Below are 56044 nucleotides of genomic sequence, written 5' to 3' on the forward strand. Positions count from 1 at the left end.
TCAATCCACGCGATACCATCGTTGAGGCGGTCGAATTCTGCCATAGACACTCAGAACTCGTCCGCCTCATCCTCTAACTTAACGCGACCAACAGAACGTGCCGAACACCTATCTCAAAAGAGTGTTACGTACACAGACGGTAGAAAAATGTGTAATGAGCGACCAGGTTATTGACCTACTGAGGAAAGCGTATTCTGACGAGATAGAAACGGTCATGAACTACCAGACGAACGCAATTGTGCTTGATGGAGTTCGCGCAGAGGAGATCAAAGAGAGTCTCCAACAGGATATACAAGAAGAACTGACCCACGCTGAGCAACTCGGTCAGCGTCTCAAGCAACTCAATGCTCGCCCGCCAGCGTCCAGTGAGTTTACCGCTCGACAAGATTCTCTTCAGCCGCCAGAAGATTCGACAGATGTACTTGCTGTAATCAATGGTGTCCTTGACGCCGAAGAAGATGCAATCGACACCTACAGTGATCTGATAGACGCCGCTGAAGCCGCTAATGATCCGGTAACCGAAGACCTTGCTGTGACGATTCTCGGCGATGAAGAGGCGCACAGGACCGAGTTCCATGGGTTCAAAAAAGAATACCAGACAGACGGATAACATAGAACCAAGGCGATAGAACTGTCTTGGCCCTGACCGACTGTTTTCATTACTGCTGTAGCAAGCAGTGGTATCTCTCCCTTACGAACCGGTCGCCTGCTGACTACAAGCTCTGTATCTTGCACGTGATTCCTATCAACTTCTGAGGATTTCAGGCCGCTACATTAAATGAGACCAGATCCACTGACTGAACCCGTCCTCATCGAGGAACAAGAAGCACTTGGATGGGATATCTGTAAATTTGCTTGGTGGCCTGTTGACTCGTGCAGCGCAGGTGGAGTGGACACCTCGGGGACGGCCGCTATCGAGAACACCGACCAGTTACCGGTCGGTACACCGCTGATCCCACAGATTCGGATAAATAGGGCGATCTACCGCGGGTAGGTACACACCAGCTACTGTCACTGGACTCGATGGCGTCACAGTCTGGTATAGTTCTCGTCTGAGTTGGAACGCGCCGGATTCTAACACATCCAGAGACAAAGAATCAAATAGTCAATCAGGGTAAAATTCATTATCATGCTCCCAGACGATCTCCCAGTTGATCACCAGAAATTGCTGACGTGGGAAACAGAATGCTGGCAGTGTGGCGAGCAAACGCCTGTGGTCTGGCCACGAGGCGACCATCTTGATACGCCTCTCGGAGATATATTAGCGAATTACGAAACCCCTGTTGAACGGGTCTACAGCAATACCCTCAGCAAGAAAGTCTGGGGGAACGTCTGTCAGCACTGTGATTCTTACCAAGGAAATCATTTCATCCAGCAAGAGGCACTAGAGATTGACCCGCCACTGGTAGACTGTCCACATTGTGGGGATGAACACGAATGGAGCCCGGACCAAGGGATGGGTGGAGCATTCGGACAGGGATGGGTCTCATGTCCAGAATATGGTGAAATACCGGTTGGTGACCCACGGGGAGAGTGATGAATCCCTTAGCTCCATACAGGACCAGATCAGTAGTATTTCAAAACTCGAATGAGTAAATTGCGACATGTACGATCTCACTGGCTTTCAGCGCGATCTGTTGTACGTAGTTGCCGGACTTGATGACCCCCACGGACTCGCGATCAAAGACGAGCTGGAGGACTACTACGAAAAGGAAATCCATCATGGTCGGCTCTATCCCAACCTCGACACGCTCGTTGAGAAGGGACTCATCGAAAAGAGTCAGCGCGACCGACGGACCAACGAGTACAGCACTACTCGTCGGGGCACTAGAGAGATCGAAGCTCGGACTGAATGGGAAGCCGGGTATATTGACCACGACGGGTAATCGAACCGCTGCGTTCGAGGACTGTTTGACTCTAGTACTCATTTTCCTCAAAAGCCGAACCTACAAAATCGGGGACTGCGTGTGCGCTCGCCCAGACCGCCGCCAGCGGGAGGTCTTCACGCTGGGTGTCCGCGAACTCCTCGTCGGCGGCCGGATTGAGCGTCATCTCACGGTCGCCGAGCGACACGTCGAGCGGCAGACCGTATACGCCGTCAGTAAGGTCCCAGACCGGAATTACAACCGGAAGGGGGTTGAAACACGAGGCACCGGCGAGAGGTTCCAGTTCTCTCGAGCGCCGGAAGAGGGGAGGCGATGTGATATTCAGTTGCCCCCGGTAGCCTGTGTGTTTGACGGAGCGAGTATCGTCTGAAAGCTGTCGGTCTTACTGCCCAGTCAGAAGGCTCTTTACTAACTGGTTAGTAAGTAAAGGTAGATAATGGAATCGGAGACCAAATCCGAGATCATCGACGCGACCAACCGAGTGCTCTGCGAACACGGGTACGCGGGACTGACGATCAAAAAAATCGCGGACGAGTCGTCGATGACCACAGCAGCGATCCACTATCACTTCGACACGAAAGCGGAGTTGCTGAACGCGTATCTTGACGATCTGGTTGAGCAGTTCAAATCGAATATCACATCCGAGGCGACCGATCCGCGGGACCGCCTCACAGCGCTTCTCGACACGGTATTCACGTCGTCGAACCCGGACGCCGACGGCTTCCCCGTGGCGATCATGGAGTTGAAATCACAGGCTCCCTTCCAGGAGGTCTTCCGAGAACGGTTTCTCGACCTCGACAACATGATGCGTGGGGTCATCACGGATATCGTCGCGGACGGCATCGATGAGGGTCATTTCAACGAGATCGACCCGAACGAAGTCGCCAGGCTCGTCACAACGATGATAAATGGCGCGCACGCTCGGAAGGTGGCGCTCGGCGAACCGCTCGACGAGACCCGTCGTGTCGTCGAACACACGTTAGCACTACAGCTCGGCTGGCACCCCGGATCCGAGGTGGTCGCGTGAGCTTCTTCAAAGGCCAGGAAGAACTCAACCTGACGGAGGGTGGCATCGTCAAGCCGCTGTTGTTTCTCTCGTTGCCGATCGTCGTCACGAACCTGATGCAGACCGCCTACAACTTGGCGGACACGTTCTGGCTTGGTCAGTACTCAACGGAGGCACTCGCGGCAATCAGCTTCGCGTTCCCGATGGTGTTCCTGCTCATCTCGCTCGGGATGGGGCTCTCGGTCGCCGGGAGCGTGCTTGTCGCTCAACACACCGGCGCCAACGAGACCGACAAGGCCGAGTACGCGGCCTCTCAGACCGTTTCGTTCGCGTTCATCGCCTCAGCCATCCTCGGCGCAGTCGGCTATCCATTCGTCCGACAGTTCCTGGCGTTCCTCGGTGCCTCGCCAGAGGTCCTTCCGGGGGCCACCGCCTACATGCAGGTGGTCGCGCTGGGCCTGCCGTTCATGTTCGGCTTTTTTGTGTTTATTTCACTGATGCGCGGCGCGGGCGACACCATCACCCCGATGCTCGTGATGTTCGGAACGGTTGTCATCAACGTGGTTCTCGACCCGTTCCTGATCAACGGCTGGACGGTGGGCCCGGTGGCGTTCCCCGAGCTTGGTATTCAAGGGGCGGCCATCGCCACCGTCTTTTCACGAGGGCTAGCGATGGTCGTCGGGCTTGGAATCATGTTGAGGGGAACGCGCGGTATCCAGATCAACCTCGCCGACATGTGGCCCGACCTCCAGTACCTCCGGAAAATCCTACGTATCGGCGTTCCAGCGTCGATCGAGGGAACCGGCCGTGCGCTCTCGATCAACGCCCTGCTAATCGTGGTGGGGCTGTTCTCGACGTCCGTCGTTGCGGCGTTCGGAATCGGGACGCGCGTGTTCTCCGTCATCTTCCTCCCCGCGATCGCCGTCGCGCGCGGTGTTGAGACGATGACCGGCCAGAACGTCGGAGCGGGCAAGTACGACCGAGCTCAAGAGGCGAACTACGTCGCGGCGAAAGGACTGTTCGGCGTCCTCGGCGTCGCCGGAGTGGCGATTTTCTTCGTCCCGACGCCAATCGTCTCGGTCTTCACAAACGACCCGGCCGTCCTCGACGTGGGCGCGCAGTTCCTGCGGTACGTCGCGTTATCGTTCGGATTCATTGGGGTCCAGCGGGCGTTCACGGGCGGCTTCCGCGGCGCCGGCAAGACGCTGATCGCCGCCGCGATCTCGATTACTGCGCTGGCCGTCATCCGACTCCCGCTCGCGTACGTGGCCTCACAGGGGGTACTCCCGACGGACTTGTGGTTCCTCGGACAGCCAGATGTCCGCGGAATCTGGATCGCCTTCTTCGCCTCGAACGTCGTTGGGGCGGTCGTCGCATGGCTGTGGTTCCGCCGCGGCACGTGGCGTGAAGGAGACGTTCGTGGGACGTCGAGTTCTAGTGGGCCCGAACAAGACGACGTAGACGCAACGATCGGGGACGATTGACTGTAATCGCGGATACCAACTGAACGGTGTTTTCCACAGTTGGGGGGTTTCTGTACGGTTCACAGTAGTGGATCGAGGTAGTGATCGGGCGTAGTGACGCGAGAGGAGACACGGTTCGTGGAAGACGAAAAGCCGTACTGGATGGTTTTGTTGAAATACTTGTTCGCTGACAGGGTCGGGTAAGGCTAGAGCATGAGGCGTTCGGTTTCAGGGTGCTTATGACCGAAATCGAACGTCCCAGCGAGAGTTTCGCTTACATCGACTTGTCGTTTGTACAGCGAGATGAAACGCCACGCTGGGCGATTGAAGAGGGAATCCGCTGTCACTTGAGTGGTATGTCACTTCGAGGGGTGAATGATGTTCAGCGACCAACTGTCTCAGGCAGAAATGTATCTGAAGAATAGGATTTTAACGGATGCGGAGGCTGTGAATTAATCGTACTCATGATCAGTACCTCACAAAGCATCCTCGGCTAGCTGTTTCTGAAGCCTGAGTTCCACGGCGGAGCGGTTGTGCTGGTGGCCTTGACGAGAAGATCGTTGACGAACCGACGGAGAGCTGTCGCTGTCGGCGGCGGCTGTCGCCGACGCGACAGCGTTGCCACTCCTGGCGAAGGCTAGCCCGGTCGGAGATTAGCGAGTAAACCGATCGTCTGGTGGTCGGTTTGCGGGGACGGCCTGACGCATCGCAAGGGCCATCCACGCTGCCCGCTGAATCATGTTGATGAACTCCTTGAACGACCACTTCCAGAGGCGACGCCCCCCACGGCGGGGCGTCGCTGGTATTAGACACACCTTCAGCAAGCAGACGTCTCAACTAACCGGCTTTGTGATATACTGATGTTCACATCAATTGTATACACGCTACACGGATAAGATAGTATTGCCTTATATTGGAAATCATGTAATTTTCTTTTCGTTCAAATACCCGAATTTGTATTTTAGATTCGTTTGTAGCATCTAGTATAGTTCTTATTCCACAATATTAAAACCCATTCAGCGCGTCACACAAGTGTGGTTCATAGCGAAGAAACACAGCCGTTCGACATAGAGGTGGGGCCCCTACAAGCGGTGGTGGCCGCACTCTTTTCACAGGTGATCATTAACTGGATTAATCCCACGGTGGATGCGTGACTCGCAACCTTCTATCGAGAGTGAACGCGGATTCACCACGGATTATAGCTTCCCTACTGGTCCTGTTGACGTTACTAGGCGCTGTAGGAGGGGTCACAGCAGTGCCAGACGCTCGGATTGGTATCGATGAGGTCGATGTCAGTTCAAGTGAGCCGGTAGTCGATGAGCGAACGTTATTGAATGTAACTGTCTCAAACTCTGGTGGAAGTCCAGCAGCCGCCAATATAACGAGCGTTCGGCTATATAAGGCGGATGAGGACGACAACCCACGTGACGAGGCTACCCTGGTCGGAGGACTCTCTCCGGGTGACACAACTGACGTCGCTCTGTGGACAGAGTTCGACGAGCCGGGAGAACACCGACTTACTGTCGAGGTCGTTGCGGATCAAGAAGCGACAGGTGGCGAGGATAACGGCGGGACCGTCACAGTAACGCGCGACGTGATTGTTGATGTTCAGCCGGTAGAGGTTGCGCTTGACCTCCGCACCCGCGCGCTAGCACCGGAAGACCTCGAGAGCGACGATGACGATCAAAATGCTGGTGGAATAAATGTCGGTGGTGTCGGAGATCTTCTCGGTGGTGGCGGCGGCGGCCTCCAAGCCGGTGGGAACGACGAGTCTGACTCTGAGTCCGTCGAGTCGGTTGACTCTCCGGTAGCGGTGACGGTCGTTAACACCGGGACCACGACCGCAGACCGCGTGAGCCTGACTGCCGTTGGCACATCAGTCAGAGGGGATGGGGGAGAAAATGCCGCGAGTGACGATGCTGATCCAACAGCTAAAGTCGGCCCCTTCGTTGTCGAGAACCTCGCACCCGGTGAGGAGCGGCAGGTAATCATCGATCTTGGCCCGCTTGACGAGCGTTCGGATGTGACGGTTACCGCGGCGTTCCGTGCTGATACCGACGTGCGAAACGAACGCGGTGCTGACCGAACCGCAGAGTCGATAGTGACGTATCCAACGCGTGAAGGTAGTCCGAGCGTTACCGACGCGACCGTCCGGACGACTGATGATGGGCAGGTAACTGTTGATGCCAATCTCGGTAATGCGGGTACTGGTGAATTGAACGGAGTTGTCGTTTCGGTTGCTGGGACAGATGGGGTTGAACCGACCCCAGCCGGGCAAAAGTACTTCATTGGAACCGTCAACGCAGGCGATTTCGTCGCTTTTGACCTTCAAACTGTGGCGAATGCCTCTGTAGCGGATGAGGTTCCGATCCAGATCGAGTACACCGAGCGTGGTGTCCGCTACACCGAGACCACAACAGTAGCGCTTCCAGAGCCAGATGACGAGAGTGGGTCAGAATCTGGTACTGTTGGCACGCTTGGAGTAATCAGTATTGTCGGAGTTGTTGGCGGCACTGGGGTCGCAATTGCCGGGAGCGTAGTCCGTCGCCGCGATGTATAGCGTCGAGCTCAGGGGTGCGACCAAGCGGTACCCAAGCGGAGGGACGGAAGCGGTGGTCGCGCTCGACGACGTGGACTTCGCGGTTGAGCCTGGAGAGTTCGTTGCTGTTGTCGGCCCCAGTGGTTCCGGGAAATCAACGTTGCTCAACGTACTCGGCCTCCTCGACGACCCGACTGAGGGGTGGCGTCTGCTGAACGGCACCGATGTGACTGAACTCTCCGTCGCCGAGCGCACCACAGCCCGCAAGGGATCGATCGGATTCGTCTTTCAGGACTTCCACCTCCTGCCAGCGCTGACCGCGGTCGAGAACGTTGCGCTACCAACCGCCTTCGATCCGGGCGACGCGAGCGACCGTGCTGTGGACCTGCTTAGACGGTTTGGGCTCGGTGACCGGCTTGACCACGAGCCATCAGAACTGTCTGGTGGACAGAAACAACGGGTCGCTATCGCTCGGTCGCTGATAAATGACCCGGCAGTGTTACTCGCTGACGAGCCAACGGGAAACCTCGACACGGACACCGGCGAGTCAATTCTCGCTGAGTTCGGGCGGGTGAAAGAGGAGGGTGTTGCTGTCATCGCGGTCACACACGATCCGCTAGTCGAGGAGTACGCGGACCGAGTCGTTGAGCTCACCGACGGGGTGCTGGTAGGCGAGGATGTCGATGAGGCGACCTCAGTAGACGATACCCTAGGAGACCGGGACAGCGAGTCGCCGCTCGCACCGGGAGAACAATGAGCAAGAGTACTTCCAGCGGAACCGACACTGAAGCCGGAGCTACCAGTTGGCTCCGGGGCTGGCGACCCGCTGTTGGAATGGCCGGCCGGAATCTCCGCCGGAACCGCGTACGGACGGTACTAGCGGTGCTTGGCGTTTGTATCGGCGTGCTGGCAGTAGCCGCGCTAGGGATATTCGGAAATGTGCTCGCGCTCGGCGCCAACGACGCTATCGGTGATATTGGCACACAAGTAGTCGTGTCGCCAAACTCGGACACCGGAGTAGAGTCACTTTCGACGACTGATGTAGCGGAGATCCGACGTGCCGTTGACGACCCGGCGGTCGGCGATCCGGCTGTGGTTCCATTGTATTCGGACAACGGGATTGTTGCGGGCGCAAGCTCACAGACCTTTGCGACAATCTATGGCGTTGAGGAACCAGACCTCGCGTTTGAAGCCGCTGAGGGGGAGCTCCCGGACCGTCATCGGCAGGGCGCAATCATCGGTGCGGGTGTTGCTACAGATCTCAATATTGGGACAGGCGATACTGTGGAGATCGTAGGGTCACAGGTGCGCGTCGTTGCCGTGCTCGCTGAGACACAGACATTCAGCCCGGTTGCACCCGATGACGCCGTCTTTCTCCCAGAGTCGGCGTTCGCCGCTGACGGCTACGCGCAAGCGCTTATTATCTCAGAATCCGGCGAGACGGCGCAGGCCGCTGCGGACGCGATCCGCAGAGAGGTGAACGCTCGTGAAGATCGAGTCGACCTATTCGAATTAGCAGCAATCGTGGATGAGATTAATGGCTTCTTTGACCTATTGAGTACGTTCCTGCTCGGGCTCGGCGCTATCTCGCTCGTGGTCGCCGGCGTCTCGATCCTCAATGTAATGCTGATGAGTACGGTCGAGCGGAGACAAGAGATTGGCGTAATGCGTGCTGTGGGTGTGACCCGCCGAGACGTGTTGCGTGTGTTGTTAGCAGAGGCTGGCCTGATTGGTGCTGCGGGCGCCGCCGCAGGGACTGTGCTGACCGTGATACTCGTCGCCGCGCTCGTAGCCGCAACCCCAGCGGTTGACGCCAGCCTGGTTATCGACCCGACTAACGGTTACTATCTCCTGTTGGCGCTAGGATTTGGAGTTGGAGTAGGAATTATCAGCGGGGCGTACCCTGCTTGGAAGGCAGCAAACGAACGCCCAGTAGAGGCGCTGCGAAGCTAAACCAGTACACACATAAAATACCAAACCGGAAACTAACCTTTTTTATCCGCACCCAGCCAGCTGGTGGATTTTCGCACCAGTTCGTAATCTGTGACAAATCGAGAAGCGTCGTAAGCGTCAAACGTGCGCTTGATGCCCACAGTCTGCGGCGCATGTACAACAAGCTCAAGATCAACTTCGACGAACGTCTCAACAAGTAGGACGGGGTAGAAGCTGCGATCACAGCAGAAGCAGTTGATCTTGACGAATTGTCGAGCAGTGGTAGTGGGCCGGCGAATTGACTCCCGAACGCTGCGGGAGTCATCCACATCAACGGATTTGATGCGAGCGTGAAGCCCTTATTCCGTTGTGTAGACGAATTCGTCGTTGAAGACACTCCGGGCGAGGACTTTCCTCGACTCCTTGCTTGGATACTATCTGTTCAACTTCGTTTTAATACCCCACCGCAGAGTTCGTTTTCGTTCCACAAACGACAAGTCAATCTACATAATACGTTCGCTGAGGCGGTCGAACTCTGGCATAGGCACTCAAGATCGTCCGCCTCATCCCTTAATTTAACACCAGGTTGAGTGGTTCATGCGTCGCGTTGCCGGAAGACAAGAGCGACAAGCGCCACAACAAGCACAATCTGAACGATCTTATCGACATACCCAACAAGGGTGAAGTTCCCCGCCTTGGCAACGTACCATAGTGGGATCTGGACGGCTGTATACGGGATCGCGGCGATAGCGAGACCATGGCGACGGACTCCCCGTGTGTACAGGAGCATTCCCCCGATGAAGCCAACACCAGCAAGAAGTACCGGCGGCGCTCCCTCTACAACACCAGCATACAGGTGTGTTGCGGCTGTGATGCCTAACAGAATAAGTACGACTTGCTCAAGTGTTGACAGCGAGTTCATCCCAGAAGTTCCCGTCGGCGCCTGTTGAGTCGGTGTGGACACAATATATTACCGTGACTCGACGGGTATTAATCTTGTGCTGTTTCCGCAAGACTACCTGACGAGTAGGACTTCAACGAATCCAGTGGCTGTGAATGACTGCTATTGGTAGTCTACACCAACTGACCGAATACGACACACCAGCCTCGCTGTCAGGAGAGGACACCCTGTTACCCAGTATCCCAATGTTCCACCTACTGGCCTGGGGCTCCCCGGTCATCGCGCCGTATCTTGGCGCAGACCTACTGATGACAGGCCAATACGACCCGGAAACAGTCGGGTCACTGGTTGAAGACGGCGAGGCAACTTGGACGAACATGGTCCCGACGATGGCACGCCAGTTGCTGGAAACAGATCACTCTCTTGACGGCCTCAAGGTGTTGACCGGTGATAGCACGATCCAGCGTGATCTGGTCTCCCAGTTCCGCGAGCACGATATCGAATTCTCGACGATTTATGGCGGGACAGACATGCTCGCCGCCTCGATATCGATTTGGAGTGACGAGGCTCGGAACGAGGGAGGGTATGAGTATCTGCGTCGGGTGACTCACCCAGTACCATTCGGCGAATTCCAACTCGTACACCAAGAGGGTATGGAAGATGATATGGGTGAAATTCAATTTCGGGCACCGTGGCTGCCCGACGGCTATTACAAACTGCCAGAGAAGACTGCAGACGCCTTCGTCGACGGTTGGTTCAACACTGCCTTGTTTTGCCGCCTAGTGACGACGGTCTGGGACGCTCTTACTGTAATATTCCGCCAGATTAACCCGGAAATGGACGCCGTCTGGCGATATGGCATCGCTCAGACGGCTTGCTTGGATGTGTCGAGATCTTGCCAAACAGCATGTTGATGATCCGGACGTACCCGCCGCGCCAGACGGCGCGGACGGGTACGCCGAGTGGGTACAGATCGCGTTGATCCTGTATCGCGTCGAACTCGAAAAGAGTCTCCGTGAGACCGAAGACTACCTCAACGAGATGCCCGGCGTCCTCGCCGTGTTTGATCTCGACGACGCACCGCACTACAGTTCGTTTTGTCGGTGGGAAAATGAGTACCGAATGCCTGAACTCCGCCGCCTGCTCCGCACTTCGGCGGAGCAGGCGGGCTGGAGTGGTGAAGCTGCAATTGACGCAAGCGGCTTTCAACGCGATCAAACCAGCTACCACTACCGCGATCGCGCAAATTACTCGTTCCACTCGATGAAGACGACGATCTTGATCGACGTGAATTCGCTAGCGATCAAGGACGTTCATTTCACGACGCAGAAGGCGTGGGACGGTCATATTGGGATGCAGGTCTTCCGCCGGAACGCGGAAGACCTGCGCGTGTTGTCTGCTGACGCGAACTACTCCTGGAGCGATCTCCGTGAGGAGTGTCGCTCCAACTCAACGCGACCACTGATCAAGCACAGAGAGCAAACACCGCTACAGAAGGCTCACAACGCCCGGATGAATGAGGATTACAACCAGCGCTGGATGAGTGAAACCGGCTTCTCGCAGTTGAAGGAAGACGACGGCGAGAAGCTACGCTCCCGGAGCTGGCACGGCCAGTTCCGGGAGCTCACGCGGAAGTGCATCATCCATAACCTAACGCAGGCGGCGAGTTAGGGCTCGCCGCCTGCTCCCCCTTCTCCGGACGTATTTGGGAGAGGCATCGCCGTCGTCACCTGATCAAGGACGTAAGATACCATAGTTTTAACCCTTTGACGACCACCGCCAGCGGCAGCTACTACATCTTCTGAGTGTAAGAACCAGTCTCTGACACCGTGAAACCGTGAGTTATCGACCCTACCCCGACGCAGTCTTGCGTTCAACAAGGCATTCAACACTGGAGACATCGGGCGACGGATGCCAGATGGTAGAATTCGGATTCTCGACCGCGTCGATGACACCATAAAGAGTGGCGGAGAGTGGATTCCATCAAGCATTCTCGAATCGATTATCGTAGACACGACAACCGTCGCCAACGCCGCTGTTCTCGGGAAACCCGACGATGAATGGGGCGAAGGGCCAGTTGCCGCTGTAACACCAGTTGACGATACATTCGAGAAAGAATCGGTATACGACCAACTAACGAAGGCAGTCGAAAAGGGACAAATCAACGACTGGTGGATTCCCGATGAGATATTCACATTAGACGAGCTCCCGTTAACCAGCACGAGCAAAATCCAAAAGGAGACCCTCCGAGAGAGGTTGGATTTGAAACACTCTTAACACCCCACCGGGACTCTCATAGCTGCCTCAACCCCCCCGCTTCGTACCCCTGTACTAACTCTCTACTAGGTACTTCCCCGGTGAGGCTCTGTTCTCGTTCGATCTCCAGCGGCATGGGGAGAGGGTGTGACTAACTGCGTAGAAGTGTGAAGTTCGAGGGACACTCATCCACAGTATCCAGGCTTTAGCGCCCATAGATCGGCTTCTTTCGCACACGGACTAGTCAAAACGACGTACTCTGTGGCACGGAATACAGGTCGGTCTCTTGTGCCCCATGTCTTGTGTTACGCTCACATGGAGTAGCAGCGTTTCCATCGAGTCAACAGAGCAAGTCAAAAAATCGAACACGGTCGATCAGGAGCTAGAAGCCTTTTAGCCGGCAAAATCGTAACTATCACGCACGCGATGGCAACCTCAGAAAACGAATCGAAAGACACGCTAACCGTGTATCAAGAGCGGTTAGACGCACTCGACGCGACACTGGCATCGAAAATGGACCGTTGGAGTGTTCCAGCGTTGCGAGCCGCTGTCGGAGCGGTGTTCATCTGGTTCGGCGCACTCAAAGTACTCGGCGTCTCGCCGGCCGGTGACCTCGTCGCCTCAACGGTGTACATTCTTCCGCCTGAGTTTTTTGTCCCGGTACTTGGCGTATGGGAGGTGATCATCGGGATCTGTCTGCTCTATCCACCGCTTACGCGTGTTGGATTGCTGCTGTTAGCACTCCAACTTCCGGGGACGTTCCTCCCGATGGTACTGCTCCCTGAAGTTGTCTATACCACGTTCCCGTACGGGTTAACGGTCGAGGGTCAGTATATTGTAAAGAATCTCGTAATCATTGCCGGCGCACTCGTTCTGGGAAGCACCGTCAGGGATGAATCTGCGTCGGCGTGAGTCAGAAAATTAACTGCTCGTGCTGAATTGCGAATTTTGAGCCAGAGCTGATGATGTCGAGACGTTCTGCTTCTCTATCCAAGGAACCTCGATAGGCGACCAGCGAATAAAAAATAATAAATCTTAATATATATTGCCGGCTAAGTTGCTATATGAGCGTAGTAAGCGTTTCAATGCCTGAGGAATTGCTTGAGCGGATTGATCAGTTTGCCGACGACCACGGATACACTGGTCGGAGTGAGGTACTTCGGGAGGCGAGTCGGAACCTCATGGGTGAATTCGAGGACAAGAAACTCGAAGGGCGCGAACTGATGGGAGTGGTCACCGTGTTATTCGACTACGAAACGACGACCGTCGAAGAGAAAATGATGCACCTTCGCCACGAATACGAGGACATCGTCGCTTCGAATTTCCATAGTCACGTTGGCGGACACCACTGTATGGAACTGTTTGTGCTCGAAGGGTCTCTCGAAGAGATTTCAGCGTTTGTTGGGAAGATTCGAGCGACTAAGGATACACTCACAATTGATTACTCTGTCTCACCAGTAGATGATTTCAGCCCGCTGGCTGAGCTGAGCTGATTCTGTTTCGCCTTTCTCGCTGAATTACCCTCATTTATACCAATATCTTTGAACCCCATCCAGCAAAAGTATTAATGTTGCCTAAGAGAATCGTAGATATTATTATGATTGCTTTTAGAGTTAACAATACTGATGGCTCACATCTCGCGCCGAAGACTACTCCAGACGGGCGCAACCACGATTGCTACGACGGGAGTCGCTGGCTGTCTCGGTCAGGGAGGCGGGTCCCTCGATTCCGTCACGGTCGCGTACGTCCCGATCTACCCGAACATGCAACACTACGTGATGGAACAAGAGGGGTACTACGAGGATGTTCCGACGGATGTCACGATAGAGCGGTTCAGCTCCGGCCCCAGTGTTGTCAAGGCGTTCGCGAGTGGAGACGTCGACGTCGCGCTCTTCGGCATCACCCCGGCAATGGTCCTCGTTGACAAAGGGACCAACGCCGGCATCCTCGCCGCGAACTCGAGAAATGGCTTCAAGATCATGGGGACGACCGAACTCGCCGATCTCTACGAACAGGAAGGGGCTGCCACGTTCGAGTGCTTCGAAGAAGAGCAAGGGCGGAAGGTCCGGTTTGGAGCACCGCCGGACGGGAGCGTCCCCGACATCGTTCTCCGGTACTGGATTCAGGAGGACCTCGACGTCGGTGAGATGGACTCCACCATCAACAAGTCCAAGGTACCGCCGGCGAAGGCGGTCCAGACCATCCAGTCGGGCGACATCGACGCGACGATCATCCAGGAACCGTTCGCGACGATCATCAGCCAAGCTGACGGGTTCGGGGAACTCGCCTGGTCCGGGAACATCCTGGACAACCACCCCGTCGCGGTGCTGTTCGCGAACCAGCGAGTGCTCGACGACGGTGAGGTCGCCCAATCGCTCGTCGAACAGCATGTCGCGGCGACCGAGTTCACGGGGAACTCCCCGGATGCCGCCGCCAGCCACGCTGCCTCGGTCATCGGCTCCGGCGTGAGTGAAGACCTCGCGACGGCCGCCGTGGATTCGAAGGCGTCGGAGTTCATCTCGGATCCCCACGCGATCACTGATCAGGCCGCGACGATGGGAGAGTTCGTCGCCAACGTCGGCAACATTGAGGAGCCAGTCGCGACCGAGGACCTGTTCGCGTTCGACCCCTACGACGCAATACAGTAATGAGCACGCAGACCGACACCAGTTCGAACGCGCTGACGGCCAAAACCTTCGAGGGGGACCTGCGGCGGTATCTTCGCGGCCTCGGCGGTCTCCTCGTGTTCCTGCTCGTCTGGTGGGTTGGCGCGATGACGACCCAGCCGTCGTATCTGGTGCCGGGCCCCCTCGATTCGGTGCGCGCGTTTATCGACCTGTTCGCGACCTCGACGGCGATTGTGGTCCCCATTCTGGGATCGAGTCTCGTACTCCCAACCGGGCTTGCACATCTCGCGCAGACGCTGTTCCACTACGTTCCCGGGCTCCTTCTCGGTGCGACCTGTGGGATCGGTCTCGGACTGGCGATGGGCTGGAACGGTGCGTTCGACGACTGGCTGCGGCCGCTCGTCCGGGTCCTGCGACCGATCCCGCCGCTGGCGTGGATCGTCTTCGCGATCGTCTGGTTCGGTATCCACCACACCGGTGCGGCGTTCATCGTCTTCGTCGGTGCATTTTGGATCAACTTCTACGGCGCGTATGGCGGCGTCGAGGGCGTTTCGACCGAACTGACCGACGCCGCGTCGACGCTCGGTGTCGAGCGCGACCTCTCGATGTTGAAACTCGTCGCGCTCCCGAGTGCGGCTCCCCAAGTGCTGACCGGATTCCGGACGAGCATCGGTCGCTGCTGGATGATCGTCGTCGGTGCCGAGCTGTTCGGCGCACCAGGCGTCGGCTACGAGATCATCAACGCCTCGAACAACCTCGCGATGGCGACCAGCGTCGCGTACATGTTCCTGATCAGCTTGGCGTTCCTCTGTATGGACGTCGGGTTCCGCCTGCTCGAACGGAGGGTCCTTGCATGGCGCTGAGTACGGACTCGTCCACCGACCGGGACTCCCGTGAGAAGATCACTATCCAGAACGTCAGCCGCTCGTACGAGTCGACGCAGGCGCTCGATGACGTCTCGTTCTCGGTGTCGGAGGGCGAGTTTTGCTGTGTCGTCGGTCCCTCGGGGTGTGGGAAGACGACGCTGTTGCGAGCGATCGCCGGGCTCGACGATCCCGATGGTGGTTCGATACTGGTCGGTGGAGACCCGGTTACCGGTCCTGGGCTGGACAGGGGAATGGTCTTTCAGGAGTACGCGCTGTTCCCGTGGCGAACCGTCCGGGGAAATATCCGGTTTGGCCTTGACCGGCCCGCCTGTGACTGTCCCGACTGCGAGGGACGAGTCCGGGAGTTAATCGACCTGGTAGGGCTCGACGGCTTCGAAGACGCGTACCCGAAGGAGCTGTCCGGTGGCATGAAACAGCGCGTCGGTATCGCTCGCGCGCTCGCCCCCGATCCGGAGATCCTCTTGATGGACGAACCGTTCGGTAGTGTCGACGCTCGAACGCGCGACCGCTTACACGCGGAACTGCTCGACATCTGGACGCAGACCGGACAGACAGTCGTGTTCGTCACCCACGACATCGACGAGGCAGTGACCCTCGCTGACCGCGTGATCGTCATGAATGCCGACCCGGGAACCGTACAATCAACGTTCTCCATTGATCTAGAACACCCACGTGAACGGACCGCCCGCGACTTCGTGGACCACGTCGCACAGATTAGGGATGAACTCGGGAGTCCTGTCGACACTAACCACTAACACGCTCCCACAGCAAGATTATTAATTTATTTTCTTTAGACCGCTATCTCTATTATGTTAGAATCAAATTTTAACATATGCCTATCGTGAGCTCCTCGATGACGGAGCGACTCCGAGAAGATCTCGATACGTTTGCGGAAGAACACGGCTACACCGGCCGGAGCGAGGTGATTCGTGAGGCCTGTCAATCACTGCTTGAGGAGTATCAAGAGAGCGACTACGAGGACCGGCGCGTATTGGCAACGGTCACTGCGGTATTTGGATACGACGAACCAGAGATTGAACGCCGAATGATGGATATCCGCCATGAGTTCGAAGGGGCCATCCGGTCGAACTCGCATAACTGCCTCCGAGAGAACGCCGGCTGTGTCGAGACGTTCGTCGTCGAAGCCGCGTATCAAGACGTTCTCCATTTTATCGGCACCGTTCGAGGGGCGGACGAGTCTGTCTCGGTGGAATACACTGTCGTGCCCGTCGACCGAAACGGCACAGAAGCGAGCGATACGTAGGCTCGGCATCGCTGTCACCGGTACGGGCGCCCACGCTTTGAATTAAACCGCAAACTCATCTTGCGTTCTTCTTATTATGTTCTTCTACCTTAGCACAGCAAAGTTATTATATCTAAGTCTTTAATTGCCAAACAGATATGCCGCACATTCACCTTGGAGAAGGGTCATTCCCCCTCTGGGCGCTCGTGCTGTGGACGCTGCTTGGTGCTGGACTGATTTCCACCGTAGTCTATCGGATACGGAAAGGTGGAATAAAAACACACCAGATCGCACTCGCGGGTATTGGCGCGGCTGCGAGTTTTGCGGTCTTCCAGCTTAACATTCCAGTGTGGGGCGGAATTCACATGAACCTCACCGGGCTCGTGGGTATCATCGCCGGACCGCTTCTCGGCGCGCTTGTCGCATTGGTCGTCAACATCTTTTCGGCGGCGCTCGGACACGGAGCGGTCGGCCTAATCGGGGCGAACACACTGATCAACGCCAGCGAAGCGATTGTCGCCTACTACGCGTTCAAGACGCTGATGGGGATGGAGTGGGACGTCTTCCCCGCCAGCGCGAGTGCCGCGACACTCGGCCTCTCAGTGGGGTCGTTCCTGATGGGGGCAATCATCGTCATCAGCGGGGTTAACGGGAGCGCGCTCCCGCGTGGTGACCTGCTAATCGCCGTTGGTGGACTCTCTGCTCTCAACCTCGGTGTCGCAGTCGTTGAGGGGCTGCTTACGGGACTTATCGTCCAGTTCTTGGCTTCTGTCCGCCCCGACCTCGTCGGACTTACTGACCGTGACACTCGCGATGAGCCCTCGGGGGTGACAGCCTGATGCAGCGCTGGAAGCAGTACGGTAGCATGGCTGCCGTCTTCTCGGCGTTCCTCGCCGTCGGCTACTGGGGGTTCACTGCGACCGGTGGTGCCGTTCCATGGGCAAAGCGGGCCTCGCAAGCGCTTCAACGCGGCGTCCAAGACGGCGGTGGCTCGCTCGTGAATCTTGGACGTGGTATCATCGTTGCCGGTCCCATCCGGAAGGGCGGACTGATGGTCGAATTCGGCGGAATTGTTCTCGCCTTCGCCCTCTTGGGTCTCGGGCTGTACGTCTACGTCGACCGTTACGGCGGCTTCGGTGATGACGAACGACCGACACGGTAACCGTGACAACGCTCTCGAATCACGTCCCTGATCCCCGGCTCATTACGGCGTTCGCCGAGCGGCGAGACGGACCGTTACATCGAATCAACCCGTGGACGAAGGTCGGCGTCGTCGGTGTGCTCGTTCTCGCCGTCACGGTGTTCGACCGCCTCGCGCTCTTGGCCGGTCTGTACGGAACCGTACTAGTGATCTACGGACTCGCGGACCTGCCATTTCGGCGGCTCATCGGCTGGTACACGCTCCCGATGCTGTTCATCATCTCGGTCGCCGGACCGCTTGCGTTTCTCGAACCGGGAACACCGATCGGGGGCGCAGTCCCGACGCCCTTCGGCGGTTTCTCGGTTACTTGGGAGGGTCTCACCCTCTTTTTGGAGCTCAGTTGTCGGTCACTCACGGTCGTCACGTTCGCGCTGACGGCGTCGATGACGACAAAATACACCGATGTCGCGTACATGCTCGGGCGACTGCTCCCGCGACCGATCGACCAGATCGCCCTGCTCACCTATCGGTTCACGTTCGTTATGCTCGAAACGCTTGAGGACTTGGTGAAAGCCGCGCTCTCCCGCGGAGCGAACTTCTCGGAATTCTGGTCGAATAAACGGCTGTACGCCCGGATTCTCGGCATGACGATGCTGTCGGCGATCGAGCAGTCCGAACGACTCGTCAAGTCGATGGAAGCCCGCGGATACGACGGCGACCTCACGCTGTACGGTGACGTCCCGCGACCACCCGCTCGTGAGCTCGTCGTTATCGCCGCTTGCTACGCCGGCGTCGTCGCCTACGCGTTAGTCGGCGTCTACGAGGTGGTTCCAGTATGAGTACAAATCATTCTGAAGACCGGCGGCCCTTGGTCGACCTACAGTGTGAGGCCCACACGTACCCGGACGGGACGGTTGGTATGCACGAGGTCGACTTCTCCGTGTATTCTGACGAAATCGTGGCCCTCATCGGTGGCAACGGCGCCGGAAAGTCGACGCTCCTCGAACATCTGAACGCGACCCTCATTCCCGATGATGGCGAGCTCGTCGTCGACGGCACCTCGATTACCGAGGACAACAAGCCACACGCGCGAAAGGAGGTCGGGTTCGTCTTCCAAGACGCCGATACGCAACTCGTCGCGCCCACAGTCCTTGACGACGTGATGTTCGGCCTTCAGAACTACGGGGTCCCCGGAGACGAAGCGAGGGAACGCGCTCGTGAAGCGCTGGCGACTGTCGACGCGAGCCATCTTGAAGACCGAATCCCACACTACCTGAGCGGCGGGGAGAAACGGCTCGCTGGCCTCGCCGGTGTGCTCGTCCTCGAACCAAGTGTGGTCGTGCTCGACGAACCGCTCGCGGGGCTCGATCCCGATCGGTCCCAGCTGGTCGCGGAGCGGATCGAGCAAATTCACGAGGACGGTATCAGTGTCGTCCTGTCGACGCACGACCTCGAATTCGCCGCCGAAGTCGCGGACCGCGTCTGCGTGATGGCCGAGGGCAACATCATCGGAGGCGGAACACCCCGAGAGGTGTTCTACGACGACGCCCTGTTGGCGGACGCGAACCTTCACCCACCGAGCGCGGTTCGTGTGGCTCGTGACGCGGAGCTGGGGGCGACGGCACAGCCCGTGACCGAATCGGACCTCGTGTCGCTCCTGACGGAGGCAGGAAATTCCAGCACCACACCGACACCCTCCGCAGATGGACACAGACATGACTGACCGCCTTCTTCGGCCTCTCTCACGACTTCTTGATGGGACTCAATCGGGTGGTCGAAGCCTGCGTGAGCGGTCTCCCACGACTCGGGAGTATTGTGATATTCGAAGATAGATCACCGATAAAATAGAGAACAAAATCATGCGCACGAGCTTCAACATTCCCGATGACCTCCTTTCCGAGTTCGATGAAACGTGGCAAGCAGAAGGGCTAAATTCGCGTTCGCGTGGCGCCCGCGAAGCGATGCAAGAGTACATTGAGGCACACACCAGATTAGAAGATATCGAAGGCGACGTCGTCGTCGTCATGGCCTTCGATTACGAACACGAAGCGGTTATTGAAGACATCCACGACGTACAACACCAGTTTCAGGACGTCATCACGACCACGAATCATATCCATGAAGGAGAGTGGTGTCTCGAGACGCTCTTTTGTAACGGGCCAGCCTCGCGCGTCCGGACTCTCACCTATCGCTTGCGCGATTTCGATACGGTGAGTCGTGTTAAACTGATGCTCCTTGCCGAGCACTGAGCGGTGTTCAATACTTGATGCGCTGATCGATGTGAGCATCGCCCAGTGAGGCGATCAAGTAATCCACCGCTTGGACATTCGGCACTGCTCGAACGCTGTTGACGAATCCACATAGTGCTTCTGTGGTCCCCTCTAAAACGTACAACTCCATACAGTACTGGTCTTGGACGTGTGTGTGGGTAGTTGCGGAGACGATAGCATCGTACTCGTGGCGTACTCTCGTGAGACGCTCCTGGACGGCAGGTTGACAGTACTCGAAGACGACCGTTACCGTACACATCTGCTTTTGTCCCTCGATGTGTTGCTCTTGAAACTCTTCGAATAACGTGCGTGTGCCTTCGCGAACGACTTCGCTTCGGCCACTGTACCCGTGTTCTTCGACGAACTCGTCGATGCGTTCCAGCAACGCCTCGGGCATCGAGATGCTAACGACGCTCATGTATTAAAGTTTTATTCAGTATTATTAGTTTCTGTTATGATGATAGGGCATAACCATAATAATTAGTATTTTAGTGTAGTAGATTCATAACCAGAGTATGCCGTCCAACGACGACCCGATCCCGGTAACGATTCTCAGCGGAAGCCTCGGAGCTGGCAAGACGACGACGCTCAACCACATTCTTAGTAGCGAACAGGAACTCAACGCCGCCGTTTTAGTAAACGATATGGGCGAAGTGAACGTCGACGCCGACCTCGTCGAACGCGAGTCGGATCTCACCCAGAACGACGACGAAATCATCGAGATGTCGAACGGGTGTATCTGCTGTCGGCTTCGCGGGGACATGCTTGACGAGGTAGGCCGATTAGCTGAAGAGCGAGACTTCGAGTACCTCCTCGTGGAGTCGTCTGGGATCAGCGAACCGATTCCGGTCGCACAGACGTTTGCTCGCGGGTTCGAAGACGCGGATTTCGACCCCACGGGGGTCTACGAACTCGATACAATGGTCAGCGTCGTTGACGCGCACAGCTTCTGGAAGGGGTTTGATTCCGGTCAGGCCCTCACGGATGAATCCATCGATCCACAAGGGAACCGCGTCCCCGAGGAGGCGCTGATGGATCAGATCGAGTTCTGCGACGTCCTCTTGTTGAACAAGTGCGATCTCGTCCCCGATGATGAACTTGAAGAGATGGAGGCAGTGTTACGGGCACTCCAACCGCGAGCAAATATTGTCCGAACCGAACACGGAGCAATAGACCCCAGAGAGATCCTGAATACGGGTCGGTTCGATTTCGATCGCGCAAGTCAGTCCGCCGGATGGAAGCGTGAACTCCAGCACGGCCATCACCACGAGTCGGCCGCCGACGAACACGGGGTCACTTCGTTTGTCTTCGAATCCCGCCGACCGTTCCACCCCGAGCGGATCGCTCGCTTCTTCGCCGACCTCCCCGACGGTATCGTTCGCGCGAAGGGCTTCTTCTGGTCCGCCGGTCGCGAAGACATCGCGATGGGTCTCGACAAAGCGGGCCAGTCGGTTCGGGCCGGTCCGAAAGGGACGTGGATCGCCACGCTCCCAAAGGCCCAACAGGAGCGCTACTTCGCCGCTCGTCCCGGCATCAAAGAAGACTGGGACGACCAGTGGGGAGACCGGGGATCAGAGCTCGTATTCATTGGCCGCGAATTCGATCAGGAGACACTGATCGAGCGACTGGAAGGCTGTGTCCTCTCGGACGCAGAGATGGAGGAGGACTGGAACGAGTATCCGGACCCGTTCACCGCCGACGAACAGCGCGAACTCGCACTGGCTGACGACTGATGGCCGTCGACGAGCAACCCCCGGTCACGATCCTGAGTGGCGGTCTCGGCGCCGGAAAGACGACCCTGCTCAACCACCTCCTCACGGTTGGCGGCGAGGAGTACGATATCGCCGTTCTCGTCAACGACGTCGGCGAAGTAAACGTCGACGCCAACCTCATCGAGAACGGCTCTGAGCTCTCGCTGGAAAACGGCGGCGTCACGGAACTGTCGAACGGCTGTATCTGTTGCGGCCTCCAGAACGAACTGGACCAGGAGTTGCTGCGTCTGGCCTTCGACGAGGAGTTCGATTATCTAGTCATCGAAGCCTCGGGGATCAGCGATCCGGTCCCCATCGCCCAGCGGTTCGTCTCGCCCGCACGTGCGTCGACGCTGTACGATCTCGATACGACCGTCACAGTGGTCGACGCCGCACAGTTCTATCAGGCGTTCGTCGACGGTCGTCCGATCAAGTCGACGGATGACGGCTCTCGACCGCTTTCGGACCTCCTCGCCGAGCAGGTCGAGTTTTGCGACGTACTCGTCCTCAACAAGTGTGACCTCGTCACGGAAGACGAACGCGAGGCGGTCGAACGCGTGCTCGAAACGCTCCACCCCGAAATCGACATCACCCGCACGACCGAGAGCGCCGTCGAACCCGACGACGTTCTCGGAACTGGACGATTCGACAGAGAACAAGCGAAAGGGTCTGCCCGGTGGAAGCAGGTGCTCTCGAACGACCACGGAGGGGCCGGAGAGCCGGAATCAGCAGAGATGGACCACGGTGACGGTCACAGCGGGGGTTCCGAGCGTGACACCGGTCACGACGGTACCCACGATGGTCCGGGTGACGACCACGATCACCGTCACCCGCCGGAGGAGTTCGGCGTCGACTCGTTCGTGTACGAGCGCCACCGACCGTTTCATCCGGAACGGTTCAGTGAGTGGCTCCGCTCGTTCCCCGAGTCCGTCGTCCGGGCGAAAGGACACCTGTGGGTCGCTGGACGCGAGCGATACGCGCTGGACTTGAGCCAAGCGGGTACGCAGACGCACGTCGAAGTCAACGGCCGATGGGCGGTCACGGTCCCCGAGTCCCAGCGTGAATCCTATCGAGAGTCACGACCGGATCTCCACTGGGACGAACAGTGGGGAGACCGTGAGATAAAACTCGTCTTCATCGGCGCTGGAAAGGACGACTCGGCCATCGCTGCCGCCCTCGACGACTGTCTCCTCTCAGAATCGGAGATGGCGGGGAACTGGAACGAACTCGAGAATCCATTTCCAGGGACGATGGACCGGTCTCAGCCACCGATGGAACAGCGTCTCGTGGTCGGTGAGGGACAGTGACCGGGAATCACTCAGAGCTCCCGTCGGCGGCGGACCGGCGGACGACGGACGAAGACGGTCACGACTGCGTCGATCCCCTCGGTGTCGCAATCGTGACCATCTCGTCGTCCCGAGGAACCGCCACGGAAGCAGACCCGACTGATCCCGGCGGTGACGCCGTCGCAAACACTCTCGTCGACGCAGGTCACGTCGTCACGTCACGCCGGACGGTTCCGGACGACTACGTCCGGATCAAGACCACCGTGAGCGAGTGTCTGGATCGGTCGGACGTTGACCTCGTCGTGACTACCGGCGGGACGGGAGTCACTGTCGATGACGTCAGTCCGGACGCGGTGAGCGAACTCTTCGACCGCAAGCTACCAGGCTTCGGCGAGGCGTTCAGGCGGCTCTCGTGGGAGGAGGTCGGAACCCGAGTCGTCGCGACCCGCGCGACGGCGGGTATCGCCCGTGAGGTCCCGGTATTCGTGCTGCCCGGAAGCGTGAACGCCGCTGAACTCGCTACGGCCGAAATTATCGCGGAGGAAGCCCCGCATCTCGCCGGACTCGCGACGCGACACAGGGTGGAGTAGATGCAGGGTTCCAAAATGTATCAGGAGGTAATCCTGGATCACTACCGCAATCCTCGAAGGTGGGGGCGCCTCTCGCCAGCTACCGTCTCTCACACTGGCGAGAACGCTTCCTGTGGCGACGAACTCACCTTCGACCTCAGACTCGCCGAGGACGGTGAAACGATCGAAGAGGTCACGTTTACTGGAGAGGGCTGTGCGATCAGCATCGCGAGCGCGAGCCTGCTCGCCGAAGAGCTCCCGGGAATGACGCTCTCGGAGGTTCATGACCTCGACCGTGAGGACGCCCTCGATCTCTTGGGGGTCGAGCTGACGCCAATACGCATCCCGTGTGCTGTACTCGCGGAGAAGGTGGTTCAGGACGGCGTCGAGAACTATGAGGAGGGCACCTAACCGATGACACTCTACGGAATCGGGCTGGGGCCGGGAGCAGCCGACCTGCTCACGGTTCGCGGCAAGCGACGGCTCGAATCGCTCGACGTCGTCTACTCACCAGGACGACTGTCACGGCGCGTCGCAGCCGAGTACGTTTCCGAATCGAAACTGAGTGACCTCGAGTTCCCAATGACGACTGATTCCGAAGAACTCCAGGCGGCGTGGGAGACGGCGGCCGCGGAGGTCGCGCCGAAAGCGCGAGAGGCCGACGCGGCGTTCGTTACGCTCGGCGATCCCTGTATCTACTCGACGTTCGGACACCTGCGTCGGACGCTTCGCGAGCAGCATCCCAACATCGACATCGAAGTCGTTCCCGGTGTCAGCAGTGTGACGGCGTTCGCTTCGGTCCTCGGGGTCGACATCGACGCCGGAGCAGAACTGACGCTCCGCGAGGCGACCGATGGAGAAGCACCGATCGGCCCAAATCGGCTGACCCTGTTCAAAGTAACCGACGCACCGACGACCTACGACAAGATGACCGAAGCGGGCTATGAGGTGACGTTCGGACGGCGACTCTTCATGGATACCGAAGAGGCCCTCGTTACGAACAATCCCGGAGAGGTAACTGATCGAGACTACTACACACTCGCGTACGCAGAGAAACGGGAGGCAACCGTGTCTTCGTGAAGGGCGGACGCTGTCGGTCGTCCGGGTAGGACCAACGTGAACTAGCCTCAGGCGATGACGCCGAGGGTTTCTAGTTCTTCCGTGGAGTATTCCGCGCGGAGTTCTTCTGTCGAGTGTTCGCTGAGGATTTCCGTACGCTCTTCATCACTCATCTCGGCTAGGTCGCTGAAGCAGTGACACATTACATCCATTCATTCGGGCTACGAGTAGGAAAAACCTGTTAGCACCATTCTCAGGGTTGTGTAATACGGATTCCGAGGTAGCAATCATTAGTAATTCTACGACTCGCATTAGTTACCACGACACCGGTTACTAAACTCAGATTTCAGTTAGTGTTTCTTATTAACTCAGATAACTAAAATCACAGTCTTTATTATCTGGTTTGTTGTTATTATCAATAGATGCCTCGATACACCCGACGTCGACTCATCGCAGCTGGACTCGGTACGGCAACCATCGGTGCGCTCGCGGGCTGTACATCGAACAATGGCGATTCCGGCGCGGCGGAGAATGACGGCTCAACAGCGACAGAGAATACCGTGCCGGAAGCCCAGTCTTCGTTCTTCGTATTCGGGGACTTGGCCAGCCAGGTTGCAGGCGACACCGCGACCGCAGAGACGCTCGTCCCGATCGGCCAACACGGCCACGGGTGGGAACCAGGGCCACAGATTCAGGGAGCAATCCTCGAATCTGACCTCTTTCTCTACGGAATGGAGGGCTTCCAGCCGTGGGCTGACGACCTCGTGACGAGTCTCGGTGACGACGACGCCGACGTCGATATCGTCGCTGCCGGTGCTGGTATCAACCTCATCGAAGGCGGACACAACCACGATCACGGTCACGAAGGAGATCATGAGGGCGAACACGAGGAAGGCCACGACGGTGAAGGAGAGCACGATCACGGTGGGGAGACTCCCTGGGAGTGGGCTGGCCTCTACCACCTCGAAGCTGGCACCTACACGCACACGTTCCACGAGGGCCCCGATCCGAGGATGCAGCTCGCCGTCATCGCGACCGACGAGGGTGGCGACCACGGCATTCACCACGTCGAGGAAACTGCGGCCGCCCTCTACGGCGACCACGACACGCACACACCGGTCGAAGGCGGCGAGACACTCACGCCGTCCAGTGAGTCACTCTATCACCTCCAGTTCGCGGACTCCGGTGAGACGACTTTCTCCATCGACATCGAAACAGAGGGTCACTATGTCCTCTTTGCCCAGCACGCTCCCGCTGAGTTCGACGCGACGCTCACCGACGGCAGTGGGTCGGTCATCGAACCCGAAGTGACCGAGAGTGCGGGCGGACACGGGCACGGGGGTGATGGCGAGCATGAGGGTGAACACGGCCACGAGAGTGGAGAAGAACACGAAGGCGAGCACGAGGGAGAAGCCGATCACGAAGGCGAGGAGGAACACGGCCACAACCACTCTGGCGGGGCTGACCCACACTTCTGGCTAGACCCTGAGCGAGCGAAGCAGGCGGTCGACAACATCCGGAGCGGGTTCGTCAACGTCGACGGCGACAACGCCAGTGCCTACGCCGAGAACGCCGAATCGTACCGGAACCGCCTAGACGAACTCGACGAGTCGTTCCAGTCCGCGCTTGCGGGCGCCTCGAAAGACGTCGTGTTCGTCGCTGGTCACAACGCCTTCCAGTATCTCGGCCAGCGCTACGGCTTCGAAGTACACACGCTGACGGGACTGTCACCGGACGACCAGCCGACGCCGAAGGACATCGAGCGGGCTCAGGAGATCATTGCCGAGCACGACCTCCAGTACGTCTGTGCGGATCCGCTCGAATCCCAGACCGCGGCGAACCAGCTCGTCGCAGAGACCGACGCCACCGAAGTCCTCCCGCTGACGCCGATTCCCGGACAGACCCAGGAGTGGGCCGATGAGGGCTGGGGCTACATTGAGATCATGGAAAACATCAATCTCGAGACCCTGAAGCAGGCCCTCGACGCAGAATGAGCGACACCACGTCTGGCGACACGGAACCGGAGTGGGACGGAAACGCCGAGCCCAGCCCATCCAAGAGCCCTCGTTCGGGACTGATGGCATTGGTCGTCGGCCCTGCGGAGAGACCCGTCTGTACGATCTATCCGCCGGACGTGGCTGTTCCGTATCGGACAACAACTTGGATTACGGCGTACGGGAACTCGTTCGTCGACCTCGACGACTACCGATGACGACAGCAACGACGGAGCGGCAACAGTCGGGGGACCCTCTCATCAGCGTCGACGACGTCACGTTTGGCTACGGAGAGGTCCCGGTTCTCGAGTCGGTGTCGATCGACATCGAGCCCGGCTCCTTTCTCGGACTGGTCGGGCCGAACGGAAGCGGCAAGAGCACGCTGCTTGACTTGATGCTCGGACTTCGTCGACCAGACGAAGGCACGGTGTCGCTGTTCGGCGAACCTGCCCACAAGTTCGACGCCGGTGAACGGATCGGATACGTCGCACAGGACGCGACGAAGGCGGCGCGCGATATGCCGATCACGGTTCGAGAGGTTGTTGAGATGGGGCGGTACCCGCGGCGGCTTTTCGGTCGATTCTCGGCAGCGGACCGGCAAGCGATCGAAGACGCGCTGGAACAGGTGGGAATCACAGACCTCGCGTCTCGCCGGGTCGGTCGACTGTCAGGTGGCCAACGTCAACGGGTGTTTATCGCCCGTGCGCTCGCCTCAGAGGCCGATCTGCTCGCGCTCGACGAACCGACGGTCGGCGTGGACGCCGAATCCAGAGAGGAGTTTTACGGCCTCATCCATGACCTGAACGCGACCGGACTAACCGTCATCCTGATCGAGCATGACATCGGTGTCGTCACCACACACGCGACGGATGTCGCCTGTCTCAACCGTCAGTTGTTCTTCGACGGCGACCCGGAGGAGTTCGTCGAGACTGATGCTCTCTCGCAGGCCTATGGGAAAGACCAACACATCCTCCAGCACGACCACAAATGATGTTCACACTACGTCGCCTCGGAGAGAGTGTTCCACTCGACAACGTGATAGCGACTCCGCTTTTTGCTGTTAACGTCTTCGCCCCTATCGAGTGGTTCCTCAACTACGTCTTTGGTCCCGGAATGGACGTGTTGGCCGACCTGCTCGGCATGCCGATGCTCGAATACCCGTATATGCAACGTGCCTACCTAGCTGCGTTGTGTATCGCTCTCATTGGGCCGGTCGTCGGGACGTTCCTCGTTCATCGAGAGATGGCGATGATCAGCGATACGCTCGCACACACAGCCTTTGCCGGCGTCGCCGTCGGGTTGTTCCTCAATTCGGCCTTCTCGCTCACGCTGTCGCCGCTGCTCACCGCATTCGTGGTCGCAATCGTCACGGCGCTACTCGTAGAGTTGCTCGTCGAACACGCCGGGGCGTACAGCGACACCTCGCTGGCGATCGTCCTGACGGGAGGATTCGCAGTCGGCAGCATCCTTATCACTGCCACCGACGGTGGCATCGCGGTCGGCATCGACGCCTACCTCTTCGGCAGTTTGGCGACTGTCTCGACGGAGAGCGTCGGTATCCTCGTGTTAATGAGTGTCCTCGTCGGTACCCTCGTCACGCTGGCCTATCGGCCACTCTTGTACGTCACATTCGACGCGACGGCCGCCCGCGCGGCGCGACTGAACGTCCGCCTATACAAACGCCTCATGGTCGTGCTCACGGCGCTGGTCGTCGTCAGCGCGATGCAGATCATGGGCGTCATCCTCGTCGCTGCGATGCTCGTCGTTCCGGTCGCCGCTGCGGCGCAAGTCGCCGAGAGCTTCAAGCAATCCATCTTGCTGGCGATCCTCGCCGCCGAGTTCGCGGCGATAGCCGGTGTGACGCTGTCGTTCGTCTACGGAATTGCGGCCGGCGGCTCGATCGTCGTCGCGGCGATTGCCGTGTACGCCGTCGTGCTTAGTAGTCGAAAGTTGGGGTATCGGCTCCCGATCGTACAACGGTTCAGTGATCGTCAGTCCAAGCACCACCGAAAAGAATTGGAAGTCGACGGAGGAAAACGAGAGTGACAGTCGGTAGGTTGACCGCTGATCATCCACTGAGTGGTGATCCCCCCTACGAGTACGTGATTGTTGGCGGCGGAATTCACGGCACTTGCCTCGCAAACCACCTCATTACGGAGGGTGAGTACACGCGCGACGAGATTCGGATCCTTGACCCGCGCGAGGAGTTACTCGCTTCGTTCGCCAAGAAGGCCAATCAGTGCGGCATGGAGACCCTCCGATCGACGTTCGTCCACCACATCGACACCGAGTCGTTCTCGCTCGAGTCGTTCGCGGAAGGACACCACCGAGCGAACGAACTCGTGTCGACGAAGAACTACCCGGACCGACCGACTCTCGGCCTGTTTCTCGACCACGCTCGCGACGTCATCGAGCGCCGTGAGCTTTCCGACTGTCATCATCGGTCGAAAGTAACCGATGTTACCCAGTCTGCGGGCACAGAGACGTATCTGGTGGAAACGGACGCGGGAGCGATTGAGACCCACCGCGTCGTCTTGGCCGTCGGGCTCGGTGCGACACCGACGCTCCCTGAGTGGACGAGGTCGTTCCCCGACGACGCGCCGCTCGCACACGTCTGGGACGAAGCGTTCGATCCGGCGACGCCCGGCGCGTTCGAGGGGCGAACGTTCGTCGTCGGAGGCGGTATCACTGCCGGGCACCTCGCCTGCCGTCTGGCAGAATGGACCGCGGTGACGCTCCTGTCGCGTCACGAACTGGAAATCGAACTGACCGAGGCCGACCCGCACTGGATCAACTGGCGTCACATCGGCAAAGAGATCCACACGCTCCCGCCGGGATCGGAGGCCCGTCTCGATCGGGTCCGAGCCGCCCGCAACGACGCCACGATCCCACCGTACGTCGAACGACGACTGGCCGAAGCGCGTGACGGTGGTGCGCTTGAACACCGGCAAGGCGAAATCACGTCTGCGAACGCGACAGACGAGGGGCTGTCCCTCCGCTTCGACGGCGGCACGAAAGCGACGGCCGCACGCGTCGTCCTCGCGACCGGACTCGAACCGGTTCCCAAGCAGCCGTTGGTCGGCCGCGTCAGCGAGTCACTGTCGCTCGCACGCGGGGTCGAGGGATTCCCCGTTCTCAACGATCAAACCCTCGCGTGGAGACGGACCGACGGCACTGAGTCCGCGGTGTACGTTTCGGGCGCGCTCGCGGAGCCCAGCGTCGGTCCCTTCGCTCGCAATATTGTCGGTGCCCGACGGGCCGCAGAACGGATTCTCGACCCACCAGATCAGGCGCGGACAGACCCGCTCCCGATGAGCTCTCGGGGAGGATCGTGACGTGGCTTCGACCGATCTCACGCTCGCCGTCTCGCTTGGCGCACTCGATCGACTCGCACGGCCCGCCCACGCCCTCGAAGACGCCACCACTTGGACCAGCCACGTCGGGATCGTCTCCTCGGAGCCGTCGTACATCGAACGGCGACGGGTGCGAGAGGCCGGATACCACCAAGAGTTCCTGTCCGGACCACGTTCGATAGCGGAGGCGCTGTCGGCGGTCCGCGGTCACTTCGAGACGGAACGGTACGTGCTCGTCGGGACAGACGAGACCGCCGGGGTGGTAGGGACGGTACCCGACTGGGCCTACCAGTCGGTGACGGAGGCTGCAAAGGCCGCAGGCTGGCAGCTTGAGAGTGTGTCAACAGCCGACGATGATTGGCCCTGACAGAGAAGTGGAGTTCCAGCGAACTCGTGACGAGCCGCTGGCTCAGTGATTCTCGTGGATGTGGTCGCGTAGGGCGTCGGTCTCCTCAAACTCCTCGTTACACTCGGCACACGTGTTGTGGTGAAGCGCAACGTGCTGGGTCACGCCGGCAGCGCTCTGGAACTGTGCATCGCAGTTGGAGCAGGTGTACGACATTACATTATCAACTCGGAGCCATATATACAAGAATGTTATTAAGAAATGGTCTGTGTTGGCTGCTTTAGAATATTAACTTGGACCGCTTACTAACTAACTTCCGAGCTCAAAACGAAACCCAACGAACCGAGCGCTACCGAAGCTGGTCCGCCCGCTCTCGGAGCGCTGTCGGTAGGCTCGCATCGTCGACCAGCGCACCGAGTTCTCTCGTCGCTCGGCATCGACCGAGCGCGTTCAACGCGTTCCGGCGGACCGACCCGGTGAGGCCGTCTGCGACGACGATAACGCGAAGCTGTGTCGTCGCGTCTATCTCGGCGAGCTCGCCGATCGCCGCTTTACGGGTCTCGTGCGGTGCGTTCTTGTTGACGACAGTCCGGAAGAGGGATCGTGGCGAGGACATCGTCAGTCCGCGAGGCCGACCTCTTCGGCGCCGTCGTCGGTCGTCTCGGTCGGCTCCTCGGTCCCCTCTTCAGGTGTGGCGGAGTCTCCGTCGTCCCACGTCGGGAACCGGTCGTCGAAGGCGGTCCAGTCGGCGTCCATTTCCTCGTCGGTCAGCAGGGCCGCATCGAGGTCGGTGCGGAGCGCGTCGTGGTCCATGTCCGTACCGAGGAGCACGAGCTGGGTCCCCCTGTCACCCCACTTGTCGCCCCATATTTCTTCGAGCTCCGGATTGGCCTCGAAGTAGCTCTCGCGCTCGTTCTCCGGGAGCGTCGCAATCCAATCACCGGCCGACCCAACTCGGATCGACCGTCCCGCGACGTTCAATCCGAGTGCTATTTCTTCGCGACCCGCTAGCCAGAAGTGACCCTTCGAGCGGACGACGTTCGCGGGGAACGAGTCGAGCAGATCGGCGAACCGCTCGGGGTGGAACGGACGGCGCGACGTGTAGACGAACGACGTGACGCCGTGTTCCTCTTCGGCGGACTCGTGCGGCTGCTGGAGTTCCCGTAGCCACCCCGCGGACTGGCTCGCCGCTTCGAAGTCGAACCGTCCTGTATCGAGGATCTCGCCGGGATCGACCGCGCCGTGTTCGGTTCGGATGATCTTCGCGCGCGGTTGCAGCACTTCGATCATCTCTTCGATCTCGCCGAGCGTCTCCTCGTCGACGAGGTCGCACTTGTTCAACAGCAGGACATCACAGAACTCGATCTGTTCGATCAAGAGGCTTCCGAGGTCTTTCTCGGTGTCGCCGTCCATCAGCGATTCCTTCGAATCGAACGTTGTCCAGAACAGGTGGGCGTCGACCACAGTGACGGTCGTGTCGAGTTCGTAGTAGTCCATCACTTCGATGCCGGTCTCCTCGTAGAACTCCGTGGGGTCGAGGTCTCCCTGGTCGAATCCCATGGTGAGCGTCTGGGCGACCGGCAACGGTTCGGCGACGCCCGTCGATTCGATTACCAAGTAGTCGAACTCGCGGGCTTGTGCGAGCTTCGCGAGCGCGTCCAGCAGGTCGCCGCGTAGCTCACAGCAGATACAGCCGTTCGACAGTTCGATCAGGTCCTCGTCGTCCTCCGAGATGTCCGAGTGTTCGGCGACGCGCTCGGCGTCGACGTTCACCTCGCCCATGTCGTTGACGAGGACCGCGACGTCTAGGTCCGTTCGCGTGTTCAGGAGGTTGTTCAGCACGGTCGTCTTGCCCGCGCCGAGGTTGCCGCTCAGCACGGTGACGGGAATCGTCTCTCGACTCATCTGTTATTAAGACTAGAGCGTATATTATTTATAATTAGCTATCTACTACCCTATGTTGTTAACATTGACATCCGAAGAAGCCCGTAAACACGAGTCGCTCGACGTAGCGATTGTCGGGGCAGGTGCCGCAGGCGTCGGTCTTGGGGCCGTCCTCGCGGATCTGGGTCTCGGCTCCTACGCCATCCTCGAGCGAGGCGAAGTCGGGGCGGCGTTCCTACAGTGGCCAGAAGAAATGCGCCTCATCACGCCATCGTTTCCTAGCAACAGCTTCGGCTGCCGCGACCTCAACGCCGTCACCACTAACACCTCGCCCGCATTTGCGCTCGAAGAGTATCCTGACAAGAACATGTTCCTCGAGGACTTGTCCTACTGCGAATCCGACATGTGCGACTGCTAATCATGACACGAGATACTCCGCAGAAAGATAGTGGGATCGATCAGCTGAACGATTCGAGAGACGACCGACACGTCTGCCGCATGACGGGACGCGAACAAGGTCTCGTCGGTAAGTACGACATCTGGCTCTGCCGACAATCGTTTCGGGAGCTGGCTCCGAAGATGGGGTTCAAAAAATATGACTGACGCACGGAACTTCCCTGACAACGTCCCATCGACCGAGAACGACGGGAAGGAATCTGTCGTGGTCGTCGGCAAGGAGAATGTCGGGAAGTCGGAACTCGTCGCTGGACTCTCCGGGACGATGCCGACAACCGGAAACGTCCGTGGGACGACCGTCGACGTCGAGCGATACGAGTCTGACGAGTCAGGTGACGTACTAGATATTCGATATATCTACAACCGAAGAATGAATCCTTTCAGCAGGTGGAGACCGCAAGAGCCGACGACGCAGTCGGGTGACAGAGGATCATCCGTGGAATCCAGTGAGGTTCCAAGCATCATCTGAACTTTCGGAGGAATCGAATTTGGGAGCGCTAATCAGCACGAAGGCACTTACCCCCTCACCGTTCCTGATCTGCCTCGTTGCCTCGGGCGCAATCCAGACAGCATCTCCTTCTTCAACAGGAACCGATTCTTGATCAACTCGAACTTCGGCAGTCCCACTGACCAACACGTAGACTTCCTCGTGCTCGTCATCGACGTGGTCGTGTGGTTCGCTGTTCCATTCTGGTGGACATCGGGAGAAGGTTACGCCGACCTGTCGACAGCCGAGCGGTTCACTCAGGAAATGCTTCGCATCTGAAACCTGTTCGACGTCCTCGCAATTCACCTTCCGATAGCTCATACCAGAAGTTCCGAGATGAAAGTATTAATGCTCTATGTCGAATTGGCTATTATTGATAATAGTGATAGCAATAATAACATTCGCTTTTCTAGTAGTCCGAGATCGTCGTGTAGACGAGCAGTATCTAAATCCGCGGGTAGCGCCACAGAACAGACGTTTCCGCGGCCACTTTTGTCGAACCAATCTTATCGAGAATTAATGGCGGAGTCACTGGACCCGCTTTCTGACCGTGCCTGCCGGATGACCGACGCCTACAACACAGGAATCGAAATCACTGAACAGTTGCGAGAAGGTGACTCCCTGCTATTGAGCGTTGCAGATAGTTCAATCCAGACAGAATACCTCAACGATAGCTATCCAGAGTGGCATCCTGCTCCACACTCCTTTCTCGGGATGGTTCGGCTCCTCATCTACCGAGAGGCCACAGGTGAGAGCTATCAAGCGCTGGCTCGGTATCAAGAACTCGCCGAGCCACTCGATTTGGAACACATCCCCGATGAATCCGTGTTGTCCCGAACGTGGCGGAAACGCTTCGACGACGGCGTTCGGGAGTTCGTCCAGATTGCTTCGCACTTCGTCATTAAACAATCTCACGACCGCGAGTTTTCAGCTCCCGCTGTCCGGCCGAAAGCAGAGATCGTCGACGAAGTGGACCCCTCCACTGATGATGAGACGGCTGGGTGTGAATTCTCCGACAAGCAAATCTACCGGACGACTCGACTCACTCGTTATCACGGCTTCGATGAGTTTGATTCCGGTCGCGCTGCGAACACGACCTACGAAGACACGCAGTTCTTCGAATTGCAGACGTTCATGGGAATGGTCAACTGCGGGACGCCGCAAGGAGCGGCTCGGTTTCAGTATCGACACGGCTCGGACAGCAGTCCACACGGCGATACGTATCTTAGAACGATCAAACAGTTTGCGCCAGGGGAACTGATCGATGGATTCGATAGAGTGGCCGATCGGCTGCTTTCGGTTATCAAATCCGAAGCATCGTTCCGTCGGCCGGTGACAGCTGCGATCGACATCACGACTATCCCCTATTACGGGGATGTCGAAGGGATGTCGATGGTCAGCGGTACGAAGGATAGAGACAGTCGGGCCTTCAAGTTCGCAACGCTCTCGATCATCGGACAGAATATCCCGCTCGTTCTTGCCGTGGAACCGGTTCGAGAAAGTTCTGGATGGGACGACAACCCGTCGAATCAGATCCATCGTACTGTTCGGCGACTCGTTCGACGAGCGAAAAGACACGTTCCGATCGAGACAGTACTCTGTGACCGAGAGTTCGATTCGATACAAGTGTTCCAGACGCTCTCAAACCTCGATGTGAATTACCTCATTCCCAAGCGGATCTCCAGCTCTGAACGGGATATACTCAAACAAATGGAGGAAGACGACCAAGAGGTGGCTGTTGAGTCGGCTTCTGTCCATGTGGAATCTGGATCGCATCCAATGCGGCTCCTGTACGTGCCCTCGACGAGTGGGGAGGGAACGGCTGTCTTCGCGACGAATCTTCGAGTCGGTCCCGAGGAAGCCGAGACGTTCTGTCAGCGCTACAGCCGCCGGTGGCAGATCGAGAGTGAGTACAAATCGATCAAGGGCGACTTTCTCGCGAAGACCTCCTCGAAAGATTACCGTGTTCGCCTATTCTACTTCGTGTTCGCGGTCCTCTTGTACAATATCTGGCGGCTCACCGACTTCCTGCTGAAAGCGGGTGTGGAAGGTGAGATGGACTACGCACCAGTGTTGACTGCGGGTGAATGTGTTGAACTCGTTGCCTCGGCGTTGATCCCGCACGACTAATCGGCTGAGCTCTCGCTGAGTCTGCCGTTCGGGAGTGGCAACCCTATTCAGGAGCGCTAAAATCCATACAATTTCTTACGATTTCTCGGTAGTTCGACCAGTAGGATTCAAAATCGGTGCTTGAGTGGTGATGATGACCACGAATAGATAGTTATTCAACCCAAGACTGGCTTATCCTCCGAAACTGTGGAGAGCGAAAAATAGCGATTCCGTATTGCGACATACACTATACAAACAGACGAAATGAGGTGTCTCCCGCAAACACTCCACTATCGAAGTGTATCTTCGGCGGTCTGACCCCCTGATTCAGGACGACAAGAACGGCTTCTCGCAGGTGTAAGCGTGGTGGATACTGGGTTTCCGGTGAGGGTATGGTCAGATTCCGGGATAAGAAAGACTATCCCGAGCAGTGGACCCACACAACGATATCCGAGCTAGTGGTGGTCTAAATTGAGTAACCTATCAGCACTGCCGGTCGATCCACTGACACCACTTCTCGAAGTCTTCCCCTCCGGACTGGTCTGAGATGTTACGTAGTGTTCCAGTTCGGATCCGATCGTGTTGCGGGACGGAGACGACACGGACATCGTCGTCGTTTGTCGGGTGCTCGTATCGAAGCTTGACGTGGCTGCCGGTCCGATCAACGATAGCAAAACGATTCTTCGAGAGTGCTTTGACAGCATCGCGTCCAGAAAAATCAGGCGCTCCCCTCCGACTTACTGCATGAACTCGGGGAGGCCATCGTGCTCGTCGCGAGCCTGCTGGACTTCATCAGGATCGATACCAAGTTCCTCAAGCACTTCTTTTTCCTCCTCCCAATTGTCGACCGAGTCACCAGTTTCTCCCTTGTGAAGTGCGACTGCCTCGTCAAGATTGTCGAGGGCATCTTGCCGTGTCTCACCCTGGCTTGCGACACCAGTCGCCTCGTCACGGGCGACCCACCAGCCGTCGTCCGCCTGGGTGAGCGTAATCGTTCGCCCACTCCGGACGTCGTCGTTCGTACTCGTTTCGGTGCTCATTATCACCATGTTACCTGAGCGGCGTGATAACCATTCGGCCGTTGAGCGGCATTCGGCACAGAATCGACTCAACAACCGAGACGTATGCGTACCCTGTAGTTGATGTCAGTCACGTTCGCAGGAGGTCTATCTGAAACAGATTAGCCAAAATGTCTTGAATACTGACTCCATCACCTCCAGGTCCTGTGGTTTCAGCCTTAACCAACACCCGGCAGTTCTACCACCGGTCGTTGGTTAAGACTGAGCAGAGCGGCTTTCCCGGGCCACATGGATCAGTGTGTATGGGCGATATCTTCCGCGTCAACTGCCCGGGCTGTGGACAAGAGAAGGGCCCAATCACGATACACCCCGGCACCGTCGGCATTCACTGCTCATGCGGGATCACCGCAACTGTGGACATCAGCGCGCAAGAAATCGATGAATGGTGGGAGCGGGAAGACTGACCTACCCGAGGTCGACGCTACGTTTATTCTTCACACTGGGTAAAACGTGGTATGAGCCGTGAATCCTCCGACGCCGACATGATCTCGGACGAGGAGTTCACCGAACTGCTCGCCGATGCTGAGGGGACGACGCCCCTAGAGATCGAGCGCGGCGCTGCTAAACTCGATATCGTACCGCCTGAAAGGGCGACCATCGTCGACGTTGACAAGGCACAACTACCAGATGATGAGGGTAGAGGCGACAAAATCCACGACCAGTGAACAATTATCGAAATCGACTGTTACGCATCTTCTAACTCGTCGGCGTCGACCTCGCCTCCGAGATACTCTCGGCCGAGATCAGATAGTTGGTAATATCCGTCGTTGTCCTTCACTAAGAGTCCTTTATCAGCTAATTCTGGCAACCGTCCCCGTACTGTAGAGTACCCGATGTTGTGGCCGTGCCGATTTAAATTCCGATAAAGAGGCTTCGGGGCAAGTTCTAGATCGTAGTCGTTGAGAAACTCCAAGATGACTAGATCAGTCATCGTCATCCACCCCGGAGTAGGCCGCATTTTCGCTACATCTAATGGGACCTTTGTTAGTTACGCTGGTTGTGTTCCCTGAATAGCCCATTTGAGCCAATAAATAGCCCATATAGGCTAATACTTAATATATTAGAGCTCTCACGCTATACTCACGGACCCAGTCGGCCGTTGATGACAACGCGCTGTGCGCAAAAAGACGCTGGCCAATCTGCGCCAATAGTTGGCCATGGGGTCCGTGGATACGCACGAACCCATGTATACCAGTTCAACGCGGGGGCTTGTGACTCTCGTCAAGGACATAGAATCAATTTTGACTGACAAGTACCCGGCAGCACCCCCGACGATAGTATGGGTCGACCACGTGAGCCACAATCCGTTCAACTACCAGAACGACGGTCACCAACCAGACAATTCGTTCGCAATCAACAACATAAAATCAACCATGACGATACCGCATCCGCCGAAGGCCGCGTCGCCTCGCAACCTACCGAGTCTGCTCCCGACAGACGGTACATCCCAATGAGCCGCCCAGCAATCGATCTTGAAACTGACGTCATCCGTGACCGTCCGCTAACCCAGGAAGAGGCAAAGATTCAGGTGGCGCTCTGTGATGACGACCCATCACAACTCATGCTTAGTGTCGGCGGGAACTGGGGTGTCACCTTCGCCGAACTCACTCCAACGGAAGCCCGTGCGATCGCAACAGCGCTTGAACATACGGCCGTGCGCGCTGCCGCTGCCACGGGGGTTTCAACTGATGAGTGATTTCTTCGATGAGCTCTCTGATGAACTCGACGCGCTCGGCGACCGCGACAAGCCAATCGACGATAGCCTCGAGCACGACCCGACGAGCGGCCGCTGGCTTGAACGCGAGACCGCTGAAGCCTTCGAGCGGTGGGGCTACCGGACAATGCGGAACGAGTACCTATTCGGGCTCGAGACGGACGTCGTCGCCCGCAGAGAAACGCTCCAGAACGACCCGGCTGATTACCTCGTCGCCGAGTGTAAAGACTGGCACACGAAACTCGTCGAGCGGCAAGCAGTCGCCGACATCTCTCACCGAGCGCTGCTCGCGCGGGCGATGCCTGTCCTCATTGTTGCGTGGGGCGTCACGAACCGGGCGTGGGCGCTTGCTCAGATGCTTGATGTCCGGATCCTCACGCTTGAGGATCTCTCTGCAGACTCACTGCCCCCGCTTACTGAACACCGGCCGCCGCGGGGAACGCTTCGTACGCGGCGAGAACCCTCCGTGCGTGAGTTCAGAAGGCCGCTGCCACCCATCCTCATGCGGCAGTCCACCCGCGATGTCGAAGCGCCCGTATTCTATGCCAGTAGCAACAGCCCGTGTTACGTGCCAGATCGCGACGGCAACGATGCGTACGTCCCGGCCGCGGATGCCGAGTACGACTTCAACGGCTCACGCTAGCAACATCGTCGTAGAGTGGGGTGGCACAGAAAGGATATTTTCCACCAAATCACAAAGAACAGTTCAAGAACGTAACCAGGCGTTCTAGGCGATCTTACGTTGCTTATATCGAATCGACTAGGCGGTTCTATGACTCGCTCGATTCCAATCATCAGCTATCGAACCCCTCTCCTTCTTCGTGTTTGATGGCACCCCTACGCGTGTTCGATAATATCTCCGAGCTCAAACAGTTGTATGTTATCGCGTTCGGACACAGCTTCCTGAACAGACTGTGTCACACCATTCCGGGTGAATAAGGCGTACTCAGTGACCCGCTCATCGCCGCCCGGCGTCCAGCGTATCTCGGCGGCATGGTCTTCAAGCGAGGCGAGAGCTCCGTAGTCAAGCGGTGCGTTCGTGAACTTACATTCCCCCACGACCATCGTCCCGTCCGTGGTGAATCCGACGACGTCAACCTCGTGTTCCTTGTACCACCATCGCCCGAGATCCAGGAACGTTTCGTCGGGGTAGAGGCCAGGGAGTGCGTCTTGACAAAGTCTCTCGAATTCGTGACTCACAAAATCCGGAAGTTCCGGCTCAATGACCGCGTCGTAGGCATTCTCCCCGAGCCGTTCGTATCGATCTTCCTTGCCGTAGACGAAACGGAACCAGAACCGGAACAGGGGATCGAGGATTCGATAGCGTCCCCGGCGTGACTTCGCCTTCTCTTCAGTGATCGGAACCTCCCGCTCGATGAGACGCAGACGCTCTAACTTCTGTGTGTACGTCGATATCTGCTTCCCATCGATTCCTATCGCTTGAGCAATCTCGTTCGACGTTGTCTTTCCAGCAGCGATGGCGGTAAGGATCGCAAAGTATCGATTCGGGTCCGTGAGTTCGGTGCGGAGCACGTACTCTGGTTCGTTATGGAGATATCCCTTCTGGGAGAGCACTTCCTCGGTGAGAACTGTTCCGAGGTTCTGTCCGAGATTGACGCCATCGAGATAGTACGGAACGCCACCGAAGATCCCCCACGCGAAAATCCGTTCTTCGGGTGAATACTCGTCCGGAACGAACTCCTGTGCGGCAGCGAAATCGAGGGGCCGAAGGTCGAGTCGTTCCGTGAATCGTCCGTACAGTGGACTGTTTCCGAGAAGCGTCGCTTCCTCCATCATGCTGATCGATGATCCGACCAGCACGAGCGTCCCCGACGTGTTCTGGAGCCGCTGGTCCCACAGTCGCTGAATGACCGAGGGAAGGCTCTCGTCGGCGTCGATGAGATAGGGGAACTCGTCGAGAACCACAATTGCGTCCTGATCTCCCAGATATCCGAGCAGCGGTTCCCAGTTCTGTTTGATTTGTGTGATCCCCGGGAACGATTCGGAGGCGACATCGACGAACTCGTCAAGTTGTATTTGGGAAGTGGTCTCCGTGGCCTGATAGACGACTGCGTCGTCACGGTCGGAGAGCGAGTGCTGGACGAGTTGTGTCTTCCCGAGACGTCGCCGACCGAAAACCACGACCATCTCGGCGTCGTCGGATTCGTAGCATCCGCGTAGCCGAGAGAGTTCATCATCCCGATCCACGAAGTGGTCCATACATCCTCTCCGTCTGGATGAAGAATAATACTTCCGAATAGCCTATCTCAAAATAGGCTAATTTCAGATTGTCTATTACTCATACCTATAGGCCTCCTCGATCTAGAAAGAACGCTCTGATCAATCGATATATCCCCTGTACTGAGCGATCCACGAGTTAGTCAACGAGGTGTATGAGCTGTTCTATGACACCATCGGGAATTTGGCGATCTCAGTGGTTCCGGTGACCGACAATCTGGGCTGTCGAGCGCGCCATAGCAGTAGTGGCCAGTTTGGAACAATATTAGAATACTATCAGATTATTAAGTTGTTTCCTGTCGTCCCCTGTGAAAAATCGGCTTTGCGGAATGCGTGTAGCGTTTCCAGACCAGTAAGCCTGAACCCAGCCGGGTCACCGAGGTGATACGGGAGTTCGTGATTAAGCGCAACCCAGAAATTATAAAACAACTGCGCAGCACCGAAGTAGACTGTTCGAGCCAGTCGGTTCGACGAGCGACACTGCCCCTGAAAGGTATGCTTGAGCTGGCGAATGGCCGTCTCAATCTTCCATCGGTTTCGATACTGATAGCTTAGACCCTCGATGTCCCGTTCGTCGACGTCAAGATCTGTAATCCAGACCGTATGTGTGTCACTGTCGCCATTTTCCGCATCAGTATCTGTATCAGGTGTTGTCTCGGCCGGAGGCATGCGATTCGCATATCCATCGAGTATCATTGTCGAGTCTGTCTCGGAGTCAGCAGCTTTTGAGCCACTCTTCCCGGAGGCATCCTCCCATGAGGTACGATCGGGGCCGCGGGTGAGTTTCGTGTTCGGTGTGGTTTGCTCTTGCCCAACTTCCTCTTCGGGGATTGGAGCGATAAGTGCGTTAAACGTCTGCGACTCCGCATTAAACGCGGTGAATGTGAGGCCCGTGACTTTGTCTGGCTCTCCAGGAACGGCACGTTTCGCCATATTGGAGTACGCCTTATTCTCTGGAGCCTGTATCATCCAGCGTAAGTCGTGTTCTCGGCACTTCGTGACGATATCTGCTTGGGACAACTGGCTGTCCATGTAGATGCGTCCGAACTCAAACGAATCGGTTTCACGAAGGTAACGTACCATCCGATCGAGGGCCTCGGCTTTTTCGCTTCGATCTTTGATAGGAGTGACACCTAAAATATAGTTTTGACCCGGTGAAACGGTCGACAAAACAGCATAGTGCCAAAATTCTGTAGTATTATCTTTTTTGATGGATCCAGTTACCCATCTGTTTTCTTTTCCATACCAGCCAACAGTTGTGAGGTCAAAAGCTAGGTGGATCGGCGAGGATAACGCCAGTGTGTCCCGTTTAAGTAGGCGACACGTCGCGTCGATAAATTTTCGTTCGAGGTCCTCTACTTCGTACCCCCCGGGCGTACCTGGACGTGGGATGTACTCTGACAGCGTTGATGCCGAGGGGGTGTTATACGGAGAGAGCCAATCAAGCAGTTCGGCTCCGTTTTTTGCGGCACATTGCTCGATAGCTAGATGCGCGAACAACCGGTAGACATCCCCAATCGAGTACTGGTAGTTGGGGGCAAAGCGATCACGATCGAACCGGAGACAAGGGGCAACCAGAGCAATATATTTAGCGAGGATTTGACTTGCCTGATCCAGCTTTTCATCCATGCTAACTGTCCACTCTTCATCGTTTTCCAAGTAATAGGCGCGTGGCTTCGAGGGGTATACAGGAGCCCGATCGAAGGAGCGCCCCCGAGTGGTCAACGCATAGAGCGCTGCGTTGTGACTGTAGCGTGCAGCCGTAGAGAGAAATTCGGCGTCGAAATCGCTGATAGCCCCTGAAAGTGTCGAATAGCTTGTCCCATCGCGGGGGGTGAAGCCGGCTTCACGCGCAACCGGACCCCCCTGTTCGAGGATGGCCTCGAGTTCACGGTACCCACCAACGAACTCCTTCAAGATACCGGCACGGTACATCCGTTGTGTGCGCTGATCTAACGCGTCCTAATCAGCAATCTCGTCACACGCAGGGGCTATTCGTAACTCAAAATGCCGCAGAGCCCAGAGGTATTTCTCGGTCTCTTCGTCGTATTCGATTTCACCGCCAAGCTCCACGGTTTGGTTTTTTGCGTCCCATCGGTCAACATCATAGGTGGGCGACAGGGATACCGAAGAGAGTGGATCAAAACCCGGCTCGACGCCGTCGAATGTGGGTGGCAACTCGTCACCGCAGGAATCTGTGCGCTCAAACGCCATTAGGGAACGCGTCTTACCCAGGTTTATTATACAATTCGGTTATGTTTCACCAGAACTGACAAACATGCGATAGAACTCAAACATAGCGATAAATCGGACAGTACTGCTATTACGGCTACGGATGTACGATCGTCTCGACCAGACAGAAGATCCCGACCGCGGCGGAGTTCACAGAGAGTAAACAAGCGACAGAGGAGACAGCGATGCGCGTCACACGTGACGCGATCGCCGTCGCCAAGCCGATCTGGATGATCGGTCACAGCGCCTACGATACGCTTGACTGGCACGACCACCTGCTGGCCGCAGGGGTCGTACCAGTCGCTCCGTACAACGCGCGAAACGCCGACGACCGAAAGGTTCGAAAACGCGATTCAGGCGTCCGCTGATCTCGCTCAACACATCGCCTCGCAGGAGTTCGGATTCGATGGAACAACATCCAAAGGCGCGATTCGAGCACTTGATCGTGAGGGCGTCATCGACGAAGAGACAGCCGACACGCTCGTTGCCACGATCGGCTTTCGGAAATTCGAATGAACGTAGATAAAGAGACCATCCAAGACCGATGTACCGATCCCGTGTTTGAGCGGGGGCAAACCTATCGCAGAGAGGGACGGATACAACAACTTGATCGGTTCGACGATCTCGTGACGGCGGTTGTCCTTGGGTCGAACCCGTACGACGTGACTGTCAAATTCGGTGGCCGAAGCCTCGAGACTCAGTGTACATGTCCATACGACGGCCAAGGCGACTGCAAACACGTCGTCGCGGTGCTACTCACTATCGCAGACAACCCACCAGAGGACGAGAGCGAGTGTATCGAAGCCGTTCTGGCGGACGTACCCGTCGAGGAGTTGCGTGCGTTCGTTCTCGATACACTCGCCACACACAGCACGGTCCGCGAACAGTTTCTTGCCCAGTTCGGTGACGAGCAGAAATCGGTCGATGAGTACCGCGAGGAGATCGGAGGCTTGTTCGAGCAACACGCCGATCCGGTCGTGTTCGAAGCGATCGACTTCTCCCGGTTCTTCGAGGTTGCTGAACAGTACCGTGAGCGTGATCGATACCTCGCCGCTGCGACCGTCTATCAAGCGATATTCGAAGAAGTCGATGAAAACTTCACCAAGATCGACGGTTCCTACGACCACTACGCACAGACGCTCCAGACAGCTCTCGATGGATATCTCGACTGTGTCTTGGCGACTGATCCCAGTCCCGAGGATTTCGAGACGTATGCAGGTGTTTTGGAAACCCGAGCAGCAACAGAGTCAGCAATCAACAGCGAGCAGTTCCGGCGAGCACTCGACGATCTCGAAGGCAGATATCGCGAATAGACGACCACAATCTCAAAACAGTGACTCCAGTTCCCCATCGCTATCCATCAACTCCGAGAAACGGACCTCACTCTCGTCAGTGATCTCCCCGAGATTCTGTTGTGCTTCGATTGCGACCTGTTGGAGCTCTTTCACTCGTGGGACGTTCGTCACGCCGCCGAGCAGTACGAGCGCTGCGACCGTCCCTTCTCCACGCCGCGGATAGTCACCACCTCGGACCTCCATCGAGCCGGTCTGTTCTTCGAGCCACTTGCGACCGTGCTCGATTCCTTTCCGGTTGAGATACTCTGGTGGGCCGGCAACCACAAGCAGCGCTCGCTCCGTGCCCTTCACCTCACAGGGTAAGGTGAGCCGACCGAGAGTCGCCTTCCGGGGCTGTGTTGAATCGCTGTAAGGCGTAGAGATTCACTGTTTGACGAAGCGCTTGATGTTATAGACGACACACATCAGCGCGATTTCGCGGAACTCACGGAACCATGTCTGCGCTCGCACGGCGAAGCCGAGCGAGCGCTTCACAGCCGAGTTCACGGTTTCGGTCATAGAGCGCTGATTGTAGCTGTTATCGTCAATTCTGGCGTTGTGTGCGTGGTCGTACGGAGCGAAGATACGGTGTTTGATCAGCGGTCTGATCCCGAGCTCACGTAATCCTTCACGAAGCGATTGCTTGTCATAGCCTTTATCGGCCGCGAGAGACCGCAGATCGCCCGCGTTCCGGCGGGCGATCTGCTCAGCAAGGTCTGCGTCGCTTCCGTCTCGATTCGTTGAGCAGTGAACGTCAAGGACGGCTTGAGACGCTGTATCGACGAGCTTCGTGACTTTGAGTTTTTGAACGCGGTAGCTGATTCGCTGGCAGTAGTGGCGGCTGGCTGGTGAGCGGTCGTAGAACGTGGCGTCGATCGCGGCGTGTTCAGAGAGATCGTGCAGCTGCGCCGACTGGCGCAGCAGCACTCGACAGACGCTCATACTGATCCGGTCGAACGCCTTACACAACGTGGACGGCGCGGGGAGATCGGCCGCGTTGAGGCCGATCTCCCCAGTTATTTGTGGCATCTCTTTGAGTAAGTCGATCGTCATGCGGTACGATGAATAGAGGTAAATCCGCAGACAGTGAAGGGAAACGAGTGCATAGTCGGCGAATCCGCCGCCACCTTCCGGGGCGGCGGATTCGCCTCCATCGCNGAGGTAAATCCGCAGACAGTGAAGGGAAACGAGTGCATAGTCGGCGAATCCGCCGCCACCTTCCGGGGCGGCGGATTCGCCTCCATCGCCAGTAACTCTTTGAGCAACCGGGACAACTTCCCCGATGAAGCGGGAGATTTGCGTCATAGACAACCGCATTCTCCCGCTTCAACTCCTTTGATTTAGCGGCCTACCTCGCTGCTGTATGGCGATTCAACACAGCCCCTTCCGGACAAGACTCGTGATCCGGTTGGTCGCCTCTGTACTGTCGATCCCAGCATTCGAATCGCCACGGAGTCGCGAGAGCAACCCCTTCCGCTCTGGTTCGTCCACCTCGACGTCGGCATAGCCTAGCGAGGATATCCCGCCGCCTTTGAGCGTGTTAATGATCTCCGAGGAGTCGACCACACTCTCGGCGATGTCGCTTCCTTCGGTTATCTCGCCCGCACTGAAGAGAACGCCAAACCGCTGGACCAGCTCCTCGTTGATCGCATCGAACCCTTCCTCAACGGATTCACCCGAACTGCGCCACGCGTCGTTGTCGAACAGCATGAGGTTGTCCACCTCACCGACGAACGTCTTGAGCGACCGAGCGGCGTTCAGCGTGTAGATCCCACCCTCGTTGCTGCCAGGCAGAATACCGAGTCCGTACACGGGTTCGGTGTAGATCCGCCTGAGGTTCTTGGCGATCACGGGTGCTCCTCCCGACCTCGTCCCGCCACCAAGTCCCGCAACGACGAGGAACGCATCGATCTCGTGGACTGGCACCGAGTCGAGTGCGCCCTGAACCTCGTCGATGTCTTCTTCGGCCACCTCTGCGCCGAGTTCGTTATCTGCGCCCACACCGTGGCCCTTCACTCGCGATTGCCCGATCAGGATCCGACGGTCTTTCGAGAGGTGGTCGATTCCCTGGAGATCGGCTTTCGCCGTGTTGACAGCGATCGCTCCACGAACGATATCTGCGCCTGTCCGTGCGTCATAGGCTAGGAACTCGTCGACCACCTTCCCACCCGCCTGTCCGACCCCGACCAATGCGAGTTTCATGTGAACACACCACGTGTGGATACGCAGGTCGGACTCATAAAGGTTAGAAGATCGAAAATAATGGGTTGAGAGGGTCGTCTCAGACGGTGCGTCGATAGTAATATCTGAAACACTGGAAAAACGGTTCCATGGCCATCTCTCATGTGTTGGGACTGTAGCTAACATCGTTAGCGTTGAGTGGAAGTCCAACACAAAACACCAAACCGCCACCGTTCTCCATCGGCGGCCCGACCGACACATCCGGCGTAGATTCTTAACCAACACATCCAACGTATCCCCCGGTTTGTTGGTTAAGACTGGCATTCTCCGGTAACTTCAGGTCCTATCACACACCGAGCACACCAGCGACGGCGCCACCAGCCCCAACTGCGGCCACGACGACAGCGACGCCGACGACCAAGAGCGCGTAGTTCGCGATCGGATTCGCTGCCTTCACGATGTCGAGCGAGTACGACGCGGAAGACATCGGCTTGAAAGGCCGGACCCCCATTGGCGTGAGGACATCGTCAAGGAGGTGCCCGACGATCGTCGCGACGCCAACGGCGCACCGACCAAGCTGAACAGGGCAACTCCAGCCACACCGACAGACGAGCCGAGAGCCGCCCCGATAGCAGCGTACACAGCTCCGACGAGGAGGGCGAACCACACGGTGTGTGTCGGACCACGATGTGAGATGAACGGCACCCGCTGGTCCCAATCTGGAATCATGGCACCGGCAACAGCGACGGCTGCGCCGCCGACGGCAAGCTCGACAACACCGAGTGCAGTGAGTACAAACCCAACAGGGGCGTACGCAACGAGCGACGTCCCGTAGTGACCAGCTCGATACACAGGTGAGCATGAGGCAGTGAACGCTCTTCAGTCGTTTGCCCCTTCGCGACGACTTCTCTCGCCACCATGGCCGCGGATGAAATGAACAAACGATGGCCGTCCATCTTTCGTCATCAGATTCAACAAAGCAAAATCCTGATAACTGCTATAGTGCTCACCTGACACGGCCCTCAGGCCTCTGCCAAGGCAAACGGATACACTGGCCCACTCCCGGCGTCACGAAGCACAAACGCCGCTTCAGTAAATGCCCAGCGTGAGTCGACAAGATCGTTGACAATCAACACCGGACCGGCCCGAACACCATCAGTAGCTGTCATCGTGTCTTCGACGTTCCATCGCTTCTGATACGAGTTGGCCAACTCCTCGCGGGGTTGTACCGCATCAGTTTGCTCTAGCGCCTCGATATACGGGAGCTCTAGGGTCGCTGCGATCTGCTCGGCAAGCGCTGTGACTTGACCAGTCTCGTCCCACAGCGGAATCGACGTCACCCACGCCGGCGCAGGCGACGGCCCCCACTCGTCGAACAGTTCAACGGCAGCCGAGACAAGCTCCGCACTATACTGGCCAGTATCTCGTTGCTCACTGACACGCGCTCCCCAGCCAGGATCATCCAACGTTGCCAACACACGGCCATCCTCCATGTTGCGGTCATCATCGATCACGGAGCGGCCACCATCCTGCTTCGGCAAGTAGTATCGCGAGGAGATCTCATTCGTTGAGGTGCCCTTGTAGTGGTCAACCGCCACATCGATCAACTCTCGCTTCTCGACAGCCGATGGAACAAATTCACCAACACAGTTGGCACAGTGTCCGCAGTCCTCCTCAAGTGACCCGTCTAACTCATCGTCGATGAACCGCGTGAGACACGTATCGGTCGTCGCAAACCTTTGGATTCGATCCAGCTCATCCCATCGATGCTGCGTGACTGACTCAATACGTTCGTGATCATAGGACCAGTCTTTGGCTGTCCGCTCGTAGCCGTTCTCGCCTTTAAAAATGGCATTCTCGACTCGCAAGATGTTGAGACAGGTATCTACAGCACCCCAGCCGACGTTGACGTGTTTGAGCAGTTCGTATTTGTGGAGTTGAGTGTCGCTGGTCTCGATTGTCTTAAGCAGCGCCTGGAAGGCCTCCGGTTCGGGGAAGGCCTGTTCGATGAAGTACTCAGCCACCTCATCATCACTCTCGCCGCTCAGCATGATTGCCTCTGCTTCATCGAGCGCCCGCCCAGCCCGCCCGATCTCCTGATAGTATCGGATGAGGTTCGGTGGCCGTTGGAAGTGGATCACCCACCCTAAATCGGGCTTGTTGAATCCCATCCCGAGTGCGTTCGTTGCGACAAGCGCGTCGACGTCATTTGCCATCAACTGGGATTCAAGCTCTCGTCGGCGGTCGCCGTCGAGGCGGCCATAGTATGGCTCCACATCGTGACCGAATTGCTGGAGCCACTCAGCCACGAGTTCGACTTCATCAGTCGTCAGACAGTAGATGATGCCCGAGCCATCGAAGGAACCAAGATTTTCAGCAAGCCAAGCGAGACGCTCAGCCTTCGAATCCATCTCAATGGTCTGGATCCGAAGTGAGTCGCGAACCAACTCCCCGCGAATCGCATCGAGGTCCGGCACCTGCGTCGTGATATCATCGACGACGCGGTCGTTGGCGGTGGCCGTCGTTGCCGCCACCGGAATATGTGCCGGCAACTCGTTGAGAATGCGACGGATCCGACGGTAGTCAGGCCGAAAATCATGGCCCCAATCAGAGATACAGTGGGCCTCGTCGACGACAAGCAGCCCGAACTCCTCGTCCATTTCCAAGAGGATCTCCTGTTGGAACTGCGAATTTGCGAGTCGCTCTGGTGAGATGAGGAGGACATCACACTCCCCCTCAACGACCGCAGTCTTTGCCTCGTCCCAGTCGTCGGTGTTGTTGGAGTTGATTGTCCACGCAGAGAGCCCCAACTGATTTTCCGCGTCTTGGACTTGGTTGTGCATCAACGACAACAGCGGGCTCACGATGAGTGTTGGACCAGCACCTTGCTCTCGGCGAAGCTTGGTAGCCGTGAAGTAAACCGTACTCTTGCCCCACCCCGTCCGCTGGACTAACAACAGCCGATCGTTGTCATTGACGAGCCGATCGATCGCCTCCCACTGTTGTGATCGAAACTCCGCGTCAGGACCGATACTTCGTTCCAGCAGTTCCTGTGCTCGGGCTTTCGGCACTCGATCCGTGTCGTCTGGCTGTGCTTGCTGAGCGGTTGGCTCTTCAACCGAATGCCCAGTAGAATCAGTTGCCGGTGTTTCAAGATCTGTATGGCTGGTAGGCTCGTCAAATTGTTCCGAGTCCTCTTCAGTCCCGTCATCAGAGTCAGTAGTCTGGGTCTCGCCAGTCTCTTCAGTCGCGAGATCTTGTCCCTGAGTCGCCGTTTCATCCGACTCAGTCCAGTCTTCAACAGCCGCACGGAGGGATGGCGCCACGCGATCACCAACATACTGGGCCGCAGTGAGCGCGTCAACAGATGCGTCGGTGACAGCAGCTGGCGTCTCGAAGCCTTCCTTACCCAGCATGTGGTAGTACCTGATCGAGTAGCCACCGTCTTGAAGCGCTTCAGCAAGCGGCGATGGCGTGAACCACTCAATAAGCGATCCGACGGCTTCCTCTGGTGGCACCCCGACAGGTGCGAGGTCACCATACGCTGAAGCAACCTCATTGCGGGGCACATCCAGCCCGTCTGCGAGGTTTGCTAGTAGCGTTCCCTCGCTCTCATACGCTTCATTCGCTACCGCCCAAATACAACGGCAGGTCCGTTCTCCAAGCTCCGTTGAGCGTGTCAGGGTAACGAGCGACGCTGCGACGATCTCGTCGACACGCTCATAGCCAGCCTCCGAGAGTGCTGTCGCACGCGTGGAACCGACGCCAGGAAGGTCCGTCAGCTCTGTTGGTTGATCTGTCGAGTCGTCAGTATCGACTGTTTCAGCGCGCTCATCAATCATCGCTGTACGGAACTCGTAGGAGTGCTGGTATCCAAGAGCAGGCCACGAGTGCTCCGAGTCACTCTCACCACTGACATGGTGGATGACCTGACTTAGTGTGTCTTCGAACTCGCAGCCAGAAACTGGACACGAAACTAAGCCTGCCATCAATATCTCTACTGTCTGATGTGAGTAGACTGGCTTAGGTCTTGTTGTGTACAGAGAAAATTTCAATACTCAAAGTATTTCGAACAGGTCCTTGAGGGTCAATTAACCAGGGGTTCCAGGCATGTCACCACGACGGTACTGCGTCACAGATCGTAGTGCCGTTGAGTGTAATAAAGTACGCCAATCAAGTCGGGCGGTATCCTTCCCGTCAGTCAAGCCCGAGAGCAGCCGTGAGTTCCGTACTTGCCGCCTCGTGAATGCTCGTGCCGTGGCCGACGAGGATATGATCAGGATCCCACTCGGCGAGCTCCTGTGGTGACTCCTCAACCGCCGGGTGAATCCCGAGTGCGTCGCCGTCATCTCGGAATGACGAGAGTGTCCCGAGTGTCTCAGGGACGAGTAATGTCTTGCGTTCGGCGTTCCACAAAACGGCCTCTTCCCACTCGTCGTCCAGCCGGAGTTCGTGAACCTCGTACTCCGACCCAGAAAGTACCGACCCCGTAGCTTCTGCGTCCACGTCGAGTTTCTCGCGTGTGAGCGACATCTCCTCCGGAACGGAAACAGCGACATCGTGTCGACGCGCCACCGCCGTAGCGTCGCGTGTGTGTCTATCTTGGAGGACGGCGACACCGACCACGTCTCCCACCTCGCGGAGGTGCTCGTCAAGCCCCTCGACGTCGACCGGGTCGACAAGCCAGACACCGGCGTCCGTCGTGAGTGCGTGGCTCGCTCGACGCGCATCCTCCACAGGATAGGCGATCCAAGTAAACTACCCTACCCTACTTCGCTCACCCCATACGGGGTTCGCTCGTTGAGGGTAGGGCTTTGATGTGGACTCCCAGCAATCAGTCGCCAGCAAGGGGCTGGTGACTCTCGCCGTTCAACGTCACCAGAACGCAGAGCGTTCTGGTTGGCTCACGAGAGCTCTGCTCTCGTGAACGTCCCACCATTTACACGCACGTCTACTGGTGCGTCTCCGCTCCCCGACTTGGGCGAGGAACGGAGTCTGTGTTGTCGCTTTCGGGCATAGCGTAGCCCAATATTCTTCGCTGCATTGTAGTCTGCGTTGACCTCGTAGCCACACTTCTGGCAATAGAAGCGTTCGCCGTCACGGTTCGATTCGTGCGTGAACCCACAGTCCGTTCGAGAACAGCGTTGGGACGTGTGGTTCGGCTCAACTTGCTTCACGNGCCGTCACGGTTCGATTCGTGCGTGAACCCACAGTCCGTTCGAGAACAGCGTTGGGACGTGTGGTTCGGCTCAACTTGCTTCACGGAGACGCCCTGTTCGGGCGCTTTGTACTCGACGTACTCGTACAGGCGTCGGAACGCCCAGATGTGGTGCCACTTCGCCTGTGGAAGTTGCTCTCGGATATCGGTCAAGTCCTCAAGCACAATAACACCGCAATCGTGATCGACAGCTTCCGAGACGATTTCGTTGGCAACGGTGTGGATGTACTGTTTCCGCCACGCTTCTTCGCGCTTTCCGAGGCGAATCAGGGCGTTGTGCCCGGCTTGCGTCCCGCGCTGTTGCATCTCACCACGTCGCTTCTCGAACTCGCGGCACCAGTGATCGTAGTCGTCTCCCTGCCAGAACGTGCCGGTCGAAGCTACTGCGAGGCTGTTGACGCCGAGGTCGATACCAAGAACTGTTTGGTGCTCGGTATCTTCCGAAACCTCGGATTCGTCGGTATCGNAAGCTACTGCGAGGCTGTTGACGCCGAGGTCGATACCAAGAACTGTTTGGTGCTCGGTATCTTCCGAAACCTCGGATTCGTCGGTATCGCACTTTCGCGTCGTGATATGGAAGTAGAACTCGTTAGTCGCCTTGTCGTATTGCAGTGTGCTCGCCCGGAACTCGTAGTCCTCCGAGAGAACGTACTGTTCGTAGGGCGTCGGGCTGTCCGCCGGAAGTTCAAAGTCGCACTCGACGCGCCCGTTGACGGTCGAGAGAGACACACGGTCGCGGTAGAACGTCGCGCTTCGCTTGTCGTAGACCATGCTCCACGAGGTGAACTCTGGCTGGCTCACCCGCTTGCCCTGTTTCCACCGTTCGACGCATCCTTTCGTCGCTTGGACGGCACGACGGATCGCCTCTTGAACGAGGTTCGCAGTAAGATCAGTTTCCTCTCGCAGTTGTTCGTAGAGCGCGTCCCGTGCCGTCGAGTTCGCCGTAACGCAGTTGGCGTAGGAGTCGTCGTCCCAACAGAATTCAGCGGCACGATTCGCACAGTGAAAGAACTGTCGCGCGGATTCGTGGAGGTCGTCGTACCGCTCATCGGGAACGACGAGTTTGACCGGCGCAGTTCGACGCACCTCCATGTTTCAGACTACTATCTAACGGTACTTGTGCGTTGGGGAGTCAGGTAGCTACCGTCGTGCGGTTGCGTCGTGCGTTGTCGGTTTCCTCTCCGACCTACTCGCTCGCTGCTCTCGCTCCTTGAGGTCGGAGGCTCCACCTCGAATTATGCTGAATAGCCGACTCGTGTACACTTCAAAAATCTAATTACGAGAGAATAACAGCATTGAGGCGATGGTCCCCCAGAAAGCTCCTCCATCTACAGCGAACGCTACAGAACTGGCCAGTAACACAGATGAGAACGCCCCCCAGCTCCGCCTCCAGAACGTCGGCAAACAGTATGGCGATATCTGGGGCGTCCGTGACGTTTCGTTGGATCTCAGCCCAGGCGTCCTCGGGTTGCTTGGTCCAAACGGCGCTGGCAAATCAACCCTCATGCGGCTTATCACGACGTATCTCACGCCCACCGAAGGCACAATAACCTTCGACGAGACGGACATCGTTGACGATCCAAATACCGTTCGCAAAAACGTCGGGTATCTGCCGCAGGACTTCGGAGTGTATCCGGATCTCACTGCCACGGAGTTTCTTGAGTACCTCGCGGCAATCCGCGGCCTCAAGCGAAAAGAAGCCCGCGACCGGATCGAAGATCTACTCGAACTCACCAACCTTCGCGATGCTCGTAACCGCCGACTCGGTGGGTTCTCCGGCGGGATGCGCCAGCGCGTGGGTATCGCTCAAGCCCTGTTGACCGACCCTGACCTCCTTGTCGTGGATGAGCCAACCGTTGGCTTAGATCCCGCAGAACGTGTCCGGTTTCGAAATATCCTCTCATCACTCGGCGAGGACCGAGTCGTTATTCTCTCGACGCATATCGTCTCGGACGTCGAAGCGACAGCCAACGAGGTAGCCATCCTCTCAGAGGGGCGGCTACGCGCTCATACAACGCCCGAAAAACTCCTTGAGGACGTCACCGACCGCGTCTGGGAGCTCGTGATTTCCCAAGACGAGCTTCACTCGCTCAAATCGGAGTATCTCACAAGCACAACGACCAGACGAACGGACGGTGTTCACGCACGCATCGTAACAGACAGTCCATCAAGAGACGCAACACCAGTATCCCCGACTCTCGAAGAGGCCTACCTTGATCTCCTTGAGGGGACCGAGGAAGACGAACCGGGTGATGCGCTGTGAGTGCTGGCCGGAGTGCTGTTCACGTCGCCGTAGCTGATCTCCGCCAACGACTGCGGTCACCAAAGTATCTCGTCATTCCACTACTCATCGCGTGGTTTGCCCAATCGCTCACGTCAGAGACCACGCAACTGGTCGTTGCTGGTGAATATACCGGTGTTCAAAACGCGGCGTGGTTCGGCGGAATGGTTGCGACGATGGGGACCTTCCTGCTGTTTGTATTCGGGTTCACCTTGGTTCGAGGAGCGGTGACCCGGGAACGAGAAACAGGCGTTGGGGAACTTGTCGCCACATCCCCTCTCAACAACAGTACGTATCTCGTTGGTCGGTGGCTTGGCTACTTTTTATTGTTGACGCTAGTGACCGTCCTCCTCGTGTTGGCGACAGTCGCAGGCTATCTACTTCACGGAACAGGTGAGTTCCATTTCTGGGCGCTCGTCTCCCCATTTGTGTTTCTGACACTGCCGGCGATGATGCTCGTCGCCGCGGTTGCGGTGCTGACAGAGACAATCCGGTCGCTTCAAGGAACACTTGGATCTGTGCTCTATTTTTTCGGTGCGGTGGCTGTGTTCACCTTAGCGACACTTGGGTCCGGGACGACATTCGGCCCGACTGGACTGGCGGTCGTCCGGAATAGTATGCTACAGGCGGCAGGGGCTGATCCGACAGTATTTGAGAATCGGTCCTTCGCCTTTACAGGAGATCCTGGTACTGTAACGACGTTCACGTGGACTGGCGTTGAGTGGGGTGGCGCTGAACTCCTCAGCCGTGGCCCGACGGTTGCGGTCGCAGGGCTTGGATTGATCCTCGCCGTTGTGACATTCGACCGGTTTAATCCGACAATCAGTATCCTTGAACGGGTACAAGATGTGTTCGCTCGTCGTGACGGGGCTCAAGATACCGAAGAAACTGCCACAAACCCTCCCAAGACGGACACTGAGAGTGCGACACGACCAGCTGAAGTTGATCACCGGCCAGCCACAGCGGATCCAGGGTGGCTGCCTAACCGGCGCTTGCTCTTCGCTGAAATACGGATGGCACTCCGGGGACAGCGCTGGTGGTGGTACCTTGGAATCCTCGGATGTATCGGTGCTGGATTCGCTGCCTCACCTGGCGCCGCTCGTGGTGTCGTCCTTCCAGTGGCGTGGCTGCTTGGCCTCTCGGTATGGGCAGGACTCGGTGTCCGAGAGCAACGGTTCCGGACGACTGAACTGGTATTTACGACACCGTACCCACTGGGACAGCTTGCTGCTGTTTATTTCGGTGGTGTCATCGTTGCGCTCGTCGCTGCGTCGGGTGTACTCGCGGCACTCGCCATCGCTGGCAATTTTACAACGATCGGCGCAATCCTCGTTGGGGCCTGTTTTATTCCCGCACTGGCGCTGGCGAGTGGCATTTGGCTTGGGACGTCACGAGTATTCGAGGTGATCTTCCTTTCAATGTGGTACCTCGGTCCCATGAATGCGGTCTATTCGCTCGATTTCGTCGCGGCACACCCCGAGACAGTCGCACAAGGAATTCCACTAAGGATAGCTGCTGTAACCGTGGCGTTGCTGATCGCCGCTGTTGTTGGACGAAAACGGCATCTTCAGCGGTGAATACGGGCTTTCGCAAGGCTCGAAGAACAACGTACTATAATTCCGATCAAAATTTCATTATCTGAGTAATGATTATTTAGAGAATGAAATGAACTGCCTGTTGCCCCGTCAGACCACGTTCCGAAGAACCGCCCGAAACGAATAAGCCATTATCCAAGTAATCATTAGGTGGAGAATGACCTTCTACAACAGGAACGATGAACTGGAGGCTCTCAACACAGCATTCGAGTCACCGGGGCACGATTTCTACGTGATCTATGGAAGGCGGAGGATCGGAAAGACCGAACTCCTGAAAAAGTTCTGCCGAGATCAACCTCATATCTATTTTCTCTCCGCTCAAGAGGCTGAGGAACGACAACAGGAGAAGTTCGTTGAGCAAGTAGCGGATTACTTCGGCGATCGCGTACCAAGAATTGACGGATGGGATGAGGCGCTTGAGTACCTTGGAGAAAAGATCGCAGACGAGGATCTTATCGTCGCCATTGACGAGTTCCCATATCTCGTCGAAGAGAACGATTCACTTCCGTCCTACCTTCAGTCGTTCGTGGACGAACATCTACAGGAAACGGACTCGATGCTCATTCTCTGTGGATCGAGCATCAGTACGATGGAGTCAGAAGTACTTGGTCACGAGAGCCCTCTCTATGGTCGTAGAACCGGGCAATTCGACGTCCAGCCGTTCTCGTTCCAGCAGGCACGTGAGGTCATCCTGTACGATATCGAGGGCGCCATCCGATCCTACGCA

At 57.4% G+C, this 56044-nt stretch carries 60 protein-coding genes and 9 pseudogenes (1 of these 69 cut by a window edge); 48 read left to right on the forward strand and 21 right to left on the reverse strand.

The features are described from left to right. Positions 1-154 precede the first annotated feature (154 nt). The 6 genes and pseudogenes from C468_RS17345 to C468_RS19420 all read left to right on the forward strand — a co-directional run. Positions 155-610: a ferritin-like domain-containing protein gene (locus tag C468_RS17345; protein ID WP_008847081.1), complete on the forward strand. Its 456-nt coding sequence runs from the start codon at positions 155-157 to the stop codon at positions 608-610. 994 nt (positions 611-1604) lie between these two features. Further along, entirely contained in the window at positions 1605-1886 is a 282-nt protein-coding gene (locus C468_RS01400) for a helix-turn-helix transcriptional regulator (RefSeq protein ID WP_004599500.1), read from the forward strand. Positions 1887-1911: 25 nt separating this feature from the next. Then, positions 1912-2256 carry a hypothetical protein gene (locus C468_RS17905; protein WP_152422847.1) on the forward strand — a complete coding sequence of 115 codons (345 nt, stop codon included), beginning with the start codon at positions 1912-1914 and terminating at the stop codon, positions 2254-2256. A gap of 66 nt (positions 2257-2322) precedes the next feature. Further along, positions 2323-2913 carry a TetR/AcrR family transcriptional regulator gene (locus tag C468_RS01405; RefSeq protein WP_008847083.1) on the forward strand — a complete coding sequence of 197 codons (591 nt, stop codon included), beginning with the start codon at positions 2323-2325 and terminating at the stop codon, positions 2911-2913. Then, complete coding sequence (locus C468_RS01410; RefSeq protein ID WP_008847084.1) at positions 2910-4376, forward strand: MATE family efflux transporter; 1467 nt, start codon at positions 2910-2912, stop codon at positions 4374-4376. The genes C468_RS01405 and C468_RS01410 overlap by 4 nt, the downstream gene beginning before the upstream one ends. Positions 4377-4594: 218 nt before the next feature. Continuing rightward, positions 4595-4732 (forward strand): annotated as a pseudogene (locus tag C468_RS19420) (IS6 family transposase); the annotation flags it as partial. Positions 4733-5008: 276 nt separating this feature from the next. Here the strand turns inward: C468_RS19420 and C468_RS17910 are convergent. Further along, positions 5009-5155, reverse strand: a pseudogene (locus C468_RS17910) (ISH3 family transposase); the annotation flags it as partial. Between the two features lie 419 nt (positions 5156-5574). On the opposite strand from C468_RS17910, the gene C468_RS17360 reads away from it, so the two are divergent. Genes C468_RS17360 through C468_RS01430 form a run of 3 tightly spaced genes read left to right on the forward strand, consistent with a single transcriptional unit; the run spans position 5575 to position 8847 of the window. Then, positions 5575-6915, forward strand: a complete 1341-nt coding sequence (locus C468_RS17360) for a CARDB domain-containing protein (protein ID WP_008847085.1) — start codon at positions 5575-5577, stop codon at positions 6913-6915. Further along, positions 6908-7651, forward strand: a complete 744-nt coding sequence (locus C468_RS01425) for an ABC transporter ATP-binding protein (protein WP_008847086.1) — start codon at positions 6908-6910, stop codon at positions 7649-7651. Before C468_RS17360 ends, C468_RS01425 begins: the two co-directional genes overlap by 8 nt. After that, on the forward strand, positions 7648-8847 hold the full coding sequence (locus tag C468_RS01430) for an ABC transporter permease (protein WP_049911846.1): 1200 nt from the start codon (positions 7648-7650) through the stop codon (positions 8845-8847). Before C468_RS01425 ends, C468_RS01430 begins: the two co-directional genes overlap by 4 nt. Before the next feature lie 574 nt (positions 8848-9421). Here the strand turns inward: C468_RS01430 and C468_RS18930 are convergent. Then, a complete protein-coding gene (locus tag C468_RS18930) occupies positions 9422-9790 on the reverse strand; it encodes a hypothetical protein (protein ID WP_241430964.1) in 369 nt (122 codons plus the stop codon). A 92-nt stretch (positions 9791-9882) separates the two neighbouring features. Between C468_RS18930 and C468_RS01440 the strand changes: the two genes are divergently transcribed. The 14 genes from C468_RS01440 (at position 9883) to C468_RS01505 (ending at position 20130) form a co-directional block, all read left to right on the forward strand. Beyond that, the gene (locus C468_RS01440; protein WP_008847089.1) at positions 9883-10641 is read left to right on the forward strand and encodes an AMP-binding protein; all 759 of its coding nucleotides are present in this window, start codon (positions 9883-9885) and stop codon (positions 10639-10641) included. Beyond that, a complete protein-coding gene (locus C468_RS01445; protein WP_080510586.1) occupies positions 10583-11398 on the forward strand; it encodes an IS5 family transposase in 816 nt (271 codons plus the stop codon). The genes C468_RS01440 and C468_RS01445 overlap by 59 nt, the downstream gene beginning before the upstream one ends. A 240-nt stretch (positions 11399-11638) precedes the next feature. Further along, the gene (locus C468_RS01450) at positions 11639-12004 is read left to right on the forward strand and encodes an AMP-binding enzyme (protein ID WP_008847091.1); all 366 of its coding nucleotides are present in this window, start codon (positions 11639-11641) and stop codon (positions 12002-12004) included. Positions 12005-12409: 405 nt separating this feature from the next. After that, the gene (locus C468_RS01455; RefSeq protein ID WP_008847092.1) at positions 12410-12895 is read left to right on the forward strand and encodes a DoxX family membrane protein; all 486 of its coding nucleotides are present in this window, start codon (positions 12410-12412) and stop codon (positions 12893-12895) included. A gap of 152 nt (positions 12896-13047) precedes the next feature. Continuing rightward, on the forward strand, positions 13048-13476 hold the full coding sequence (locus tag C468_RS01460; protein ID WP_008847093.1) for a CopG family ribbon-helix-helix protein: 429 nt from the start codon (positions 13048-13050) through the stop codon (positions 13474-13476). 132 nt (positions 13477-13608) lie between these two features. Next, positions 13609-14631, forward strand: a complete 1023-nt coding sequence (locus C468_RS01465) for an ABC transporter substrate-binding protein (RefSeq protein WP_080510587.1) — start codon at positions 13609-13611, stop codon at positions 14629-14631. Continuing rightward, positions 14631-15473 carry an ABC transporter permease gene (locus C468_RS01470; protein ID WP_008847095.1) on the forward strand — a complete coding sequence of 281 codons (843 nt, stop codon included), beginning with the start codon at positions 14631-14633 and terminating at the stop codon, positions 15471-15473. Before C468_RS01465 ends, C468_RS01470 begins: the two co-directional genes overlap by 1 nt. Then, a complete protein-coding gene (locus tag C468_RS01475) occupies positions 15464-16252 on the forward strand; it encodes an ABC transporter ATP-binding protein (RefSeq protein ID WP_008847096.1) in 789 nt (262 codons plus the stop codon). Before C468_RS01470 ends, C468_RS01475 begins: the two co-directional genes overlap by 10 nt. A gap of 98 nt (positions 16253-16350) precedes the next feature. Beyond that, the gene (locus C468_RS01480; RefSeq protein ID WP_049911851.1) at positions 16351-16761 is read left to right on the forward strand and encodes a CopG family ribbon-helix-helix protein; all 411 of its coding nucleotides are present in this window, start codon (positions 16351-16353) and stop codon (positions 16759-16761) included. A gap of 137 nt (positions 16762-16898) precedes the next feature. Beyond that, complete coding sequence (locus tag C468_RS01485; protein WP_049911853.1) at positions 16899-17579, forward strand: energy-coupling factor ABC transporter permease; 681 nt, start codon at positions 16899-16901, stop codon at positions 17577-17579. Continuing rightward, entirely contained in the window at positions 17579-17902 is a 324-nt protein-coding gene (locus C468_RS01490; RefSeq protein ID WP_008847099.1) for a hypothetical protein, read from the forward strand. Before C468_RS01485 ends, C468_RS01490 begins: the two co-directional genes overlap by 1 nt. Before the next feature lie 2 nt (positions 17903-17904). After that, positions 17905-18720, forward strand: coding sequence for an energy-coupling factor transporter transmembrane component T family protein (locus C468_RS01495; RefSeq protein WP_008847100.1), 816 nt, complete (start codon positions 17905-17907; stop codon positions 18718-18720). Next, entirely contained in the window at positions 18717-19604 is an 888-nt protein-coding gene (locus C468_RS01500) for an energy-coupling factor ABC transporter ATP-binding protein (RefSeq protein ID WP_049911855.1), read from the forward strand. The genes C468_RS01495 and C468_RS01500 overlap by 4 nt, the downstream gene beginning before the upstream one ends. 136 nt (positions 19605-19740) lie before the next feature. Further along, positions 19741-20130, forward strand: a complete 390-nt coding sequence (locus C468_RS01505; protein ID WP_008847102.1) for a CopG family ribbon-helix-helix protein — start codon at positions 19741-19743, stop codon at positions 20128-20130. A gap of 7 nt (positions 20131-20137) precedes the next feature. On the opposite strand, the gene C468_RS01510 is transcribed toward C468_RS01505, so the two are convergent. After that, entirely contained in the window at positions 20138-20569 is a 432-nt protein-coding gene (locus tag C468_RS01510; RefSeq protein ID WP_049911856.1) for a CopG family ribbon-helix-helix protein, read from the reverse strand. Between the two features lie 97 nt (positions 20570-20666). Here C468_RS01510 and C468_RS01515 point away from each other — a divergent pair, with 97 nt between their 5' ends. From C468_RS01515 to C468_RS01535, 5 genes are read left to right on the forward strand one after another with little or no spacing between them, the layout of a single operon-like run. After that, positions 20667-21884: a GTP-binding protein gene (locus C468_RS01515; RefSeq protein WP_008847104.1), complete on the forward strand. Its 1218-nt coding sequence runs from the start codon at positions 20667-20669 to the stop codon at positions 21882-21884. Continuing rightward, positions 21884-23209: a GTP-binding protein gene (locus tag C468_RS01520; protein WP_008847105.1), complete on the forward strand. Its 1326-nt coding sequence runs from the start codon at positions 21884-21886 to the stop codon at positions 23207-23209. Before C468_RS01515 ends, C468_RS01520 begins: the two co-directional genes overlap by 1 nt. After that, a complete protein-coding gene (locus C468_RS01525) occupies positions 23206-23778 on the forward strand; it encodes a MogA/MoaB family molybdenum cofactor biosynthesis protein (RefSeq protein WP_008847106.1) in 573 nt (190 codons plus the stop codon). Before C468_RS01520 ends, C468_RS01525 begins: the two co-directional genes overlap by 4 nt. Further along, the gene (locus C468_RS01530) at positions 23779-24168 is read left to right on the forward strand and encodes an iron-sulfur cluster assembly scaffold protein (RefSeq protein WP_008847107.1); all 390 of its coding nucleotides are present in this window, start codon (positions 23779-23781) and stop codon (positions 24166-24168) included. A 3-nt stretch (positions 24169-24171) separates the two neighbouring features. Continuing rightward, the gene (locus tag C468_RS01535) at positions 24172-24837 is read left to right on the forward strand and encodes a cobalt-factor II C(20)-methyltransferase (protein ID WP_008847108.1); all 666 of its coding nucleotides are present in this window, start codon (positions 24172-24174) and stop codon (positions 24835-24837) included. 47 nt (positions 24838-24884) lie between these two features. Here the strand turns inward: C468_RS01535 and C468_RS19075 are convergent, their stop codons facing one another. Continuing rightward, positions 24885-25019: a hypothetical protein gene (locus tag C468_RS19075; protein ID WP_271968500.1), complete on the reverse strand. Its 135-nt coding sequence runs from the start codon at positions 25017-25019 to the stop codon at positions 24885-24887. Positions 25020-25238: 219 nt separating this feature from the next. Between C468_RS19075 and C468_RS01540 the strand changes: the two genes are divergently transcribed. From C468_RS01540 to C468_RS01560, 6 genes are read left to right on the forward strand one after another with little or no spacing between them, the layout of a single operon-like run. Then, a complete protein-coding gene (locus C468_RS01540) occupies positions 25239-26810 on the forward strand; it encodes a metal ABC transporter solute-binding protein, Zn/Mn family (protein ID WP_049911859.1) in 1572 nt (523 codons plus the stop codon). After that, positions 26807-27028: a DUF7511 domain-containing protein gene (locus C468_RS17365; RefSeq protein ID WP_080510588.1), complete on the forward strand. Its 222-nt coding sequence runs from the start codon at positions 26807-26809 to the stop codon at positions 27026-27028. The genes C468_RS01540 and C468_RS17365 overlap by 4 nt, the downstream gene beginning before the upstream one ends. Then, entirely contained in the window at positions 27025-27801 is a 777-nt protein-coding gene (locus C468_RS01545; protein WP_008847112.1) for a metal ABC transporter ATP-binding protein, read from the forward strand. The genes C468_RS17365 and C468_RS01545 overlap by 4 nt, the downstream gene beginning before the upstream one ends. Continuing rightward, complete coding sequence (locus tag C468_RS01550; protein ID WP_008847113.1) at positions 27798-28856, forward strand: metal ABC transporter permease; 1059 nt, start codon at positions 27798-27800, stop codon at positions 28854-28856. The genes C468_RS01545 and C468_RS01550 overlap by 4 nt, the downstream gene beginning before the upstream one ends. Next, on the forward strand, positions 28853-30145 hold the full coding sequence (locus tag C468_RS01555; protein ID WP_241430965.1) for an FAD/NAD(P)-binding protein: 1293 nt from the start codon (positions 28853-28855) through the stop codon (positions 30143-30145). Before C468_RS01550 ends, C468_RS01555 begins: the two co-directional genes overlap by 4 nt. A 1-nt stretch (position 30146) precedes the next feature. Further along, positions 30147-30530 (forward strand): DUF7124 domain-containing protein, encoded by a 384-nt coding sequence (locus C468_RS01560; protein WP_008847115.1) that lies wholly within the window; start codon positions 30147-30149, stop codon positions 30528-30530. 42 nt (positions 30531-30572) lie between these two features. Here the strand turns inward: C468_RS01560 and C468_RS18460 are convergent, their stop codons facing one another. The 3 genes from C468_RS18460 to C468_RS01570 all read right to left on the reverse strand — a co-directional run bounded on the left by C468_RS18460 (position 30573) and on the right by C468_RS01570 (position 32414). Beyond that, on the reverse strand, positions 30573-30725 hold the full coding sequence (locus tag C468_RS18460) for a hypothetical protein (protein WP_008847116.1): 153 nt from the start codon (positions 30723-30725) through the stop codon (positions 30573-30575). A 133-nt stretch (positions 30726-30858) separates the two neighbouring features. Further along, complete coding sequence (locus C468_RS01565) at positions 30859-31125, reverse strand: hypothetical protein (protein ID WP_008847117.1); 267 nt, start codon at positions 31123-31125, stop codon at positions 30859-30861. 2 nt (positions 31126-31127) lie between these two features. Next, on the reverse strand, positions 31128-32414 hold the full coding sequence (locus tag C468_RS01570) for a GTP-binding protein (RefSeq protein ID WP_008847118.1): 1287 nt from the start codon (positions 32412-32414) through the stop codon (positions 31128-31130). A gap of 52 nt (positions 32415-32466) precedes the next feature. Between C468_RS01570 and C468_RS01575 the strand changes: the two are divergent. From C468_RS01575 to C468_RS19285, 3 genes and pseudogenes are all read left to right on the forward strand, one after another. Next, positions 32467-32778, forward strand: a pseudogene (locus tag C468_RS01575) (NAD(P)-binding domain-containing protein); the annotation flags it as partial. A gap of 35 nt (positions 32779-32813) precedes the next feature. After that, on the forward strand, positions 32814-32996 hold the full coding sequence (locus tag C468_RS17915; RefSeq protein WP_008847120.1) for a 30S ribosomal protein S14: 183 nt from the start codon (positions 32814-32816) through the stop codon (positions 32994-32996). Continuing rightward, a pseudogene (locus C468_RS19285) lies at positions 32989-33195 on the forward strand (GTPase); the annotation flags it as partial. The gene C468_RS17915 and the pseudogene C468_RS19285, both read left to right, overlap by 8 nt. An 84-nt stretch (positions 33196-33279) precedes the next feature. Here the strand turns inward: C468_RS19285 and C468_RS17380 are convergent. Further along, on the reverse strand, positions 33280-33657 hold the full coding sequence (locus C468_RS17380; protein WP_008847121.1) for a cupin domain-containing protein: 378 nt from the start codon (positions 33655-33657) through the stop codon (positions 33280-33282). A gap of 198 nt (positions 33658-33855) precedes the next feature. Here C468_RS17380 and C468_RS01580 point away from each other — a divergent pair, with 198 nt between their 5' ends. Continuing rightward, positions 33856-35466 carry a transposase gene (locus tag C468_RS01580; protein WP_008847122.1) on the forward strand — a complete coding sequence of 537 codons (1611 nt, stop codon included), beginning with the start codon at positions 33856-33858 and terminating at the stop codon, positions 35464-35466. 462 nt (positions 35467-35928) lie between these two features. On the opposite strand, the pseudogene C468_RS17385 reads toward C468_RS01580, so the two are convergent. Both C468_RS17385 and C468_RS01585 read right to left on the reverse strand, forming a co-directional pair. Beyond that, a pseudogene (locus C468_RS17385) lies at positions 35929-36165 on the reverse strand (type II toxin-antitoxin system HicA family toxin); the annotation flags it as partial. 17 nt (positions 36166-36182) lie between these two features. Then, positions 36183-36485, reverse strand: a complete 303-nt coding sequence (locus C468_RS01585) for a type II toxin-antitoxin system HicB family antitoxin (protein WP_049911860.1) — start codon at positions 36483-36485, stop codon at positions 36183-36185. A 281-nt stretch (positions 36486-36766) separates the two neighbouring features. Between C468_RS01585 and C468_RS18330 the strand changes: the two genes are divergently transcribed. From C468_RS18330 to C468_RS01595, 4 genes are all read left to right on the forward strand, one after another. After that, positions 36767-36928: a hypothetical protein gene (locus C468_RS18330; RefSeq protein WP_161609714.1), complete on the forward strand. Its 162-nt coding sequence runs from the start codon at positions 36767-36769 to the stop codon at positions 36926-36928. Positions 36929-36979: 51 nt separating this feature from the next. Continuing rightward, the gene (locus C468_RS01590; RefSeq protein ID WP_008847124.1) at positions 36980-37189 is read left to right on the forward strand and encodes a hypothetical protein; all 210 of its coding nucleotides are present in this window, start codon (positions 36980-36982) and stop codon (positions 37187-37189) included. A gap of 785 nt (positions 37190-37974) precedes the next feature. Continuing rightward, on the forward strand, positions 37975-38220 hold the full coding sequence (locus tag C468_RS17395) for a hypothetical protein (protein ID WP_080510590.1): 246 nt from the start codon (positions 37975-37977) through the stop codon (positions 38218-38220). Then, the gene (locus tag C468_RS01595) at positions 38213-38881 is read left to right on the forward strand and encodes a restriction endonuclease (RefSeq protein WP_008847125.1); all 669 of its coding nucleotides are present in this window, start codon (positions 38213-38215) and stop codon (positions 38879-38881) included. Before C468_RS17395 ends, C468_RS01595 begins: the two co-directional genes overlap by 8 nt. A 194-nt stretch (positions 38882-39075) precedes the next feature. Here the strand turns inward: C468_RS01595 and C468_RS01600 are convergent, their stop codons facing one another. From C468_RS01600 to C468_RS01605, 3 genes are all read right to left on the reverse strand, one after another. After that, the gene (locus tag C468_RS01600) at positions 39076-40458 is read right to left on the reverse strand and encodes an ATP-binding protein (RefSeq protein ID WP_008847126.1); all 1383 of its coding nucleotides are present in this window, start codon (positions 40456-40458) and stop codon (positions 39076-39078) included. Positions 40459-40752: 294 nt separating this feature from the next. Then, positions 40753-42393 carry a transposase gene (locus C468_RS17400; protein ID WP_161609715.1) on the reverse strand — a complete coding sequence of 547 codons (1641 nt, stop codon included), beginning with the start codon at positions 42391-42393 and terminating at the stop codon, positions 40753-40755. A gap of 45 nt (positions 42394-42438) precedes the next feature. Further along, complete coding sequence (locus tag C468_RS01605) at positions 42439-42690, reverse strand: hypothetical protein (protein ID WP_049911861.1); 252 nt, start codon at positions 42688-42690, stop codon at positions 42439-42441. Positions 42691-42797: 107 nt separating this feature from the next. On the opposite strand from C468_RS01605, the pseudogene C468_RS01610 reads away from it, so the two are divergent. From C468_RS01610 to C468_RS01615, 3 genes and pseudogenes are all read left to right on the forward strand, one after another. Beyond that, positions 42798-43046, forward strand: a pseudogene (locus C468_RS01610) (transposase); the annotation flags it as partial. Beyond that, positions 42967-43224: a HepT-like ribonuclease domain-containing protein gene (locus C468_RS17405; protein ID WP_080510591.1), complete on the forward strand. Its 258-nt coding sequence runs from the start codon at positions 42967-42969 to the stop codon at positions 43222-43224. The pseudogene C468_RS01610 and the gene C468_RS17405, both read left to right, overlap by 80 nt. Next, positions 43221-44021 carry an SWIM zinc finger family protein gene (locus C468_RS01615; protein ID WP_008847128.1) on the forward strand — a complete coding sequence of 267 codons (801 nt, stop codon included), beginning with the start codon at positions 43221-43223 and terminating at the stop codon, positions 44019-44021. The genes C468_RS17405 and C468_RS01615 overlap by 4 nt, the downstream gene beginning before the upstream one ends. A 12-nt stretch (positions 44022-44033) precedes the next feature. On the opposite strand, the pseudogene C468_RS17410 reads toward C468_RS01615, so the two are convergent. From C468_RS17410 to C468_RS01650, 8 genes and pseudogenes are all read right to left on the reverse strand, one after another. Continuing rightward, positions 44034-44393 (reverse strand): annotated as a pseudogene (locus tag C468_RS17410) (cell division protein); the annotation flags it as partial. A 33-nt stretch (positions 44394-44426) separates the two neighbouring features. Then, positions 44427-45347 carry an IS5 family transposase gene (locus tag C468_RS01625; protein ID WP_080510596.1) on the reverse strand — a complete coding sequence of 307 codons (921 nt, stop codon included), beginning with the start codon at positions 45345-45347 and terminating at the stop codon, positions 44427-44429. 78 nt (positions 45348-45425) lie between these two features. Beyond that, positions 45426-46244, reverse strand: a pseudogene (locus C468_RS01630) (tubulin/FtsZ family protein); the annotation flags it as partial. 325 nt (positions 46245-46569) lie between these two features. Then, entirely contained in the window at positions 46570-46710 is a 141-nt protein-coding gene (locus C468_RS19290) for a hypothetical protein (RefSeq protein ID WP_394295467.1), read from the reverse strand. Next, the gene (locus C468_RS19295; protein WP_394295466.1) at positions 46677-46952 is read right to left on the reverse strand and encodes a hypothetical protein; all 276 of its coding nucleotides are present in this window, start codon (positions 46950-46952) and stop codon (positions 46677-46679) included. Before C468_RS19295 ends, C468_RS19290 begins: the two co-directional genes overlap by 34 nt. A 293-nt stretch (positions 46953-47245) precedes the next feature. Next, positions 47246-50065 (reverse strand): RecQ family ATP-dependent DNA helicase, encoded by a 2820-nt coding sequence (locus C468_RS01640; protein WP_161609716.1) that lies wholly within the window; start codon positions 50063-50065, stop codon positions 47246-47248. A 355-nt stretch (positions 50066-50420) separates the two neighbouring features. Beyond that, on the reverse strand, positions 50421-50960 hold the full coding sequence (locus tag C468_RS01645; RefSeq protein WP_008847133.1) for a hypothetical protein: 540 nt from the start codon (positions 50958-50960) through the stop codon (positions 50421-50423). 167 nt (positions 50961-51127) lie between these two features. Then, a pseudogene (locus tag C468_RS01650) lies at positions 51128-52533 on the reverse strand (RNA-guided endonuclease InsQ/TnpB family protein). A 211-nt stretch (positions 52534-52744) separates the two neighbouring features. Here C468_RS01650 and C468_RS01655 point away from each other — a divergent pair. From C468_RS01655 to C468_RS01660, 3 genes are all read left to right on the forward strand, one after another. Beyond that, positions 52745-53704: an ABC transporter ATP-binding protein gene (locus tag C468_RS01655; RefSeq protein ID WP_321163709.1), complete on the forward strand. Its 960-nt coding sequence runs from the start codon at positions 52745-52747 to the stop codon at positions 53702-53704. After that, a complete protein-coding gene (locus C468_RS17415) occupies positions 53701-55299 on the forward strand; it encodes an ABC transporter permease (RefSeq protein ID WP_008847136.1) in 1599 nt (532 codons plus the stop codon). Before C468_RS01655 ends, C468_RS17415 begins: the two co-directional genes overlap by 4 nt. Positions 55300-55474: 175 nt before the next feature. Further along, positions 55475-56044: the 5' end (the start) of an ATP-binding protein gene (locus tag C468_RS01660; protein ID WP_008847137.1), read on the forward strand. 834 nt of this gene lie beyond the right edge of the window; 570 of the gene's 1404 nt are visible here — the first part of the coding sequence; the start codon lies at positions 55475-55477; the stop codon falls past the right edge of the window.

This window comes from Halorubrum kocurii JCM 14978 (genome assembly GCF_000337355.1).
In the GTDB taxonomy this organism is placed as follows: Archaea; Halobacteriota; Halobacteria; order Halobacteriales; family Haloferacaceae; genus Halorubrum; species Halorubrum kocurii.

What these genes read in the sequence shown, in the direction of transcription:
- C468_RS17345 (WP_008847081.1), top strand. Translation starts at nt 155, where the DNA reads ATGAGCGACCAGGTTATTGACCTACTGAGGAAAGCGTATTCTGACGAG.
- C468_RS01400 (WP_004599500.1), top strand. Translation starts at nt 1,605, where the DNA reads ATGTACGATCTCACTGGCTTTCAGCGCGATCTGTTGTACGTAGTTGCC.
- C468_RS01405 (WP_008847083.1), top strand. Translation starts at nt 2,323, where the DNA reads ATGGAATCGGAGACCAAATCCGAGATCATCGACGCGACCAACCGAGTG.
- C468_RS01425 (WP_008847086.1), top strand. Translation starts at nt 6,908, where the DNA reads ATGTATAGCGTCGAGCTCAGGGGTGCGACCAAGCGGTACCCAAGCGGA.
- C468_RS01430 (WP_049911846.1), top strand. Translation starts at nt 7,648, where the DNA reads ATGAGCAAGAGTACTTCCAGCGGAACCGACACTGAAGCCGGAGCTACC.
- C468_RS01440 (WP_008847089.1), top strand. Translation starts at nt 9,883, where the DNA reads ATGACTGCTATTGGTAGTCTACACCAACTGACCGAATACGACACACCA.
- C468_RS01445 (WP_080510586.1), top strand. Translation starts at nt 10,583, where the DNA reads ATGGCATCGCTCAGACGGCTTGCTTGGATGTGTCGAGATCTTGCCAAA.
- C468_RS01450 (WP_008847091.1), top strand. Translation starts at nt 11,639, where the DNA reads ATGCCAGATGGTAGAATTCGGATTCTCGACCGCGTCGATGACACCATA.
- C468_RS01455 (WP_008847092.1), top strand. Translation starts at nt 12,410, where the DNA reads ATGGCAACCTCAGAAAACGAATCGAAAGACACGCTAACCGTGTATCAA.
- C468_RS01460 (WP_008847093.1), top strand. Translation starts at nt 13,048, where the DNA reads ATGAGCGTAGTAAGCGTTTCAATGCCTGAGGAATTGCTTGAGCGGATT.
- C468_RS01465 (WP_080510587.1), top strand. Translation starts at nt 13,609, where the DNA reads ATGGCTCACATCTCGCGCCGAAGACTACTCCAGACGGGCGCAACCACG.
- C468_RS01470 (WP_008847095.1), top strand. Translation starts at nt 14,631, where the DNA reads ATGAGCACGCAGACCGACACCAGTTCGAACGCGCTGACGGCCAAAACC.
- C468_RS01475 (WP_008847096.1), top strand. Translation starts at nt 15,464, where the DNA reads ATGGCGCTGAGTACGGACTCGTCCACCGACCGGGACTCCCGTGAGAAG.
- C468_RS01480 (WP_049911851.1), top strand. Translation starts at nt 16,351, where the DNA reads ATGACGGAGCGACTCCGAGAAGATCTCGATACGTTTGCGGAAGAACAC.
- C468_RS01485 (WP_049911853.1), top strand. Translation starts at nt 16,899, where the DNA reads ATGCCGCACATTCACCTTGGAGAAGGGTCATTCCCCCTCTGGGCGCTC.
- C468_RS01490 (WP_008847099.1), top strand. Translation starts at nt 17,579, where the DNA reads ATGCAGCGCTGGAAGCAGTACGGTAGCATGGCTGCCGTCTTCTCGGCG.
- C468_RS01500 (WP_049911855.1), top strand. Translation starts at nt 18,717, where the DNA reads ATGAGTACAAATCATTCTGAAGACCGGCGGCCCTTGGTCGACCTACAG.
- C468_RS01505 (WP_008847102.1), top strand. Translation starts at nt 19,741, where the DNA reads ATGCGCACGAGCTTCAACATTCCCGATGACCTCCTTTCCGAGTTCGAT.
- C468_RS01510 (WP_049911856.1), bottom strand. Translation starts at nt 20,569, where the DNA reads ATGAGCGTCGTTAGCATCTCGATGCCCGAGGCGTTGCTGGAACGCATC.
- C468_RS01515 (WP_008847104.1), top strand. Translation starts at nt 20,667, where the DNA reads ATGCCGTCCAACGACGACCCGATCCCGGTAACGATTCTCAGCGGAAGC.
- C468_RS01520 (WP_008847105.1), top strand. Translation starts at nt 21,884, where the DNA reads ATGGCCGTCGACGAGCAACCCCCGGTCACGATCCTGAGTGGCGGTCTC.
- C468_RS01530 (WP_008847107.1), top strand. Translation starts at nt 23,779, where the DNA reads ATGCAGGGTTCCAAAATGTATCAGGAGGTAATCCTGGATCACTACCGC.
- C468_RS01535 (WP_008847108.1), top strand. Translation starts at nt 24,172, where the DNA reads ATGACACTCTACGGAATCGGGCTGGGGCCGGGAGCAGCCGACCTGCTC.
- C468_RS19075 (WP_271968500.1), bottom strand. Translation starts at nt 25,019, where the DNA reads ATGTGTCACTGCTTCAGCGACCTAGCCGAGATGAGTGATGAAGAGCGT.
- C468_RS01540 (WP_049911859.1), top strand. Translation starts at nt 25,239, where the DNA reads ATGCCTCGATACACCCGACGTCGACTCATCGCAGCTGGACTCGGTACG.
- C468_RS17365 (WP_080510588.1), top strand. Translation starts at nt 26,807, where the DNA reads ATGAGCGACACCACGTCTGGCGACACGGAACCGGAGTGGGACGGAAAC.
- C468_RS01545 (WP_008847112.1), top strand. Translation starts at nt 27,025, where the DNA reads ATGACGACAGCAACGACGGAGCGGCAACAGTCGGGGGACCCTCTCATC.
- C468_RS01550 (WP_008847113.1), top strand. Translation starts at nt 27,798, where the DNA reads ATGATGTTCACACTACGTCGCCTCGGAGAGAGTGTTCCACTCGACAAC.
- C468_RS18460 (WP_008847116.1), bottom strand. Translation starts at nt 30,725, where the DNA reads ATGTCGTACACCTGCTCCAACTGCGATGCACAGTTCCAGAGCGCTGCC.
- C468_RS01565 (WP_008847117.1), bottom strand. Translation starts at nt 31,125, where the DNA reads ATGTCCTCGCCACGATCCCTCTTCCGGACTGTCGTCAACAAGAACGCA.
- C468_RS01570 (WP_008847118.1), bottom strand. Translation starts at nt 32,414, where the DNA reads ATGAGTCGAGAGACGATTCCCGTCACCGTGCTGAGCGGCAACCTCGGC.
- C468_RS17915 (WP_008847120.1), top strand. Translation starts at nt 32,814, where the DNA reads ATGACACGAGATACTCCGCAGAAAGATAGTGGGATCGATCAGCTGAAC.
- C468_RS17380 (WP_008847121.1), bottom strand. Translation starts at nt 33,657, where the DNA reads ATGAGCTATCGGAAGGTGAATTGCGAGGACGTCGAACAGGTTTCAGAT.
- C468_RS01580 (WP_008847122.1), top strand. Translation starts at nt 33,856, where the DNA reads ATGGCGGAGTCACTGGACCCGCTTTCTGACCGTGCCTGCCGGATGACC.
- C468_RS01585 (WP_049911860.1), bottom strand. Translation starts at nt 36,485, where the DNA reads ATGAGCACCGAAACGAGTACGAACGACGACGTCCGGAGTGGGCGAACG.
- C468_RS18330 (WP_161609714.1), top strand. Translation starts at nt 36,767, where the DNA reads ATGGGCGATATCTTCCGCGTCAACTGCCCGGGCTGTGGACAAGAGAAG.
- C468_RS01590 (WP_008847124.1), top strand. Translation starts at nt 36,980, where the DNA reads ATGAGCCGTGAATCCTCCGACGCCGACATGATCTCGGACGAGGAGTTC.
- C468_RS17395 (WP_080510590.1), top strand. Translation starts at nt 37,975, where the DNA reads ATGAGCCGCCCAGCAATCGATCTTGAAACTGACGTCATCCGTGACCGT.
- C468_RS01595 (WP_008847125.1), top strand. Translation starts at nt 38,213, where the DNA reads ATGAGTGATTTCTTCGATGAGCTCTCTGATGAACTCGACGCGCTCGGC.
- C468_RS01600 (WP_008847126.1), bottom strand. Translation starts at nt 40,458, where the DNA reads ATGGACCACTTCGTGGATCGGGATGATGAACTCTCTCGGCTACGCGGA.
- C468_RS01605 (WP_049911861.1), bottom strand. Translation starts at nt 42,690, where the DNA reads ATGGCGTTTGAGCGCACAGATTCCTGCGGTGACGAGTTGCCACCCACA.
- C468_RS01615 (WP_008847128.1), top strand. Translation starts at nt 43,221, where the DNA reads ATGAACGTAGATAAAGAGACCATCCAAGACCGATGTACCGATCCCGTG.
- C468_RS19290 (WP_394295467.1), bottom strand. Translation starts at nt 46,710, where the DNA reads ATGTCTTCCGCGTCGTACTCGCTCGACATCGTGAAGGCAGCGAATCCG.
- C468_RS19295 (WP_394295466.1), bottom strand. Translation starts at nt 46,952, where the DNA reads ATGATTCCAGATTGGGACCAGCGGGTGCCGTTCATCTCACATCGTGGT.
- C468_RS01640 (WP_161609716.1), bottom strand. Translation starts at nt 50,065, where the DNA reads ATGATTGATGAGCGCGCTGAAACAGTCGATACTGACGACTCGACAGAT.
- C468_RS01655 (WP_321163709.1), top strand. Translation starts at nt 52,745, where the DNA reads ATGGTCCCCCAGAAAGCTCCTCCATCTACAGCGAACGCTACAGAACTG.